This window comes from Marinococcus salis, from assembly GCF_054971365.1.
Window position 1 is genome coordinate 1 of record NZ_JBQOJB010000016.1, and the last position, 57,671, is coordinate 57,671.

Annotated in this window: 56 protein-coding genes, 2 pseudogenes, 1 riboswitch and 1 other annotated feature (1 of these 60 running past the window's edge); of the genes and pseudogenes, 21 read left to right on the plus strand and 37 right to left on the minus strand. The window is 43.8% G+C overall.

The window, feature by feature from the left end:
* Positions 1-147: 147 nt before the first annotated feature.
* Positions 148-573 carry an organic hydroperoxide resistance protein gene (locus ACTTK6_RS12425; protein WP_462833560.1) on the minus strand — a complete coding sequence of 142 codons (426 nt, stop codon included), beginning with the start codon at positions 571-573 and terminating at the stop codon, positions 148-150.
* A 1-nt stretch (position 574) separates the two neighbouring features.
* Positions 575-1,015 carry a MarR family winged helix-turn-helix transcriptional regulator gene (locus tag ACTTK6_RS12430; protein WP_462833561.1) on the minus strand — a complete coding sequence of 147 codons (441 nt, stop codon included), beginning with the start codon at positions 1,013-1,015 and terminating at the stop codon, positions 575-577.
* Between the two features lie 192 nt (positions 1,016-1,207).
* On the opposite strand from ACTTK6_RS12430, the gene ACTTK6_RS12435 reads away from it, so the two are divergent.
* From ACTTK6_RS12435 to ACTTK6_RS12455, 5 genes are all read left to right on the plus strand, one after another.
* On the plus strand, positions 1,208-2,800 hold the full coding sequence (locus ACTTK6_RS12435) for a phytoene desaturase family protein (protein WP_462833562.1): 1,593 nt from the start codon (positions 1,208-1,210) through the stop codon (positions 2,798-2,800).
* Positions 2,801-2,886: 86 nt separating this feature from the next.
* Entirely contained in the window at positions 2,887-3,420 is a 534-nt protein-coding gene (locus tag ACTTK6_RS12440) for a GNAT family N-acetyltransferase (RefSeq protein ID WP_462833563.1), read from the plus strand.
* A 1,075-nt stretch (positions 3,421-4,495) separates the two neighbouring features.
* Positions 4,496-4,633 (plus strand): zinc-binding dehydrogenase, encoded by a 138-nt coding sequence (locus ACTTK6_RS12445; RefSeq protein WP_462833600.1) that lies wholly within the window; start codon positions 4,496-4,498, stop codon positions 4,631-4,633.
* The gene (locus tag ACTTK6_RS12450; RefSeq protein ID WP_462833564.1) at positions 4,618-5,760 is read left to right on the plus strand and encodes a formamidase; all 1,143 of its coding nucleotides are present in this window, start codon (positions 4,618-4,620) and stop codon (positions 5,758-5,760) included. The genes ACTTK6_RS12445 and ACTTK6_RS12450 overlap by 16 nt, the downstream gene beginning before the upstream one ends.
* A 227-nt stretch (positions 5,761-5,987) precedes the next feature.
* A complete protein-coding gene (locus tag ACTTK6_RS12455) occupies positions 5,988-6,434 on the plus strand; it encodes a ferritin-like domain-containing protein (RefSeq protein ID WP_462833565.1) in 447 nt (148 codons plus the stop codon).
* A 268-nt stretch (positions 6,435-6,702) separates the two neighbouring features.
* Here ACTTK6_RS12455 and ACTTK6_RS12460 read toward each other — a convergent pair whose 3' ends face one another.
* The 3 genes and pseudogenes from ACTTK6_RS12460 to ACTTK6_RS12470 all read right to left on the minus strand — a co-directional run bounded on the left by ACTTK6_RS12460 (position 6,703) and on the right by ACTTK6_RS12470 (position 10,090).
* Positions 6,703-7,947: a hypothetical protein gene (locus tag ACTTK6_RS12460; protein ID WP_462833566.1), complete on the minus strand. Its 1,245-nt coding sequence runs from the start codon at positions 7,945-7,947 to the stop codon at positions 6,703-6,705.
* A 397-nt stretch (positions 7,948-8,344) separates the two neighbouring features.
* Positions 8,345-8,428, minus strand: a pseudogene (locus ACTTK6_RS12465) (transposase); the annotation flags it as partial.
* A 75-nt stretch (positions 8,429-8,503) separates the two neighbouring features.
* A complete protein-coding gene (locus ACTTK6_RS12470; protein WP_462833567.1) occupies positions 8,504-10,090 on the minus strand; it encodes an L-lactate permease in 1,587 nt (528 codons plus the stop codon).
* Positions 10,091-10,458: 368 nt separating this feature from the next.
* Here ACTTK6_RS12470 and ACTTK6_RS12475 point away from each other — a divergent pair, with 368 nt between their 5' ends.
* A complete protein-coding gene (locus tag ACTTK6_RS12475; RefSeq protein ID WP_462833568.1) occupies positions 10,459-11,184 on the plus strand; it encodes a FadR/GntR family transcriptional regulator in 726 nt (241 codons plus the stop codon).
* A gap of 170 nt (positions 11,185-11,354) precedes the next feature.
* Entirely contained in the window at positions 11,355-12,869 is a 1,515-nt protein-coding gene (gene mqo, locus ACTTK6_RS12480) for a malate dehydrogenase (quinone) (protein ID WP_462833601.1), read from the plus strand.
* Between the two features lie 290 nt (positions 12,870-13,159).
* On the opposite strand, the gene ACTTK6_RS12485 is transcribed toward mqo, so the two are convergent.
* The 10 genes from ACTTK6_RS12485 to ACTTK6_RS12530 all read right to left on the minus strand — a co-directional run bounded on the left by ACTTK6_RS12485 (position 13,160) and on the right by ACTTK6_RS12530 (position 24,105).
* Complete coding sequence (locus ACTTK6_RS12485; RefSeq protein WP_462833569.1) at positions 13,160-14,218, minus strand: zinc-dependent alcohol dehydrogenase; 1,059 nt, start codon at positions 14,216-14,218, stop codon at positions 13,160-13,162.
* A gap of 137 nt (positions 14,219-14,355) precedes the next feature.
* Positions 14,356-15,165: an SDR family oxidoreductase gene (locus ACTTK6_RS12490; protein ID WP_462833570.1), complete on the minus strand. Its 810-nt coding sequence runs from the start codon at positions 15,163-15,165 to the stop codon at positions 14,356-14,358.
* A 99-nt stretch (positions 15,166-15,264) separates the two neighbouring features.
* Positions 15,265-17,172 carry a TRAP transporter permease gene (locus ACTTK6_RS12495; RefSeq protein WP_462833571.1) on the minus strand — a complete coding sequence of 636 codons (1,908 nt, stop codon included), beginning with the start codon at positions 17,170-17,172 and terminating at the stop codon, positions 15,265-15,267.
* Between the two features lie 27 nt (positions 17,173-17,199).
* Positions 17,200-18,396 carry a TAXI family TRAP transporter solute-binding subunit gene (locus tag ACTTK6_RS12500; protein ID WP_462833572.1) on the minus strand — a complete coding sequence of 399 codons (1,197 nt, stop codon included), beginning with the start codon at positions 18,394-18,396 and terminating at the stop codon, positions 17,200-17,202.
* A gap of 292 nt (positions 18,397-18,688) precedes the next feature.
* Entirely contained in the window at positions 18,689-19,882 is a 1,194-nt protein-coding gene (locus ACTTK6_RS12505; protein ID WP_462833573.1) for a thiolase family protein, read from the minus strand.
* Positions 19,875-21,053, minus strand: a complete 1,179-nt coding sequence (locus ACTTK6_RS12510; RefSeq protein ID WP_462833574.1) for an acyl-CoA dehydrogenase family protein — start codon at positions 21,051-21,053, stop codon at positions 19,875-19,877. The genes ACTTK6_RS12505 and ACTTK6_RS12510 overlap by 8 nt, the downstream gene beginning before the upstream one ends.
* Before the next feature lie 24 nt (positions 21,054-21,077).
* Positions 21,078-21,851 (minus strand): enoyl-CoA hydratase/isomerase family protein, encoded by a 774-nt coding sequence (locus ACTTK6_RS12515; RefSeq protein WP_462833575.1) that lies wholly within the window; start codon positions 21,849-21,851, stop codon positions 21,078-21,080.
* Positions 21,852-21,866: 15 nt separating this feature from the next.
* Positions 21,867-22,712 (minus strand): 3-hydroxyacyl-CoA dehydrogenase family protein, encoded by an 846-nt coding sequence (locus ACTTK6_RS12520; RefSeq protein ID WP_462833576.1) that lies wholly within the window; start codon positions 22,710-22,712, stop codon positions 21,867-21,869.
* Positions 22,713-22,763: 51 nt separating this feature from the next.
* On the minus strand, positions 22,764-23,432 hold the full coding sequence (locus ACTTK6_RS12525; protein ID WP_462833577.1) for a 3-oxoacid CoA-transferase subunit B: 669 nt from the start codon (positions 23,430-23,432) through the stop codon (positions 22,764-22,766).
* The gene (locus tag ACTTK6_RS12530) at positions 23,404-24,105 is read right to left on the minus strand and encodes a CoA transferase subunit A (RefSeq protein ID WP_462833578.1); all 702 of its coding nucleotides are present in this window, start codon (positions 24,103-24,105) and stop codon (positions 23,404-23,406) included. Before ACTTK6_RS12530 ends, ACTTK6_RS12525 begins: the two co-directional genes overlap by 29 nt.
* Before the next feature lie 200 nt (positions 24,106-24,305).
* Between ACTTK6_RS12530 and ACTTK6_RS12535 the strand changes: the two genes are divergently transcribed.
* Positions 24,306-25,124, plus strand: coding sequence for an IclR family transcriptional regulator domain-containing protein (locus ACTTK6_RS12535; RefSeq protein ID WP_462833580.1), 819 nt, complete (start codon positions 24,306-24,308; stop codon positions 25,122-25,124).
* 220 nt (positions 25,125-25,344) lie between these two features.
* Here ACTTK6_RS12535 and ACTTK6_RS12540 read toward each other — a convergent pair whose 3' ends face one another.
* Both ACTTK6_RS12540 and argS read right to left on the minus strand, forming a co-directional pair.
* Positions 25,345-25,863, minus strand: a complete 519-nt coding sequence (locus ACTTK6_RS12540) for a GrpB family protein (RefSeq protein ID WP_462833581.1) — start codon at positions 25,861-25,863, stop codon at positions 25,345-25,347.
* Positions 25,864-25,956: 93 nt separating this feature from the next.
* Complete coding sequence (gene argS / locus ACTTK6_RS12545; protein WP_462833603.1) at positions 25,957-27,645, minus strand: arginine--tRNA ligase; 1,689 nt, start codon at positions 27,643-27,645, stop codon at positions 25,957-25,959.
* A 45-nt stretch (positions 27,646-27,690) separates the two neighbouring features.
* Positions 27,691-27,898 (minus strand) — a binding site (T-box leader).
* A 224-nt stretch (positions 27,899-28,122) separates the two neighbouring features.
* On the opposite strand from argS, the gene ACTTK6_RS12550 reads away from it, so the two are divergent.
* From ACTTK6_RS12550 to ACTTK6_RS12560, 3 genes are all read left to right on the plus strand, one after another.
* Positions 28,123-29,361, plus strand: coding sequence for an MFS transporter (locus tag ACTTK6_RS12550; RefSeq protein WP_462833582.1), 1,239 nt, complete (start codon positions 28,123-28,125; stop codon positions 29,359-29,361).
* 95 nt (positions 29,362-29,456) lie between these two features.
* Entirely contained in the window at positions 29,457-29,654 is a 198-nt protein-coding gene (locus ACTTK6_RS12555; RefSeq protein WP_079476673.1) for a hypothetical protein, read from the plus strand.
* Between the two features lie 383 nt (positions 29,655-30,037).
* On the plus strand, positions 30,038-30,793 hold the full coding sequence (locus tag ACTTK6_RS12560; protein WP_079476674.1) for a tryptophan-rich sensory protein: 756 nt from the start codon (positions 30,038-30,040) through the stop codon (positions 30,791-30,793).
* 460 nt (positions 30,794-31,253) lie between these two features.
* Here the strand turns inward: ACTTK6_RS12560 and ACTTK6_RS12565 are convergent, their stop codons facing one another.
* Positions 31,254-32,504, minus strand: coding sequence for an aminopeptidase (locus tag ACTTK6_RS12565; protein ID WP_079476675.1), 1,251 nt, complete (start codon positions 32,502-32,504; stop codon positions 31,254-31,256).
* A gap of 203 nt (positions 32,505-32,707) precedes the next feature.
* Here ACTTK6_RS12565 and ACTTK6_RS12570 point away from each other — a divergent pair, with 203 nt between their 5' ends.
* Entirely contained in the window at positions 32,708-33,220 is a 513-nt protein-coding gene (locus ACTTK6_RS12570; protein WP_462833583.1) for a DUF4352 domain-containing protein, read from the plus strand.
* Positions 33,221-33,397: 177 nt separating this feature from the next.
* Here the strand turns inward: ACTTK6_RS12570 and kynA are convergent, their stop codons facing one another.
* Together kynA and kynU are read right to left on the minus strand one after the other, a co-directional pair.
* Positions 33,398-34,231 carry a tryptophan 2,3-dioxygenase gene (kynA, locus tag ACTTK6_RS12575; RefSeq protein ID WP_462833584.1) on the minus strand — a complete coding sequence of 278 codons (834 nt, stop codon included), beginning with the start codon at positions 34,229-34,231 and terminating at the stop codon, positions 33,398-33,400.
* A gap of 239 nt (positions 34,232-34,470) precedes the next feature.
* Entirely contained in the window at positions 34,471-35,712 is a 1,242-nt protein-coding gene (gene kynU / locus ACTTK6_RS12580; RefSeq protein WP_462833604.1) for a kynureninase, read from the minus strand.
* Between the two features lie 206 nt (positions 35,713-35,918).
* Between kynU and ACTTK6_RS12585 the strand changes: the two genes are divergently transcribed.
* The 3 genes from ACTTK6_RS12585 (at position 35,919) to ACTTK6_RS12595 (ending at position 38,687) form a co-directional block, all read left to right on the plus strand.
* Positions 35,919-36,533, plus strand: coding sequence for a TetR/AcrR family transcriptional regulator (locus tag ACTTK6_RS12585; protein WP_079476678.1), 615 nt, complete (start codon positions 35,919-35,921; stop codon positions 36,531-36,533).
* A gap of 280 nt (positions 36,534-36,813) precedes the next feature.
* Entirely contained in the window at positions 36,814-38,265 is a 1,452-nt protein-coding gene (cls, locus tag ACTTK6_RS12590; protein WP_079477048.1) for a cardiolipin synthase, read from the plus strand.
* A 107-nt stretch (positions 38,266-38,372) separates the two neighbouring features.
* Positions 38,373-38,687, plus strand: coding sequence for a hypothetical protein (locus tag ACTTK6_RS12595; protein WP_079476679.1), 315 nt, complete (start codon positions 38,373-38,375; stop codon positions 38,685-38,687).
* A gap of 108 nt (positions 38,688-38,795) precedes the next feature.
* On the opposite strand, the gene ACTTK6_RS12600 is transcribed toward ACTTK6_RS12595, so the two are convergent.
* On the minus strand, positions 38,796-39,407 hold the full coding sequence (locus ACTTK6_RS12600) for an N-acetylmuramoyl-L-alanine amidase family protein (protein ID WP_079476680.1): 612 nt from the start codon (positions 39,405-39,407) through the stop codon (positions 38,796-38,798).
* Between the two features lie 454 nt (positions 39,408-39,861).
* Between ACTTK6_RS12600 and ACTTK6_RS12605 the strand changes: the two genes are divergently transcribed.
* Complete coding sequence (locus ACTTK6_RS12605; RefSeq protein WP_462833585.1) at positions 39,862-40,233, plus strand: hypothetical protein; 372 nt, start codon at positions 39,862-39,864, stop codon at positions 40,231-40,233.
* On the opposite strand, the gene ACTTK6_RS12610 is transcribed toward ACTTK6_RS12605, so the two are convergent.
* The 7 genes from ACTTK6_RS12610 to ACTTK6_RS12640 all read right to left on the minus strand — a co-directional run bounded on the left by ACTTK6_RS12610 (position 40,230) and on the right by ACTTK6_RS12640 (position 46,028).
* Entirely contained in the window at positions 40,230-40,544 is a 315-nt protein-coding gene (locus ACTTK6_RS12610) for a DMT family transporter (RefSeq protein ID WP_079476682.1), read from the minus strand. The genes ACTTK6_RS12605 and ACTTK6_RS12610 overlap by 4 nt on opposite strands.
* Positions 40,544-40,885, minus strand: coding sequence for a DMT family transporter (locus ACTTK6_RS12615; protein ID WP_079476683.1), 342 nt, complete (start codon positions 40,883-40,885; stop codon positions 40,544-40,546). The genes ACTTK6_RS12610 and ACTTK6_RS12615 overlap by 1 nt, the downstream gene beginning before the upstream one ends.
* Before the next feature lie 74 nt (positions 40,886-40,959).
* Positions 40,960-41,065: riboswitch (guanidine-I (ykkC/yxkD leader) on the minus strand.
* Positions 41,066-41,635: 570 nt separating this feature from the next.
* The gene (locus ACTTK6_RS12620; protein WP_079476684.1) at positions 41,636-41,845 is read right to left on the minus strand and encodes a hypothetical protein; all 210 of its coding nucleotides are present in this window, start codon (positions 41,843-41,845) and stop codon (positions 41,636-41,638) included.
* Between the two features lie 18 nt (positions 41,846-41,863).
* Positions 41,864-42,742: a polysaccharide deacetylase family protein gene (locus ACTTK6_RS12625; protein WP_462833586.1), complete on the minus strand. Its 879-nt coding sequence runs from the start codon at positions 42,740-42,742 to the stop codon at positions 41,864-41,866.
* A 421-nt stretch (positions 42,743-43,163) separates the two neighbouring features.
* The gene (gene pgaC / locus ACTTK6_RS12630) at positions 43,164-44,387 is read right to left on the minus strand and encodes a poly-beta-1,6-N-acetyl-D-glucosamine synthase (protein ID WP_079476687.1); all 1,224 of its coding nucleotides are present in this window, start codon (positions 44,385-44,387) and stop codon (positions 43,164-43,166) included.
* A gap of 218 nt (positions 44,388-44,605) precedes the next feature.
* The gene (locus ACTTK6_RS12635) at positions 44,606-45,382 is read right to left on the minus strand and encodes a helix-turn-helix transcriptional regulator (protein WP_079476688.1); all 777 of its coding nucleotides are present in this window, start codon (positions 45,380-45,382) and stop codon (positions 44,606-44,608) included.
* Positions 45,383-45,818: 436 nt separating this feature from the next.
* Positions 45,819-46,028 carry a hypothetical protein gene (locus tag ACTTK6_RS12640; protein WP_079476689.1) on the minus strand — a complete coding sequence of 70 codons (210 nt, stop codon included), beginning with the start codon at positions 46,026-46,028 and terminating at the stop codon, positions 45,819-45,821.
* A 483-nt stretch (positions 46,029-46,511) separates the two neighbouring features.
* On the opposite strand from ACTTK6_RS12640, the gene ACTTK6_RS12645 reads away from it, so the two are divergent.
* On the plus strand, positions 46,512-47,741 hold the full coding sequence (locus tag ACTTK6_RS12645) for a mechanosensitive ion channel (RefSeq protein WP_462833587.1): 1,230 nt from the start codon (positions 46,512-46,514) through the stop codon (positions 47,739-47,741).
* Positions 47,742-47,908: 167 nt separating this feature from the next.
* Here the strand turns inward: ACTTK6_RS12645 and msrA are convergent, their stop codons facing one another.
* On the minus strand, positions 47,909-49,036 hold the full coding sequence (gene msrA, locus ACTTK6_RS12650) for a peptide-methionine (S)-S-oxide reductase MsrA (RefSeq protein ID WP_462833588.1): 1,128 nt from the start codon (positions 49,034-49,036) through the stop codon (positions 47,909-47,911).
* A gap of 492 nt (positions 49,037-49,528) precedes the next feature.
* On the opposite strand from msrA, the gene ACTTK6_RS12655 reads away from it, so the two are divergent.
* The gene (locus ACTTK6_RS12655; RefSeq protein WP_371862280.1) at positions 49,529-49,603 is read left to right on the plus strand and encodes a hypothetical protein; all 75 of its coding nucleotides are present in this window, start codon (positions 49,529-49,531) and stop codon (positions 49,601-49,603) included.
* Positions 49,604-49,701: 98 nt separating this feature from the next.
* Here the strand turns inward: ACTTK6_RS12655 and ACTTK6_RS12660 are convergent, their stop codons facing one another.
* The 4 genes from ACTTK6_RS12660 to ACTTK6_RS12675 all read right to left on the minus strand — a co-directional run bounded on the left by ACTTK6_RS12660 (position 49,702) and on the right by ACTTK6_RS12675 (position 53,059).
* Positions 49,702-50,157 (minus strand): hypothetical protein, encoded by a 456-nt coding sequence (locus tag ACTTK6_RS12660; RefSeq protein ID WP_462833589.1) that lies wholly within the window; start codon positions 50,155-50,157, stop codon positions 49,702-49,704.
* A 15-nt stretch (positions 50,158-50,172) separates the two neighbouring features.
* Positions 50,173-51,543, minus strand: a complete 1,371-nt coding sequence (locus tag ACTTK6_RS12665; protein WP_462833591.1) for a PepSY-associated TM helix domain-containing protein — start codon at positions 51,541-51,543, stop codon at positions 50,173-50,175.
* Between the two features lie 41 nt (positions 51,544-51,584).
* Positions 51,585-52,157, minus strand: coding sequence for a DeoR family transcriptional regulator (locus ACTTK6_RS12670; RefSeq protein WP_158219188.1), 573 nt, complete (start codon positions 52,155-52,157; stop codon positions 51,585-51,587).
* A 308-nt stretch (positions 52,158-52,465) separates the two neighbouring features.
* Positions 52,466-53,059: a hypothetical protein gene (locus tag ACTTK6_RS12675; RefSeq protein WP_462833592.1), complete on the minus strand. Its 594-nt coding sequence runs from the start codon at positions 53,057-53,059 to the stop codon at positions 52,466-52,468.
* 235 nt (positions 53,060-53,294) lie between these two features.
* On the opposite strand from ACTTK6_RS12675, the gene ACTTK6_RS12680 reads away from it, so the two are divergent.
* The 3 genes from ACTTK6_RS12680 to ACTTK6_RS12690 all read left to right on the plus strand — a co-directional run bounded on the left by ACTTK6_RS12680 (position 53,295) and on the right by ACTTK6_RS12690 (position 55,434).
* On the plus strand, positions 53,295-53,651 hold the full coding sequence (locus tag ACTTK6_RS12680; RefSeq protein ID WP_462833593.1) for a PadR family transcriptional regulator: 357 nt from the start codon (positions 53,295-53,297) through the stop codon (positions 53,649-53,651).
* Entirely contained in the window at positions 53,630-54,181 is a 552-nt protein-coding gene (locus ACTTK6_RS12685; RefSeq protein WP_462833594.1) for a DUF2812 domain-containing protein, read from the plus strand. Before ACTTK6_RS12680 ends, ACTTK6_RS12685 begins: the two co-directional genes overlap by 22 nt.
* A gap of 215 nt (positions 54,182-54,396) precedes the next feature.
* Complete coding sequence (locus ACTTK6_RS12690) at positions 54,397-55,434, plus strand: serine hydrolase domain-containing protein (protein ID WP_462833595.1); 1,038 nt, start codon at positions 54,397-54,399, stop codon at positions 55,432-55,434.
* Positions 55,435-55,465: 31 nt separating this feature from the next.
* Here the strand turns inward: ACTTK6_RS12690 and ACTTK6_RS12695 are convergent.
* From ACTTK6_RS12695 to ACTTK6_RS12710, 4 genes and pseudogenes are all read right to left on the minus strand, one after another.
* Positions 55,466-55,639, minus strand: a pseudogene (locus ACTTK6_RS12695) (DUF6366 family protein); the annotation flags it as partial.
* Positions 55,640-55,961: 322 nt separating this feature from the next.
* Positions 55,962-56,444: a pyridoxamine 5'-phosphate oxidase family protein gene (locus ACTTK6_RS12700; protein WP_462833597.1), complete on the minus strand. Its 483-nt coding sequence runs from the start codon at positions 56,442-56,444 to the stop codon at positions 55,962-55,964.
* A gap of 73 nt (positions 56,445-56,517) precedes the next feature.
* Positions 56,518-57,078, minus strand: coding sequence for a GNAT family N-acetyltransferase (locus ACTTK6_RS12705; protein ID WP_462833598.1), 561 nt, complete (start codon positions 57,076-57,078; stop codon positions 56,518-56,520).
* A gap of 35 nt (positions 57,079-57,113) precedes the next feature.
* Positions 57,114-57,671, minus strand: the 3' portion of a protein-coding gene (locus tag ACTTK6_RS12710; protein ID WP_462833599.1) for a PhzF family phenazine biosynthesis protein. It continues 336 nt past the right edge of the window; the window shows 558 of its 894 coding nt (coding positions 337-894); its start codon lies beyond the right edge, outside the window; its stop codon occupies positions 57,114-57,116.

Here is a 57,671-nt window from a genome sequence, read left to right on the forward strand (position 1 = left end):
ATAACAGAGGGGCAGATGTTTTTTCATTTCTTTTTATCAAGCACATATTTTTCAAGAACATATTTTGGTGTTGAGCCAAAAAACCAAAATAAAAAGACTGATGATGGAGGGTAATTCTCCAGCACCAGTCTTTACACTACTTAATTCTTATGACGGGTCAGCTACTGTAACGTCCACGTCAATGTTTCCGCGTGTCGCTTTAGAATACGGGCAGTTCTCATGGGCGCCCTCGGCAAGTTCTTGGGCCTGCTCCTCGGAAACGCCTTGCACATGAACCGCAAGCTTCACGGCCAGGCCGAACCCGCCTTCGTCATCCTTACCGATGGAGACGTTGGCAGTAATTTCTGTATGATCCGGCTTGATTTTTTTCTGACGGGCGACCATGTTCAGGGCGCTTTCAAAGCACGCAGCATAGCCCGCAGCGAAAAGCTGCTCCGGGTTGGTGCCCTGCTCGCCGCTGCCCCCGAGCTCTTTTGGCGTACGAACGTCAAGGTTTAGGTTACCGTCCTCTGAAGTGACACGGCCGTCGCGTCCTCCGACAGCAGTAGCAGTCGTTGTATAAAGTGGCTTCATGTTAATTCTCTCCCTTTTGAATATGTTCCGTAATTTGGTGCAGCTGACGAAGCAGCTGCTTCGCGCCTTCCCCATCAATCCCCAGGCGGGTGCCGAGGCGCTCAGGCAGACACGCTGCGTCGCGCTTTAACAGGCGTCCCTGCTCGGTAAGGTGAACCAGCACGATTCGTTCATCCTCCGGAGAGCGCTCCCTTGTTACCAGGCCGGCGCCCTCCATTCGTTTGACCATCGGAGTCAGCGTCCCGGAATCGAGATATAGCTTTTCGCCAATGGCTTTGACAGACTGATGATCCTCCTCCCACAGGACAAGCATCATCAGGTACTGCGAGAAGGTGAGTCCGAGCGGATCCAGTTCTTCGCGATACATTTTCGATATTTCCTTCGAGCAGGCATAAACAGCAAAGCATAACTGGTGGTCAAGCGATAATGGTGAATCATTCATGCGGATGGCCATCCTTTACATTTAATTGTGCACAATCAAATAGTACACAATGTTATGTGATAGCACAAATAATGTGCTTATTGACACGTCCAGACAATCAGGGTCTTACCTGTTTCATTTTTTGGGAAAAGGTTAAAGAGTTCAGCATATACGTGAGCGATTATAAAGAACACAATTATAAAGGAGGAAAACATGAAATATGACGTAATCGTCATCGGCGCCGGCCATAATGGCCTCACCGCCGCTATACAGCTCGCCAAGCAAGGAAAAAAAGTATTGGTCCTGGAGAAAGAACCCCGCCCCGGGGGTGCCGCTAAATCCGGTGAAGTAGCTGCTTCGGGCTTTATTCATGATTTATTCTCCATGAACATCAGTTTATTTTTGAAATCCCGATTTTATTCGGAAAATCAGCAGGAGCTCGAGGCGAATGGCTTCACCCCTGTTTATGGCCCCCACCCGTACGCAAGCGTTTTTCCTGATGGGCAGGGGCTCGCCATTAATAAGGAACCGGACAAAACGCACCGCAATATCGCCAGCTATTCTGCCGCGGACGCAGAGACCTGGAAAGATTTTGATGCCTTATACGACCGCGTCTCCCCTTATTTATATAAACTGATGCACCGGGAGCTTCCCTCGCTCCGTGCCGGTCTTGTCGTATTCAGGGCGCTGCTTGATTTAAAAATCAAATCCGCCCTGGAGATCTCCAGCCAGCTCGCCAAAACCCCGCGGCAGTTTGTCGACTCCTGGTTTGAAAATGATAAAGTAAAATCACTGGTCGTTCCGTGGGGCTACCAATTGGATTACGCCCCGGATGTCAGCGGGGGCGCCGCTTTTCCTTTAATAGAAGCCATAGGACATTACCAGGAGGGGATTCCATTTGCCCGCGGCGGTATCCAAACGATGATCCAGGCGATGGTAACGATGCTCGAAGCAAGAGGCGGCGAACTGCAAACTAACACCTGGGTAAATGAAGTACACGTCGAAGATGGCGCAGCCAAAGGGGTCTTCCTTTCCGACGGCACGTATATAGAAGCCGGGGAGGTCATTGCCACTGCTACGCCTACCCAGATCGTTGACCACTTAGTCGATACGGCCCACCTGCCTGCTTCCTTCGTCACTAAGGCAGGCAATTACCAGTACGGACCGAAAACGATGGTGATCCACTTGGCACTGGACGAGCCGCTTCAGTGGACGGCCGGGGAAGAAATCGGGCAATCTGCTTATGTCCACATAGCGCCGTATGTGACAGATCTCGCCCGCACGCACACCCAGGCACTGAATGAGACGCTTCCGGACAGTCCCCTGCTGATCGTCGGCCAGCCGAGCGCCGTTGATCCAAGCAGAGCTCCGGAGGGAAAAGCGGCGGTATGGATCATGGTTCGCTCTCTTCCCGCTCGTCCTAAGTATGATGCGCTAAATGAAATCGAGCCGGGCTCCTGGTCCTCGATCAAGGAACAATACGCCGACCGGATCATCGATAAACTGGAGGAATACGCTCCCAATGTGAAGGATACTATTGAAGGCCGGCACGTCTTTTCACCGGACGATCTCCCGAAGGAGGATCCGAACCTTGTTGAAGGCGACCATATGGCCGGCAGCCACCAGCTGTTTCAGCATTTTCTATTCCGCCCCTTCGTCGGCCACTCCCGCTATCAAACACCGATCAGTCATTTTTATATGATCGGTGCATCCACGTGGCCCGGCGGAGGATTAAACGCCGGCTCCGGATATTTGTTAGCGGAAAAGCTTAAAAGCAAATCCTTTTTTAAATTTTCGCCTTTGTGAGTGGGTTAATAGTCTTTTGATGTTTTTTGTATCGTTAACCCAGCCCTATTCTTTATGTACAGAGAGATGGAAAAAGGAGAATATAAATGGAAATCTTCATCCGAAAGGAAAATCCAAAAGAATACGAGCTAACAGAAGCATTGGTTAAACAAGCTTTTTTGAATGAGGAAAACAGTAATCAAAAAGAACACCTATTGGTAAAGCAGATTCGGCAATCCACGTTCTTTATACCTGAGCTTTCATTAGTAGCTGTAGACCAAGCCGACCGAATAGTTGGGCATGTTCTTTTATCCAAAATTATCATTGAAAATGATGAGGATACTGCGGCCTCCCTGGCGCTTGCCCCGGTATCTGTATTGCCTGACTTTCAGAACCAAGGAATTGGAAGTCAATCAATATACACGGTACTGCAAAAAGCCAAAGAGATGAACTATTCTTCCGTTATTGTGTTGGGCCATCCGGTATACTATCCTAAATTCGGTTTTAAAAAAGCCAGCTTATGGAATATTCAAGCTCCCTTTGATGTACCTGATGAAGCGTTTATGGCTCTCGAATTAACCGAGAACGCGCTTCACCATGTGCATGGAGTAGTTCGTTATCCTGATGCCTTTGCAGATTAAATTTATGGAAAGAGGCCGAACAGAGCATCCTTATAACCAAATTTATATTTCGATGCGATCCTTACATCCCGCAGGTGTCCCCGCTTCCTACCACGAAACTGTCAATCCAGCCAAACAAAAAGATTTTCAGAATAGAAAACAAGTAGCGCCCAGGTGATATAGACGCTGCTTGTTAGTATTTGCAAAGCCTATTATAAAAAGGTTCGTTAGTTTTATTGGGTTATTTCTTTCATTTATATCTAGTCTGAAGAAGTGTTGTATTTTCTTAGGTTTTGGAATAAACTTTTCATCGAAGCTCCCCCCTTTATATTGAAACCCTTGGGAATAAAAATTAAAGGTATTAATTCATTATAATATGTGAAATTTTTAAAAACATTCCGAAGTTGAGAAAAAACATCCGTTGGCTAATCCGGGCCTGACAACCTGTAATCATCACCAACCATTATCGCTCAAACAAAAGCAATCATTTCTCCGGTGAGACCTCTATACCAAGTTTCCATGCGCCACTATTCAAACGAGCTGATTCTGTATATTTACCTATCTAAGAACACCATGTTCTGAAAACAATGAAATGATCTCATCAAGTGCAATTTACCTATTTACTGATATGTAAGATATTTTGAAAACTTCTTAGACCGAACGCAGTTATAAAATCAACTCGCTCTTTAATTTCTTGTAAAAGATAATTTTTCGATCTTAAATGATAGCTAAAATAATATTTACTTAAGGTTTAAAACTAAAGTCGAAAATCAACATAATTAATGCGTCAAAACTTATAATAATCACTTTTGATATATACCATAACAATACTGGGGTTATGGTATTATTTTCTTATACTTATTCTACAATGATCGAAAATTTTTCAGAAAAATTAAGAACTGTAAGAATCGCATTTTGAGATTAAACAGAATACTCTTAACATTTATATAATATTAATTAGAACTTCTTCAAAATATTATTAATTTCTGCTGCTTTAAGTGTACTTTTTGAGAGGGTACGTAGTGTCGCCCTTTCACAATATAGCGGTTTATATTTTTATTATAGTATCTGAAATTTTTATACAGGTTGCAAAAATATTATTGCAGTTGACCTTCACGATAACCGTTTAGAACTTGCTAAAAAACTGGGTGCTACAGCTATTATTAATAGTAAAAATGTAAATATTTTAGAAAAAGTAAAAGAAATTACTGGGCAGGAGTGCAAAATGCACTAGATACTACTGGAATAAATGTAGTAATAGAACAAGCAGTCGAATCATTAGATACATTTGGAAAAATAGCTTTTGTCGCTACTGATGGGGATTTTACTATACCTTTTGTAGATTTAGCTTTGGGCGGAAACAGTATTGTAGGTTCTACTCAAGGTGATGCAATACCACAAAAATTTATTCCAGAATTGATTTCTTACTATAAAAATGGCCAGTTTCCTTTTGATCAAATCGTCACATACTATGAATTTGAGCAAATAAAAGTCTGTACCATGATGGAAAGGGCGAAAAAATTTATCGCCCCTATTGACCTTGTTGTTTTTCCCGAATATATGCTTCACGGCCTCGACATGGATACAAATGAAGAATTAATGTGCACCGTTGATGGCCCGGAAGTTCAACAATTACAGGAAAGCTGTCGCCAGACGAAGCAGTGGGCTTGTTTTTCAATTATGGAAGCCAACCCGCATGGCAATCCGTATAATACCGGTCTTATTGTCGATGATGAAGGAACCATTCAATTACACTATCGCAAGTTGCACCCGTGGGCGCCTGCTGAACCTTGGGAACCAGGCAATAAGGGGTTGCCCGTTTGCGCCGGACCGAACGGTAGTACCCTAGGACTCGCGATCTGCCATGATGGTATGTTTCCGGAAGTGAGTCGCGAATTAGCCTACAAAGGCGCGAATGTGATCCTGCGCACCGCTGGGTATACCCCACCAATTCAACAGGCTTGGGAGATCACGAACCGTTCCAACGCTTTTACCAACCTTGCTTATATCGCCTCCGTGGCGATGGCTGGCACGGACGGAGTGAATGATTCCATGGGCGAGGCGATGATCGTGGATGTCGAAGGCACCGTAACAACCCGTGGAGGAAACCGGGCGAATGAAATTATTACGGGCGAAATTCGGCCGGATTTGGCCGATGAAGCGCGGATCCATTGGGGCGTGGAAAACAATATCTATCAATTAGGTCACCGAGGGTATGTCGCCGTGGACCAAGGGGTGACCGATGCCCCTTATACGTACATGGACGATTTAAAAAACGGCACGTATCGATTGCCATGGGAAAACCACTTGCAGCACACGGATGGTAGCCGTTATGGATTTCCGCCACCCAGGAACACTTAGACCTTCTTGGGCCTCTAAAAGATTAATTAACATTGTTACGGGCGAAGCGGCCATTTTAATGATAGCCGCTCCACCTGATATTCGTCAGAACCCGGTTTGGTCTTTGGTATGAAATGTAACATCGTATCGCTCGATAAGAATATCGAAAAACAAGCAAGTGTTACCTCGGCCCCTGACCGGGTATAAGAAAGGAGAACGAACCACTCACTCTAAGGAGGCAACGTACTATGGGACAAGTTAGACCGTTCGATGCGAACGTCCAGCAATTGATTGAAGGGCTCAACGTGGATCTAGCCAATGAATATGCGTCAGCGATCATGTATACAAATTATGCGGCGGTCGTCTCGGGGATCCATACGCCGATGCTGCGAGCTTTTTTTGAAGCGGAGATTGGCGATGAGCAAGGACATGCTCAATACCTAGCAGCTAAAATTCGGACACTCGGCGGGACCCCAGTGATAGCGCCAGCGGATGTTCCTCAAACCTTTGACGTACGACAGATGCTAGAAACTGCTCGGGATGCTGAAGCAGCAACGATTGATCGGTACGCAGAACGTCGACAGCAGGCGAAAGCCCTGGGCATGATTGAGCTCCAAAATCAACTGGACGATCTGATTGACGATGAGACGGGGCACAAAGAACAGATTGAACGAATGTTGGAAAAAACCACCTGAGAAATGCTAGATTTTTGAGAAGAAAAATGATACCATGAACCTATTCTCATATGTATCCTCTACCATCAGTAGAGGAGGAAAGAATTTCAAGTAAACGCCTACTTGGAGTTCTTTTTCATTTTACTAAAGAAAGAAACAGGCTTTCACGCCAAGAACCAAACGATAGGTGTCCTAACCACTAGGAGGGGCAAGGGACATTACGTCCATGCTCTCCTGCTACGTGGTATAGTGATGATGTCTGCGTCCCCTGAAAACGCGCACGGGATACTCATTGTTGGTTTTCTTCAGTTCCTTTCTTCGCTTTAGATGCCTTTTGCTTTCTTTCTACCGCTTCTTCTGCTTGTTTTTGTTCCTCATTAAACCTTTTGATTCTTTCATGTCGCCAACGTTGGCGATATCCATAGGTGGATTCCAAAATCATCTCTTTCTCTTCGAACACCGATCCCAGCGCTCCAACAATAGTCGCCACACTTGTGGCGGTCCAAGCTACGTAGAAATAGTTCAGGTACCCTACCGTTCCGGATAACTGGGCTTCCAACATTCCAATGGGAATAAGGATCATCACAGCGGCCGAAAATAGAAGAAATAATAAAATATAGAACATCGTGACCGTCCAATATAAGGTAACAAACGTGGTCGTATTGTATAATTTTCGGATATACTCTGGTTTGTCCTTGACTTTTTGTTCCCACAACCGATGAGCGAGAATGATCCAACTCACCATTGCTAAGATCGAAACCACCGAAAGCAGGAGCATTCGCCAGGCATTGTACTCATGACCCAATTGCCAAAGGGTGGGGAAAACCAGCGCATAAGCTCCTGTCGTGAACGCCACCACTACGACCTTGATAAAAGCAGGAAACATATCCCACGGGCGGTTCGCCCGCACCATTCCCGAAAAAATACGCCATCTTCCACTACTTCGATTCTTGACCATGTATCGTACACGGACCTTCGATGCTGGATCGTTTAGAGTTTCACGTGTAATAGGAGATAAAAGCTCCAACAGACGTTTGCCCATCAACCTGGTTGACGATTGATTTTTGACATCTGGATAAGGCCCATTTTTCGCCTGATATCGCTTTTTGACGTAGGCCCGAGCTTGGTCCGAGCTTCCATAGTACATCTCATTCACCAGCTGCAAAATGGCCTCTCGAACACGCTTATACATCGGCATAAAGCCAAGACCAGGGAGACTAATAAACGCACTATTTTCGCTTGCAGCCGTTTCCGCCAAGACCGTCTTCTTCTCCTGGAATAACGGTAAATCCGTCAAAGCGATAACAAAATCCCATTCATTATGGACAGTTTTAGCTTCCAAGGCCTCCAGTACTTCCAAGGAGTCATTCGTTTCGCCTGTAAGGAGATCTTCGGTGCATCCCACCTGCCAGCTGTATTCCTCATGGACATCATGGGCAAGTAATGGAGGGAGGTCCCTTTGTAACGCTTCCCCTAGTTTCGCTGCATATCCCGGCGCGGTTATTAATCCTAGCGTCTTTGTTGGCTGATTCATGTTTCTCCCCTCCTCTCTTTCTTATCTCAGCGATATCGAACGGATGACTAACGCCACGAATATTTGTCGATCCCTGCCTACACCATTATCCCGCCGTTCCTGGCTAATATAACGGATTACAGCTTAAAGAAACGTTTCCCTTTTCCCTTTTTCACAAATTTTACGCATGGCAGCTATCGTCGTGTAAGGCAATAACTTCTATCGCTTTCGACGGGATAGACCCCACAGCGTCCATAAATAAGTAACGACGTCACGTCTATACAAGCTACGGAATCCAGACCAACAATCTTCTCTTTTTTCTGAATGAAAATAATTTGGTTCTATGTCTAACGTTGGGGTGACCTCTCTATTATCCGGCGAGCGACCATTTATATTGATGATGCAATAACACTTTGGCTCACAGACGGTCATACCGTTGAAACCCGAAGGCGTTCCGTTTGATCACCTCGGTCTGGTTGTTCAGTCCTTCCACGGTGTCATTTTGACGATTTAAAATGTATTAAAAGATAATGGGTTGAAGTTGGTATTAGTGTCCAACTTCAACCCATTAGTCATTTTATAAAATGTTCATCAAAATGAATCCGCCAATACCCACCAAGATCCCATACAGAAATGCCGGTCCCAAGGTTTTTCGGATAACGTTTCCTTCCTCTCCCTGCATTCCTACAACAGCACTAGCAGCAACTACGTTATGCACACAAATCATATTTCCCGCGCCGGCTCCCACCAGTTGAGCAGCAAGCACCACGTGGACATTCGCGCCCGTGGCCTCTGCGATATTGTACTGAATTGGGGAGAAGGTAAGCGTTGAAACGGTGGCGCTTCCGGTAATAAAAGACCCCAATTCCCCGAGGAACGGGGCGGCAAAGATCCACATTGGGCCGAAGGCGGCTGCCATCCCCTGCGCAATGTACTCCGGCATGCTCATCAAATCGCTCGCATTCATCCCGGAATTACTAAACACATGAACCATGGCAAGCGTGGCCGCAAGAGTCACAGCGGTAATTTTAATCGTAGCCAACGACTGCGTGGCTGCCCGCCCAAAGTGGCCCAGCCGTTTTCGTTGAACGACGACGGCCAAGATAGCCGCGACCGTGAGGACTGTGCCGGGAGAATAAAGCAGTTCCCATTCCGACGTGACCCCTTCCACCCCCAAAATATTCGTCCAGGTTAAATCAATGGCGGTCTGGGTGAATTTCTGAAACCAAGGAACAATACGGGTGAGAAGCAATAAGAGAACAACAATGATATACGGAAGCCACGCCCGGATTAATCCCATCTCGGATCGTTCGTGACTTATCTTGAAATCCTCCTGCATAGCATCGGTCCATGTGGACGTTGGGAGCAACCATCCTTTTTTAGCAGTCACCGCGGCCACCACCAGTCCCGTTAACGAACCAAGAATCGCTACAAACTCCGGGCCAAACAAATATGCATATACTAATGCGGATCCGTTATACGTGATCCCAATAAGCAGGGTCCAGGGAAGCATCACCATAGCGTCCTTGATACCCTTTCCTTTACCAAAGAACAACGTCAGAACGAGCATTAGGATAAAAGGAATGAACATGCCCGCGAATAAATCAATGAGGGTGACCGTAAAACCGACATCCTGATAAAAGGCAGCATCCGCTTCGGGCAAAGTGCTTAAGCCGACCAACACGGGCGTTCCTACCGCTCCGAAGGCGACGGCAGTACTGTCAGCAATGAGCGCTGTCGCCACCGCCGCCAAGGGCTTAAAACCTAGCGCGAGCATTAACGGCGCCGTCACCATCGCCGGGGTACCAAACCCTGCCGCCCCTTCAATTAACGATCCGAACAAAAAGGCGACAAAGATCAATTGGACCCTCATATCCTGAGAAATACTCTGGAACCCCTGATTAATGCGATTCACTGCCCCCGTGTTCCTGAGGGTATTCAAAAGAACCAGAGCTCCAAACAAAATGAATAAAATGGTCAAGGTTTTATGTACACCCTGGAGGATCGACGAAGCAATCACTTGGCTTTCCATTCCCCACACGGTTATCGCTAATAGAATGACAACAACGGCACTGATAGACATCCCTTTAATTGCCGGCATTCGCAGCAGGACCAACAACAGAAATGGTACAATCACAGCGCTTAAGGCCACGATCATTAACATTTGATTTCCTCCTCTTTGATATCATGATGCTTTCGCTCTTACCGCTCATCAAGGATAGGGGTAATATGGTCATCAGATGACCATATTCCATATCGTAACCGCTTACATTCATAATTGCAATATGTTTTATGACCAAAAGATGCTTTTTTATGGTTCTCTGTTCAAAAAACAGCTTAATAATTGAAAGCGGTTTCTAATAATGGTACAATGAATGCATGTTTCTCATCTGATGATCATATCTATAGAAAATAAAATAGGTAGCGTTTTTTGCTTTGCTTAAGGTGACGGAGTGCGTCCAACGCTGACATACCAACGATCAAGAACATAGGATGATCTCATCCCAGTATTCACGAGAGGAGAAGCTATTAGTGCCTATCGAACGGATTGAAACGAAAAAAATCGCTGAAGTGGTTCGAGAAAAAATTGAAGACATGATCAAACGTGGAGAAATACAACCCGGGGATAAACTGGACTCTGTTGTTGCGCTTTCGGAACAGTTCGATGTCAGCCGTTCCGCCGTTCGGGAAGCGTTAAGTGCGTTACGAGCCGTCGGCATTATCACGATTCGCCAGGGAGAAGGCACTTTTGTGAACCAGTACGATGCTTCCACCATCACGGAAATGATGAACAGTCCTTCCCTTCTTTCGACACAAACCATGAAAGAGCTATTTGAAGTCCGTCATGTGCTGGAGAAAGGAGCTGCCGAACTGGCTGCGCTTCGACGGACAGATAGCCATCTGGAACAAATGCGTCTCGCGCTGGAACAAATGACGCAGGCGTCCAACGGTTCGGGGGATCTCGGCGAACAGGGCGATGTTCGTTTCCACCTAGCCATTGCTGAAGCCTCCGGAAATCACCTCCTCCAACAAATGATGAGTCGGCTTTCCGATACCTTGCAAAAAACCATGTATGAAACCAGAAAGGTATGGCTATTTTTCGAACAACGCTCCTTTCAACATCTGATTGACGAACATCAACAAATCCTTCATGCCATCGAAGACCACCAGGCCGAAGCAGCTGTCGAAGCCATGAGCAGACACCTCATCAATGTGGAAGATGTGCTGTCCAAAGGAACGAAACACCGAAACGAGTAGATGATCTACCATGCGTTTCTGCCTTCATTGCCATGGTTCAGCGGAAAGCCAATCACAATCATTAAAAGAGGGATTAGGTCTGCCAATCCTTCGCAAGATAAACATCTGCAAAATCAGCGTCACAGACGCATGACAGGTTTATTTTCTGTATAAACTCAACTTGTGGCATTATCCAAAGGAGGAAAACGATGCGTAATTATGACACAACGACCGACGTCATTCTGATCGGCGCCGGCATCGTGAGCGCCACCCTTGCGACACTGTTAAATAAATTAGAGCCCGAATGGCACATTACTCTGTTCGAAAAGCTCGATTCCGCCGGACAGGAGAGCTCGAATGAATGGAACAACGCCGGTACCGGGCACGCAGCTCTCTGTGAGCTGAACTATACCCCCGAGCAGCCGGACGGCTCTCTGAAGACCGGCCGGGCGGTCGAAATTAATGAACAGTTTCAGATTTCAAGACAGCTCTGGGCGCATCTGGTGGATCAGGGCGACCTTCAAAACCCGGAAGAATTTATCCGTCCCCTGCCCCACATCAGCTTTGTGTACGGCCAGGACCATGTAAACTTTCTGAAGAAACGGTTCGAGGCCCTCGACGGCCATCCCCAGTTTCAGGGCATGGAGTTTTCCGAGGATCCTGAGCAAATCAGGCAGTGGATTCCGTTAATGATGGAGGGGCGCGACTCCGACGAGCCGATTGCGGCCACGAAGGTCGATCACGGCACCGATATCAATTTCGGGGAACTGACGCGCCAGATGCTTGCCAACCTGGAGAAGCAAAGTAATGTCGAGATCCGCTACAATCATTCCGTCGACGATATTGCCCAGCGACCAGACGGCACGTGGGAAGTAAAGGTCCGAAACCATCAACAGGAAACGCTCGAGGAGCATACGGCGTCCTTCGCCTTTATCGGTGCCGGCGGCGGTGCCCTGCCGCTGCTGCAGAAAACCGGGATTCCTGAAAGCAAGCATATCGGCGGATTTCCGATCAGCGGCGAGTTTCTTGTCTGTGATAATCCCGAGGTTGTTCAAAAGCATCATTCCAAAGTGTACGGCAAAGAACCGGAGGGCACGCCGCCGATGACGGTGCCGCATCTGGACCGGCGTCATATCGAAGGCAGGGATACGCTTCTGTACGGCCCGTTCGCCGGATTTACGCCCAAGTTTTTGAAGCAGGGATCGCCGATGGACCTGTTTGGCTCGGTCAAGCCGACAAACGTGCTGACGATGCTTGCAGCCGGCGCAAAGAATACCCCGCTGCTCAAGTATCTCGCCCAGCAGCTGAGCATGACCAAGGAACACCGGATGGAGGAACTGCGGAACTTTGTGCCGGATGCGTCCAGTGAGGACTGGGAGCTTCTCGTCGCCGGCCAGCGCGTCCAGCTGATTGAGGATACCGAGGAAGGCGGCCGGGGCGCCCTGCAGTTTGGCACCAAGCTGATTCATGCCGAGGACCGCACGATGGCGGCGCTTCTCGGTGAATCGCCAGGCGCTTCGGTGTCGGTGTCGATTATGCTTGAAGTGCTGAACAAATGCTTCCCCGACCACCTCGAGGCGTGGGAGCCGAAGCTGAAGGAAATCATTCCGTCCTACGGCGAATCCCTTGAGGACAATCCCGAGCTGCTTGATATGGTGCACGATGCCACCTCGCGCACCCTTAAGTTAACGGCGCTTAAAGCATAAAAAAACCATTAATAGAATGACGACAGGAAGGAAGCACCAATGTGCCAAACGGCGCCTGATGCTTCCTTAACATAATCGCGATTATCAGTAGTATTTAAAAAGAGCAAAGATTCTCAACCGAGAAGTCTTCACTCTTTTAGACATTAGCAATCAATCAGTTATTTTTAAGTTTTATCTCACCTATCCATATTTGGTTTACCCTAAAGATACGAAATCAATATTTAACCACAATCTCGCTTTTGGCATTTCTCCTACTGTAAGATTAATAATATAACTTAATAAATTATTAATTATAAGTCATCATTTATTTTTAATACGACCTTTCCTTCTGCCCTATTTAAAGCGGCATCAAAAGCGTTTTTAACATCATTGATTTTGTATTCCTCGGCTATCAATCCTTCAAAAGGAAATGTATCTTCTGTAGCGTATTCAAGTATCTGTTTGAGTGCCTCCGTAGTGATACCATAGCTTCCTTTAATTTGTATCTCTCCACGAACTACTTGATCCATTTTCAGGGAAAACACACTTGTAGATATACCCACTAAGACAAGTTGGGCACCCTTTTTCAATACGTTAACTACACTCTCTGGCACGGAGTAATGGCCAGAACAATCAAAAGCTACGTCGTAGCCATAGTTGTTATCTAATAGGTCATCAACAATGTTATCTGAAGTAATAAGGGTGTGATGCACTCCCAGTTTTTTCGCTTTGTTTAGTCTTTTTTCATCGCCAGGAACACCCACCATGACGATATTCTCTGCCTGCAAGCCAACTAAAATACTTGCAATACCTAAACCGATGGGACCGGGGCCGAATATAACTATCTTTTGTCCAGTGACCTCATTTACTTTTTGTACCGCTGTAAGGCCGACGGCTATTGCCTCAGCTACAGCTGCAACATTATCGGAGACCTTCTCAGGAATGGGAAGGATATTTTCTTCCGGAACAGCCATATACTCTGCCATCCCTCCATTTCTGCGAAAACCATATTGTAATGATTGCGGGGCCCCTTTTCTTTTACTAAAAGTGTTATTATCACATCGGTTTTCTTCGTTTCGCTTACAATATTCACACTTTCCACACGGCACGTAGGGATTCACGACAACACGTTTTCCTTCTAAAGATTGGTTATTTGTTTGACGTACTACCCCTGTGATTTCATGGCCCAAAATAAGAGGATAAGTAATCCAGTCATAACCTTTATGGCCTGCGTACATGTGTAAATCGCTCCCGCATATCCCAACACAGCTCACTTGCACCAAGACTTCTCCATTTTTTAATTCTGGTATCGGTACGTCCGTTATCCACAGTTCATAAGAATCCTTATTATGTTTAACGACTGCGTCCATCTAGGTACACTCTCCTTGTTATTTCATATTTTAACTCTCGACCACTACTAGAAGTTTTATAGAGGTAGCTTAAACACGACTACCTAGAACAGGGGCTAGCCACAAATGGAGGGAAGGTACCTTTTGGTTTCATTTATTTAATCATTTTTATACTTTCCTTTGTTTAGCCACCCTCCTCCGTCTATGACATGATTCGCCCCAGTGACATAGCTTGCATAATCACTAACTAAATAAGATGCTAAGTTTGCCACTTCCTGGCGAGTCGATAATCGATTCACAGGGATATTTTTCAATATTTTTCTCTTCTGAGCTGGATCTTCCCACAGCTGACTGGCTGCTCCTGTCTCCTCTGTTGAACCAGGAGTGATCATATTCACTCGAATATTATACTCCGCCCATTCGACAGCTAACGTTTTCGTCAATGCTAATACAGCTGCTTTGGCGGCTGCAGAATGGGCAGTTAAGGGCCCTCCTGTCCAAGCATAAGTTGCCCCAACATTCAAAATAGTCCCTGGAGCGTTTTGAGCTCTCATCTGTTTTGCCACATACTGGCTGCAATACCAGGTGCCATTTAAAACAGTGTTAATGACAGCATTCCAAGCATTAATTGACATCTCAATAGCTTCCACTAGAAAATTTCCGGCCGCATTATTAACTAAAATATCAATTTGCCCAAATTCCAATACGGCCATAGAAACCATTTCTTCCACTTGGGCAGGGTCTCTGATATCTACTTGCACTGATTTTACTCTCGTTCCGAATTTTTGTATTTCTTTAACTGCTTGATCTAAGTTTTCATGATTACGACTGGCAAGAATAAGATTAGCTCCTAAGCGTGCAAATTCTGTAGCCATGGCTTTTCCCAGACCTGTGGCGCCTCCCGTAATAATTGCAACTTTTCCTTCTAAGGCTTCTTCTGGTAACATAGGCTGCTTATATGGTTCCATCCTTTGTGAAACCTCCTCATAATGAAAATAAATATTCCATAGAAAAGGTATTAACGCGAAAACTTATTTTTCTGCTAATACCTTTCAAGTCAAACAAATTTAGTCTTTTTTGCTTAATTCTGTTCCTTCTCTTTTGAAAAAATCCCTCTTCAGCCAAGACACAAGATAGAAGATGATTATCAATGAAATAATGCCAATGTTTATAATAAGATTAGGCATTATCATTCCTAGACCACCGATAGCGAATAGAACACTGGCAGTGAGCGGTATTTTTCCGAACCCATGAAGGTATTTTTGAAGGGAAGCCGAAATAAGAAAGACACCAATCGCAGCTGTTCCAATACTGATCAGAGATTCCATTATTGTCCCACTCCATATTAGCGCCGGGTGATAAACAATGAAAAATGGGATGAAGAGCATGACTACCCCTAATTTTGTTGATATAAGTGATGTTTTTAGGGGATCCGATTTAGCTATACTTGCTGTGGCAAAGGTAGCCAAAGCTACAGGTGGAGTAATATAAGAGGCCGTGGCCCAATAGAGAACGAAAAGATGTGCTGCAATTGGTTCCACTCCCACCGTTTCTAAAGCAGGCGCTAATACAATTGCCAAAAAGATATAGCTTGCAGAAACGGTCATCCCCATGCCAAGAATAAAACTAGTGATCGCTCCTGCAAGGAGTAATAAGAATAAATTATCCCCTGCCATCTGAACGAGTTCCCTAGAAAATGAGAAAGAGACCCCTGTAGCTGAAAAAGCTCCCACAATCAAACCTATACCTGCAATCAGAGAAATGATTTCTCCAAGTACTTTACCAAGATCTACAACCATATCAATTAGTTTTTTTAAATTAAATCGTGTTGATTTCTTCAACGATGCGAGTAAGAGAATTAAAGCACTAGCATAATAAGGTGCTTGGCCTTCTGACTGAATGAAAACAAGAACCAAAACCAATACTGCCATGCTTACTAAATAAATCCATCCTTCCTTTAACGTTTTAAATGTAGAAGGTAAATCTTTCTTTGCTATGCCCTGTAACTTGTGTTTAGCAGCATAACTATCAACCTGTAGAAATACAGCCAAGAAAAATAATACTGCAGGAATCACGGCGGCTACGACAATGTCTAAATAAGCAACCCCAATGAATGAAGTCATAATAAACACAGCAGAGCCCATAATTGGAGGAGTAATGGTTCCACCAGTTGAAGATGTTGCTTCAACTGCAGCAGCATATTTACTCTCATAACCAGAATTTTTCATCGCAGGGATGGTCATTTGACCAGTAGTTACGGCATTTGAAATAGCACTCCCGCTTAACATTCCAAAAAACGCACTCCCTACTATGGAGACTTTTGCTTCTCCACCTCGAGAATTTCCAAATAACGATTGGGCAAGTTTAAAGAAAAATGCTCCCCCTCCCGTGTGAGTGAGAATAACTCCAAACACTAAGAAACCGATAACTAGAGTTCCTATTGTGCTTAACGGGACCCCTAGAATACTGTTCGTGCTCATTATGTGATTATTCGCAAGAGTGGCAAAGTCAAAACTAGCGCCTTGCAAAAAATATACAGGGATGACGTTCGCAACTAGCGGATAAAGCGATATTAATCCACAGATTATGAATAATATCTTCCCCCCCGTCCGACGCAACATCTCCAGAACAAGCCCCCATAATACAATAGAGGCGATGGTCGGTAGTATTGGAGCTGCCCAGTCCCAACCTTCCAAGATAATGCGCTCACTATTGAAACCCAGATACATGGTTATAATAAAAGTGAGCCCAGCCCCAATTACATCATAATAACGAATGGAAACATCTTTTTTTCGAGCCGGCAGAGCCAGAAAGGCAATTGACATAAACATTGCAAGCAGGTAATACAAATATTCATTTGCCAATGGCACGAATCCGAATAAACGCAAATAAAACACTTGATTGACTGCTAAGAAAATCCCTATTAACGTGGCAACGATGACAATAACTTTCCAGAAACCATGAATTCGATTCATTTCTGTTTCCTCCTCTCCTACTTATATTTATGAATTTTCCTCTGGTACTAGTTCTTCTTTGCGTTCTATCCAGTGTGCCTCGTGTTCTTCATTGGATAAATTCATTTCTTTTGCTTTTTTTTCAACTACCTTCCAAGCTTCCTGAAGCTCCTGTTGACGTTCAATCAGAGCATCATTTTCTTTTTGCTGTTGTTCACTCCACATGTCATTTTCTTTGAAATATCGAACTGTTCCTTTGTGAAAAGGGATTCCAACTTCTGCTGGGCTTATTTTTATTTCATCAGGATGGTAAGTCCACATATTTGAAGTAGCATTTTTATAGTTCTCGTATTGCTCAACCATAGCTTTTGTAAAAGCATACATATCTTCTTCATCTGTATCCGCATAACTTGCAATCAAATATCCATGACCCATAATTTCGTTCGTTTCCGTCATTCCTGCCCCCTCATCTATCTTCCTCGGGGCATACCAAGAAGCTATATCTTGAACGTTATCCCAGGCTTCTTCGTTTTCTGCTGGCATTTGGAGCCAACGAATCCCTTCGAGACTATCAGCCTCGTACATCCCCCCTGATAAAGGATTAATAGAAGCAACATCTAACTCCCCTTGAATGAGAGCGTTTCCTTGGCCGCCGTAATCATTTGTATCCACCAAGTCGACATCCTCTGGGGATAGCCCCCCATAGGCCAGCATTATTTCTGTTTTTAAATTAATGGATGAATTTCCACTAATCATAGGCACCCGCTTTCCTTCTAAATCTTCAATGGACTCTATGTTCGAATCTTCACGTACAGCAAGACCAAATGGAGAAACCGGCGCCCAGATCGCTCTCATATCCTGAGGCCCCCAGCCGAGATCGAAAAATTCTTTATCTGCTTCAAAAGCAAATTTAGCTTCATCTCCTAATTTTCCAATATCAGCTTTGTCCAAGTACAAAGGCATCATTCTCCCCACCCCACTTGATGATGGAAGCATTCTGATCTGTGTGCCATATTCTTCAGTCATTTCATTTGCTATGGCAGAGGCTTCTGCATAACCTGCTGCATTAATACCATAGACGCTCCAGACCATATCTTCTGGCATTTGCACTTCTTCTTTCTCTCCATTATTTTCATTTCCATCGTCAACGGTTAAATTTTCTGAAGAAGCTCTAGGATTAGAACAACCTGTAAATATCAATCCCGCGATAAGGAGAAAAATTAAACTTTTGCATTGCTTAATCATGAATGTCACCCCTTCTTTACAAAATTGTTAACGCTTACAAATTTCTCCGTAATAAATTCTAAAAACATACCCTGACCATCATTTACACAATAAGGCTATCGAACATATTAAAAACGGGCTTAAGACCAAAACATGTGCTTAATAATAAAAATGAAAAAAGCAGCCTCTTAGTATATCAGAAGGAAACGTGTGGCAGAGCCTTTTCCCAAGTTGAACAAATAACACGAAAAAAGAGTTAAGTACATATTTTGGTTAAGTCCCACAAAATAGGATATAAATTTTCATTCTCTCTTTAAACTTGCAAGTTTTCGACTACTGTTGAAATTCCTTGCCCGCCCCCGATGCACAAAGTAACCAGTCCGTATTTCTCTCCTCGACGCTCCATTTCATGAAGCATTTTTGTCATAAGAATAGCACCGGTAGCTCCAATAGGATGGCCCAGGGCAATAGCCCCGCCGTTAACATTTAGTCTGTCGATATTGATACCTAATTCCTTTACAACAGCTAATGTTTGGGCAGCAAATGCTTCGTTCAATTCAATAAGGCCCATAGCTTCAAGAGGCAAATTAGCTTGCTTTAATGCCTTTTTTGTAGAATATACAGGTCCAATCCCCATAATTTCCGGGCCTACACCCGAAGAAGCCTGAGCTACTATTCTTGCTTTTGGTACTAATCCTTTTTCTTTAGCCTTTTCTTCTTCCATCATTAATACTGCTGCAGCAGCGTCGTTTCTTCCGCTCGCACTTGCTACTGTAACCGATCCTTCTTCTTTAAATACCGATGGAAGTTTCGCCAGCTTTTCCATTGGTGTAAGACGAGGATGCTCATCGGTGTCAAAAATAACGGTTTCTTTCTTTTTCTTTATCTCATAAGGAACGATTTCTTCCTTAAAGTATCCTTTTTCTATAGCGTTTTGTGCTTTCATTTGGCTTTGAAAAGAAAACTCATCTTGTTCCTCTCTTGAAATAGAGTATTGTTCAGCAAGATTTTCCGCTGTAAGGCCCATAGTCAAATCTCCATATTCTTCTATCGGCTGGGAATTGGGTTGGCTTTCCGTATTAGGATCAAGAATCTGTCCATTTCCTGCTCGGAGACCAAACCTAGCGTTACGCAGATAATAGGGAGCCGTGCTCATGCTTTCCGCCCCACCAGCAATGATTGTGTTTGATAATCCTTGCCGAATCTGCATATCAGCATTGTTAATAGCTTGAAGACCCGAACCACATTGGCGATGAACAGTATAGCCTGGTACTTCCACCGGCAAACCTGCCCTCAAAAGAGCAAGACGAGCTAAATTTGAAGAGTCGGCACTCTGCTTGGCTTGGCCAAGAATTACTTCCTCAATGTCATTCTTCTGGACATCCGAACGATTAGTCACTTCATGGATAACCTTTGACCCAAGATAATCCACTAATTCATCTCGCAATGCTCCCCCCATTTTCCCGATCGCTGTTCGTACTGAGTTAATCACTACTGGATTATTCATTGTTTCCTCCTACCTTCTCTTCCTGTTTTGCTTCTCGTTGTAATTGAGCAGCAATAATGTTCCGTTGAATTTCAGAAGTTCCTTCATATATCCTAGCTATTCTGGCATCTCGATAATAGCGTTCAATAGGATATTCTTTCATGTACCCCTTGCCTCCATGGATTTGAACAGCAGTATCTGCTATACGTCCATATACTTCGGAACCAAACAATTTTGCAATCGCTGCTTCTTTAATCACTTTGCTTCCTTGGTCAGCCTGCCATGCAGTTCGATAGGTTAAAGCTCGTAATGCTTCAATTTCCACGGCCATGTCTGCAAGTTTATGTTGAATCACTTGTTGATCAAATAAAGGTTTGCCAAATTGTTCCCTTTCAAGTACGTAATTCAAGCAATGGTCCAATAATTTTTCAGATGATCCTAGGTTTCTCGCTGCTAACCCAGCACGCCCAGTAGATAGAATTTTCAGCGCGTTGACATACCCTTGATTTACTTCCCCCAATACGTTTTCTTCTGGTACTTCTACATTCTCAAATATTAACTCCGACGTATAAGTGCCACGCATACCCATCTTGTCGTCTATTTTCCCGACCCGAAATCCAGGCGTATCTTTTTCTACGATAAAAGACGTAATGCCTTTTGCTCCTTGTTCAGGATCTGTAATTGCCATTACGGTATAAACACTGGCAATAGGTCCGTTCGTAATATAATGCTTCATTCCGTTAATAATATACTTGTCGTCTTTTTTCACAGCAGTCGTACTCAAATTTGTAGCGTTTGAACCTGCCTCCGGTTCAGTTAAACAGAAGGCACCTATCCATTCTCCATTTGCCAATTTAGGTAAATATTTCTTTTTTTGTTCTTCATTACCTAGTTGCACTATTCCTGAAGTACCAATGCCTGTGTGTGCACATACGAGAGTAGTAAATCCATTATGGGTTTGCCCCAACTCTTCATAGATAGCACACTTATCCACCATGTTAAGACCATGGCCGCCATACTCTTTAGGAATATTAAGCCCAAATAAACCTAATTCCTGGGATTTTTTATAGATCTCTTCCGGTATTTTATCTTCTTCTTCAATTTGCATTGCTACGTTTTCTACGTCTTCTTGGACAAATTGTCGTACCTTCTTTCTGAATGATTCGGTTTCTTCGCTAAAATTGAAATCCATTTTTTTACCCTCCGAGATGCTTTATTAGCGATTATTAAATTCAGGTTTTCGTTTTTCTAAAAACGCTTGAGTACCTTCGTTTTTATCTTCCGTGCCAAACGCGATTGTCTGGGCTAATTTTTCAAGCATTAAGGCGGTCTCCATATCCGTGTCAAATCCTTTATTCACTACCATTTTTGCTAGCTTTACAGCTACTGGGCCTTTAGAGGAAATTGTTTGTGCTACTTCTTTTACTTCTTCTAATAATTGCTCTTTAGAAACGATTTTTGTGACGAGCCCCCAACGCTCTGCTTCTAGCTCATCTATAATTTTTCCAGTTAAAATCATTTCCATTGCTTTACTTTTACCAACTATTCTAACTAATCTTTGCGTCCCACCAGCTCCCGGTACAATTGCTAGATTTAGTTCAGGAAGACCCATTTTTATTTCTGTAGCAGCGATTCGGATGTCGCAAGCCAAAGCCAGTTCAAAGCCCCCACCCAAAGCGAATCCATTAATGGCAGCGATAGTAGCCTTCTCACAATCTTCTATTTTTTTATAAGTGGCCTGCATCCCAGGTATAAGGGCTTCTAACATCTTTCTGTCTTTTAACTGTTTAATATCAGCGCCCGCAGCGAATGATTTTTCTCCTGCTCCTGTAAAAATCAGAACCCTTACTTGCTCATTTTCTTCAAGTTCCTCTACCGCTTTTTCTATCTCTTTCAATGTTTCGCTATTTAAAGCATTTCTAGTCTCTGGCTGATTAATTTTTATCGTTCCTATTTCATTCTCTATGTCTACTAGAATATTTTTAAACATGTCTATTTCCTCGCTTCATTCATATTGGTAAAAACCAGTTCCCGTTTTTTTTCCTAATTTTCCTGCTTTCACATACTTACTCAGTAAGGGAGAAGGTCGGTATTTTTCTCCTAGCGTTTGGTACAGGTACTCCATGTTTCTAAGCCTTGAATCCAACCCAACGAGATCAGCGAGTTCAAGCGGTCCCATCGGATGATTCAACCCTAGTTTCATTGCTTTATCAATATCTTCTGCAGAAGCTACCCCCTCCATCAAAAGATTCATCGCTTCGTTGCCAATTAAGCAATTCATTCTGCTTGTCACAAAACCTGGAAATTCATTGACTTCCACCGTTTCTTTTTTCATCTGATTTCCTATCTCTTTTACTTTATCTACAGTTTCCTCGGAGGTATCCAATCCTTTAATCAATTCAATCAATTTCATTTTATGAACTGGGTTAAAGAAATGCATTGCTATTACTTTATCTGGCCGAGAAGTTTGTGCCCCGATTTCCGTTGGACTCATCGTTGACGTATTAGTTGCTAATATTGTAAATGGGGCACATAAATCATCTAATTCTTTGAAAATTTTCACCTTTAAATCCATGTTTTCAAGTACGGCTTCGATAACTAACTCTGCTTCTTCCACACAATCTTTAAGATCAGTAGAAAAAGTAAGATTATTCATAGAACGTACAACATCTTCTGGATGAATAAATTTTTTTTCCGCACTCTTGTTCAACTCTTTTTCTATATAAGTTTTGGCCTCATGCAATGCTTCAGGATTTACATCGTTAATATGAACCTCGTAATCATTCAAAGATGCAGCATAAGCAATACCTCTGCCCATCACTCCTGAACCTACAATAGCAATCTTTTTCATCTCTATTTTCAACTCCTATATTTAGGGGAATATTTCTATTCATCAAATATCTCAATAATATTCTCTGGTGAATTTTTCATCCACTTCAAAGTAAGCTGGTGTTTGTTTTCTCAGCTCCTCTAAAGAAACAGAAGGATCTAATTCTTTAAGTATCATTTTATTTTCAGTGAAACGGAAGACTGCTACTTCTGTAACTACCATGCTTGCTTTTTTGACCCCACTTTTAGGATAAGTTAGTTTCTTCACCAATTTGGGTTCTTGGTCTTTCGACACATGGGTTAATGCAATAATGATGCTCTTTGCCCCGGCTATTAGATCCATTGCACCACCCACGCCTAAAATATCTTTCCCTGGAACGGCCCAATTAGCAATTTCTCCTGTTTCGTCCACTTGGAGGCCTCCCATCACTGCTACATCAACATGGTTGCCTCTAATCATTGCAAATGAAGTTGAACTATTAAAAAGTGAGGCACCTTTGTTCATGCTTACTGGCTTTTTACTGGCATTAATTAGATCCATATCTATTGAATCTTCTGAAGGCTCCGGCCCGATACCCAATAAACCATTTTCAGCTTGTAAATAAACCTCTTTTTCTTCTATATAGTTAGGAATGAGACTAGGTATTCCTACACCTAGATTTACAATTTGGCCTTCTTGCAGTTCATTAGCTACACGTTTAGCTATTTTGGATTTACTTGGCGCTCCTGTCTTGTTCAACATAACTACCTCCTTCTTTTACGTACTTTGTATTTTTTACGATAAAGTCTATAAAAGCATGAGGGGTCCCAACGTTTTCTGGAGGGATTTCTCCTGGTTCGACTATTTCATCTACTTCAGCGATTACTATATTTCCGGCTTGAGCTACATCGGGGTTAAAATTCATTCCTGTTTTATGATAAAAAAGATTTCCCATTGTATCCGCTTTCAAAGCTTTTACTAAAGATACATCTCCTTTAATAGCTTTCTCTAATACGTAAAGTTCTCCATCAAATTCACGTACTTCTTTTTCTTTTGCCAACTCTGTACCAACAGCAGTTCTGGTAAAATATGCAGCAATGCCTGCCCCTCCAGCCCTAAGAGATTCTGCCAAAGTACCCTGAGGGATTAGTTCAATTTCCAATTCATTTGCTATCCATGCTTTTACAGCGTCTCTGTTCGTGGTGAAATAAGAACCAACTGCTTTTTTTAATTGCTTAGATAGCAAAAGTTTCCCTAAACCTTTTCCTTCTTCGCCAAGATTGTTACTTACTACTGTTAGGTTTTTTGCATGATGATCTAGTAAGGAATCAATTAAGGTTAACGGTGAACCTGAGAGACCAAAACCACCAACAAGCAACGTATCACCTGACTTAATTTTTTGTACTGCTTTTTCGGGCGTTGTTAATTTTTTCATCTATTTCCCTCATTTCAGCAATATTTTATTATTAACAATTTTGGAAACAGTTTTTTCAAAACCTCTTTCAAATGCTTAGAAATGTTTAGAAATTATGAAGAATAATTTTTTATTGAATTTTTCATTGATATGTTGTACGATAATAGTACAATTGTTCGTTAATAGTACAATTTCGTTTTATTATAAAGGAGATGTATATTTTGTCAACTAACGATTTAAATAAAAATACTACTGAGGAACACAAAAAATTGGAAGAAAATTCCGGAGATTATTTAAAAACTCTAGAGAAAGGAATAGAGGTTATTAAAGCCTTTACAAGCCATCCAAACTTAACAATTAGTGGCGCTTCTAAAATTACTGGTTTTTCACGTCCATTTACTCGAAGAGTATTGCTTACTCTTGAAAAACTTGGGTATGCTAATTCGAACGACGGTAGATATTCTTTATCTCCAAAAATGCTATCATTAGGCTACTCTTATATTGCTTCCCAAAATATTTGGGAAATTGCTTCACCTTATCTCGAAGAATTCTCAGAAAAAATACAAGAATCTAGTTCTTTAGCTACACTAGACAACACTGAGATCGTGTATGTAGCACGAGTATCAGTGAATAAAATTATGAAGGATTCTTTAGGAGTAGGGACTCGCTTGCCAGCTTATGCTTCTTCAGTAGGGAGAGTACTTCTCGCTCACCTTTCTGAAAAAAAATTAGATCATTATTTTCAAAAAGCAGAACTTCATCCTTATACCGAAAAAACTGTTACTTCAGAAGTAAATTTAAGAGAGGAACTCAAAGAAATACGGGAGAAGGGGTGGGCTTTGAATAGTGACCAATTAGAAATGGGAATGATTTCGATGGCAGCTCCAGTAACGGACAAAAGAGGAGAAGTAGTAGCTGCTGTAAACTGTGCTACTCATTCAGGTAGATGTGATGTTGATAAAGCTATAGAAGAATATTTGCCATTACTAATAAAGACTTCTAAATCTATTAGTAAAAAGATTGACTTTGAAATTATTTAATTAAGAGTTGTATAAAAGGCTTAATTTTAAGCTAAGCTAAAACAAACCTCAACGTTAGATTGAGGTTTTTATTGACTTAAGTTAATATATTTTAAGATTTATAGGTTGCATATTGCATAATCTTCAAAACATTTTCTCAAATTCTCTAAATAATTATTTTACAAAACGACCCTCTTTAACAAAGGCGACAAGCATTATTACCGTAAAGTATGGGATGTTTCTATGGTGATCGACGGCGTTGGGCCTGGTTGATGGTCCGCTGAATGAACGGAGCTTTGGCTGCCGTATAACGTTTTCGGTCCTGCGGATACAAACGAGCTAACATCTGTTTTAATTGCTCATAGTACTGGCGTTTGGCGGAAGACCTACGCAGCTCCTCTCGAAACAGCCACTGATTGTTCCACGCTTCACTCTGGTACACATAGATGTGCAGATGGTGCGTGCCGCCTCCCCGTTGCCCTTTGCGGAAAAATCGCCGCTCGGGCATATCGGAGTGATGGACCTCTTCGTACCCTATGACCTCCAGTTGCCCTTTCCACTCGTCGACCTGGTCCAGCCTCTCGACCCCGAGCATCATATCCACCACGGGCTTTGCTGGTAAACCTGGAACAGCAGTACTGCCAATATGTTCTATCGGGAGCTGAACATCTCCGAGAGCGAAACAGATATTTTCGGCTTCCGCAGCGTATTCCTCCTTCCAGGCTGCATTGGAATTCTGAAGATAGACCTTTTGGTTCATAGCGTTAGCCTCCTTAAGAATCTTCCTCCGTAAGAAAGTGATCGAATGTGGTTTTCCAATCCTCGTGCATAGCGCCTTTCCTACTTGGAGTCATCACATTTCTTTAGGTGCCTGAATGCCAAGCATCCGTAACCCTTCTTCCAGCACGATCGCCGTGGCCTGCACCAGAGCCAGCCGCGAAGGTTGTTCCGCATCTTCTCCCCGAATACGGACCTGGCTGTAATACTTGTTAAAGCTCTGGCTTAAATGAATTAAATACTTGGCAATGACCGAAGGCTCCCTCTGATGATAGCTTCTTTCAATAACCGACGGAAAAGCTGCCAGCGTTTTAACGACATTCCAGCTCGGAGCATCCGTTAACCCCTCCTCCACCGACGACGGATGATAACCGGCCTTCCTTAAAATCGAACAGGCTCTTGCATGCGTATACTGTACATACGGTCCTGTCGTCCCTTCAAACCGCAGCATATCCTCCAGCTGAAATTCGATATCATGTTGCCGTTCGTGCTTTAAATCATGAAAAATAATCGCCCCGACACCGACCATTCGCGCGGTTTCTTTCTTGTGCGCGAGCACCGGATTTTTGTCCTCAATGTTTCGCTGGGCCAGCTCAATGGCTTCCTGAATCACTTCTTCCAGTAAAATCACTTTTCCTTTTCTCGTCGACATTTTCTTCCCGTTTTGCTGGATAAAGCCAAACGGGATGTGGACCATCCCCTTGGCCCAAACGTATCCCATCTTTTCCAGAACCAAAAACAGCTGTTGAAAATGCAGCCGTTGCTCGTCCCCGACAACATAGTAGGACTGATCAAATTGGTAATACTGATGCCGATAAATAGCAGCGGCCAGATCCCGCGTGGCATACAGAGTCGCTCCATCCGATTTCCGGATCAGGCATGGTGGCAGCTGACGATCACTCAAATTCACGATTTCCGCTCCCTCGGACGCTTCCAGTAGCCCCTTTTCTTGAATCAGTTGGGCAGCATTCTCCATTTTGTCGTTGTAAAAGGCTTCGCCCTGATACGTATCAAACGTTATACCCAGCAGATCGTAAATCTTTGAAAATTCCTGCAGAGATTCGCACCGGAACCACCGCCAGAGACGGTCCGCTTCTTCATCCCCCTGCTCCAGCTTTCGGAACCACTGACGGGCTTCTTCTTCCAAATACGGCTCAGCCTCCGCTTTTTTATGAAACAGCACATACAAGTCCAACAGCTCTTTAATCGTATTCCGCTGTACCTGCTCCTCCGAACCCCAGCGCGTATAGGCCGCCATTAATTTCCCGAACTGGGTGCCCCAGTCACCTACATGGTTAATTTTAACCGGGGTATATCCACACTTTTCTACAATGTTCGCCATGGCATTACCGATTACCGTCGACCGTAAATGCCCCATGGAAAACGGCTTTGCAATATTGGGTGACGAAAAATCCAGCGTAATCGTCTTTCCCACGCCCCATGTATGTGTTCCGTAACCCTTTCTTTCTTGTTGAATGCGCTGAAGAAGCTGTTTGCTGACGGCTGCTTTGTCTAAAAACCCATTCACATACGGTCCATCGGCCACCACTTTTTCAAACAACGGGCTATGGATGCTGTCAGCGAGCCATCCAGCGATCTCATTCGGGCTGGATCGGAAATGCCTGGCCAGCACAAAACAAGGAAACGCCAGATCTCCCTGTCCGTCATGCTTTGGGTGTTCAATTAACGCCTGCACCTCCTCCATCTCCAGTACATGATGAACGTGGGGCACAATGGCTTCGGCATACTGTTTTTCATATTCCATCATCTTCTTTTCCTCCTAAATAAGGCATAAAAAATCCCGCCTCTGATTAGAGACGAGATATCACCCGCGGTACCACTCCGTTTGTTCCGAAGAACCTTCTTGCCCATTGATAACGAAATGACCCGACGGTTCCTACTTGCTTTCAGACCGTTCCTCCGAAGTGCGCTTCATCATGCACCGTCTCTCAGGCTTCCACCGTCCCTGAGTCGCTGCAGACAGGCCGCATCACTACTCTCTTCTTCCCCGGATATGATTTATTAATGATCGAGTATATACGTGAAGGATGGAAAAATCAACCTTAAAATCATAAATGTGGTTTTCGAGGCTGTCATTTTTCCATAAATTGTGATATTTTAACAGAAGTTAAATCAACCTTAATGCAACATTTTATCCAATAAAGCACTTTGACGAAAGGACGAAAGCCCATGTAGGCAGCTCATCTTTTTCCCATATAAAAACTAAATACTAGTGGGTGATATGATGGGCCGTAAGCGTTCGTTCTTTTTGTTGTTGAGTAATCAGTCTATCGCCAGTGCCTGCGATATTTTTTATCTTGTAAGTATTATCAGTATCGTTTACGAACGCACTTCTTCCGTGTTTCTCGTTTCTCTTATTCCTTTTATCAATACTTTTTCCCGGTTTTTTGGCGGGCTGTTCGCTCCCTGGATACTGGAAAAAGGGAGCCTGAAACCGATTTTAGCTTCAGCCTCAACAGGCAAAGGACTGCTGTTGGTGATCCTGCCTGTGCTTCTCCTGCGAGGTATCAGGTCTTCATTTTTAATCTGGGCGTTGACGGTTGTAGGCCTGATTGCCGTACTGGACAGCTGGATTATGCCAGCCCGGAACGCTTCTCTCCCGAGAATCGTCCCCCGGCATTCGCTGGTTCGGGCAAACAGCCTGATGGCCATGTCGGATCAAACAATTCAATTAGCCGGATGGCCTGTTGGCGCTCTGTTCATCGTACTGTTTCCGCCAGGTGCAGTGCTTATAGGCACCTCCCTTGCCTTTATGGTGATTTCTTTTCTGCTTCTCGGCGTTCGTATTGAGAGAAGTGTTGCTTCTTTTCAAACCTCTTCGGGCCCATCGATGGCAGCAGTCCTTCAAGCAGGGTGGAAGTATGTTTGGAAGCATCGTCCGCTGCGCACCATGTTTATTGTCGACGGCATTACCTCTTTAACAGGAGCCATCTGGATTGCTGCGTTATTGTATGTGTATGTTACCGAGGTGCTGCAGGAAAATGAGTCGTGGTGGGGGTACATCAATGCTTCTTTTTTTGCCGGCCTGATGATTGGAGGCATGCTCTGCTTCCGGTTTGAAAAGGCACTTCAGATAAAAGCCCGGTATTTTTTAATCGGCAGCTCCTTTTGTGTTGCGGTTTTCACCTTTTGGTTCGCGTTTCCGGCTTCCAGCGTTTTTGCCCTGCTCATTTCCCTTTTGATCGGTATTCCGACGCAGGTTCAGGAGGTTACACAGATTTCTCTGATTCAAACCCATACGGAGGAAAAACAGCTGGCAAGGGTGTTTTCCGCCAGAGACGTAATTTTAACCAGCTTTTTTGGTTTTTCTTCGCTGCTGGTTGGCGGAATCGCGGAAGTAGTGGGAGTCCGCAGCGTTTTTATTATGGCTTCGCTCCTTTTGACTATCAGCGGCCTGATATATGTACGGCAACGGAGACTATTATCGGTATCTGCCGAAGAGGAAGAACTCTCTACTTAAAAATAAACAGCGGCGCTTTCTTTGTTTAGAGGGCGCTGCTGTTTGCATTGAAGTAAATAAAACTTTTCATTTTAATCGTAGAAAGGAGAATCTTAATGAATGTAGTTGACATGATTGTTTACGCTTCGTGCTTTCTATTAATCATGACCGCCGGCGTTATTATGTTCAGAGAGTTCAGAGAGTTCAGAAAATCAAAAAAGGTAAGCCGGCAGCCGAAGTTCACTATATCTATATACCTTTTACTATCGGCTTCTTTACTTCAGCTGATTTATGGTATCACCACTAATTTCTAAGAGCACAATCCCGAACGTGCACTGAGTGATTTCAAGTATTATTAAAAATTGATGACAGCACAGTTTAATAGCGCTTCAAGTATGTCCAGATTCATTTTCAAACACCCCATAAATAATTTAAGACCTTTTGATACGCAAAAGTGCTTTTTTAAGTCGATATATGGAATGACTAAAAATGTTTATCTTTAAAACAATAAACATTTCCCTATTTATGCCCACGAAAATAGCATGGAACGTCCATCGATAAATTTTTCATCCGTTCGTTGAACAAAAAGCGTTTAAAATGATCTCGAAGAGGAAAACCTAACACGCATACGTTTCTACTGCCTCTTGATCAGTAGCTACGGAAGAGACTATACACCGGTGAAAAAGGAGAGAGAGTCATGACAACATCACGGCGATGGGCTATCGCTTACCTGCTCGTTTTTGGCTTTATGATTTTTTTAAATTACTGGAGCACCACCAATGTTGGGACTGTAGCAAACAACAACCAGGCGATCATCCAGCCCGCCGGCTTTGCCTTTTCCATCTGGGGTCTGATTTATGTGCTGCTATTGGCCTGGATCCTCAAGCAGTTATTCACCAGTGGCCGGAAGGAAACCGTAGTGTCCCAATTGACATTCTGGCCGATCCTCAATTTCCTGTTAAACGGATGCTGGATCATCGTGTTCACCCAGCAGTGGTTGGTCACTTCTACCCTAGTCATTGCGGCCCTCCTCTATACATTAGGCGTCATGTACACCCTCACAGCCAAAGCCGGTTATCGAGGGTTCGACCGGCTGCCTTTTTCCATTTATTTTGCCTGGGTGACGGTCGCAACCATCGTGAACGTGTTTACGGTAATGGTCAGCGCGCAGGTCACCACATTGCTGGGCCTGCAGGAATTAGGCTGGACGTTGATCCTGCTTGGAGCAGCGACCGGCATTGGCGTCCTCATTGCCGCGCGATTTCGCGACTGGCTGTATCCCCTTGTTCTCCTCTGGCCCTACTACGGCATCTATGCGGCAAATGATCGGGCCTACGCAAGCCTAGACCTGACCCTGCTGCTTACCAGCATTCTCTTAGTGTTCGTAGCGCTTATCGTGGGAATCTATCAGCTGCGTCTTCAGCAACGGACGAGCCATCCACAATCCTTGTAAGTTCTGCTGAGCTCGGTGATTCATGGTAGTCGGTTTTCTGGAAGGAGACATTAAAGTCTCCTTCTTTGATGTTGATTGTTGGTTCTGCAGTGCATCATGCTACTAGGCCGCTTTTTTCCTAGATGGACAACCAAAGTCTGTGCTTCTCTCACAGTATAGGTTTTTTTGGTCATAAAAATAGAAAAAACCGCTACTCGGCGGAGCAGCGAGACGAATCGTCCTGGTTCCACATCTGATCTTACAGGGACATCGGACTTAGGCGATTGATAATGTATTCTTTTTGTCTGTATGTTTGAATACCGTGAAATAGCTCCTCCTTATAAAAAGGAAGCAGACTTCTACTCTGTTTCCTTCTTTATATAACATTCACTAAACTACCCTTTAAGTGTAACTTTTGGGGAGGAGCACTAAAGAAAGATTCATACAAAAAGAAATATTTCGTATCACCTAACCTTTCGGACTAGAATTGAAAAACCCCGTCTTCCATTAATAAGACTTCTGTTCCGTCATCTTCGGTTCCCACCACCTTCATATCTTCAGTGCCAAAAGCCACATTAACCGACAGGAGAGACATGTTCAGTCCTGCTTCCTCTAACGCTTGCTCCGATAGAAGGTTGCCATGTTGAAGGTTAGTTGGGGAGGCGTTGCCGAGGCCAATATGGCAGGCCGTATTTTCATCAAACAAGGTATTGTAGAAAAGCGTATTCGCCTTAGCAAGAGGCGAATGAGGGGAAACCAGCGCAATTTCCCCTAAATACGAAGCACCTTCGTCGGTTTCGAGGAGACGTTGCAATGCTTCCTGGTCGTTGGCCGCAGCACAGGAAGTGATTCGGCCATCTTGGAAAGTAAGGGAAACATCGTTGATCACCCTTCCTTCATAGACAAGCGGTTTTGTGGCTACAAGCCTGCCATGGACCTCATGCTTATGCGGGGCCGAAAATATTTCCTCCGTAGGAATGTTTGGAAAGAACGGGATCCCCTTGGTATCTGTCACTCCCCCACCGATAAAAACATGATTGTCCGGCATGCCGACGACCAAATCGGTCCCCTGGCTATTCGTAAAATGCAGAGCGTCCAACTGGCGATCATTGAGAAACTTTTTCCTGGATTCGAAAGCTCTGTTATGATTTTCCCAGTCTTCGATGGGGTGATTTCCATCGGCCCGGGCCCCGCGTAAGATGGCTTGCCATAATGACTGCAGCGCTTCTTCTTTCCTTAGATGAGGAAATACTTTCGTCGCCCAGGCAAAGGACGGAACAGCCAACAGACACCAGCGTACCTCATGAGATCTCATCTTTGCGTAATACTCTTTGAACTTGGTGCGAGAGGCGTTTTGAAAGCGGCTGATTCGTTCGGGGGGGACATCCTTGAAGACTTCGAAGTTTTCAGCAATGACATGGATGTACGCAGCACCGGCAGCGTCCCACTCGTTCATACGAGCCTGTTGCCAGTCGGGAATCTGATCGACAGCCTCCTCGTCAGCATAGAAATAAAATGCTCGGGTGGACTCTTCATCAGTCCAATTCATGACCACATTTGAAGCTCCAGCCTCGTAAGCTGCCGTTTGGACGAAACGAGCAAATGGGGCATGCTTGATATCACTATGTATTACCACTAATTGATCCTTCTGTACATTAATCCCTATTCGTACCGTGAGTTCGGCATATTTTTTCAACGATTCGTCACTGATAAGCTCCTCGATGTTTTCCAACGTTCTTCACTCCTTTTCGTAGAAACTGTTACATCCCTAATCATTGCCTGCCCATCATGATCAGCATCAGCCAGACGAAGATTCTTCCTAAGATCCACCAGTCATGTCAATAATCCTCGTTTTTATTTTCATATCAGGTTAATGTGTTGCTTACAGCGGGAAAGAATTTTATAGCGTTAATAGGCAAAAAGGAGTTGACCATTTTGCAAAAACAAATTATTACGATGAGTACAGCTCTGCTATTGAGCGGCGGGCTTTTAGCGGGGTGTGGCGGAAACGAAGAAGAAACGCCCTTCAGCTCGCAAAATTACGAAGGGGGCGAAGAGCAGCAGGACGACCGCGGGGTAAATATAATGAGTCCTGGTGACACTGCTACAGCAGATGGTATGGACATTACTATCGATTCTGTAGAGTTCACTTCCAGTGAAGAGAATTCCAACGGAGATACCAAAGATCTTTTAGCAGTAAACGTCTCTGCGACAAATACAACCCAAGAATCAAAAACGCTTTCTCAAGAGAACTTTGAACTTTTTAACGAAAGCGGGTATACCCGCCCGGTGCATAGAACTGGAGAGTCTATCCCTGCCACTCTCAGCCCAAATGAGGAAGCCAGCGGCACCATTTATTATGATGCTAAAGAGGGAAACAAGTTCCAAATTGAATACATGAGCCCTTCTACAGAAGAATCGACCCCCGTTTGGGAGGTGCCGTCATAGTTATCGGCCAAGGATGTTATATTTTTCACTTTTATGAGGGCTCTTTTGCCCAGTGGCACGGTCGATAATTATTTTCAATATGTTTGCCGGACCCTTATTTTTTGTAGTTTAGTTGCTCTTTCTTTTGGCTCGTGATAGCACAAATAAAGAGCAACCCTTTCGTGTGCCATTGGAACATTACAACTTTGTTCTAAGGTCCCATAGCTCTGGAAAAAATTGCTGTTCCAGCACCTTTTGTAAATAACCTACACCTGACGAACCGCCGGTTCCGCTTTTAAACCCGATAACCCTCTCCACCGTTTTCATATGTCGAAAACGCCATTGTTGAAAGCAATCTTCGATATCTACCAGCTTCTCCCCAAGTTCATACAAGTCCCAATATTCATTGGAGTTTTGATAAACTTCAATCCAGGCGCCTTCCACCGTTTTATCAAACTCGTAGGCTCTGGTAACATCACGATTTAAAACCTCTTCAGAAATATGAAAACCCGCCCGGCTCAATGCATGGATTGATGCATCATAAATACTGCCGGAATAGTACCCGGCTTCTAATTGTTTTAATAGTTCAGGATCTTTTTCATAGATCTTTAAAATAAAATCTGTCTTATAGCCCAGGGCAAATTCTATTAATCTGTATTGATAGGATTGGAAACCGGATGAATTTCCGAGCGCCTCTCTAAACTCTAAGTATTCAGCCGGAGTTAACGTCGACAGCACGTCCCAGGCCTGAATGATTTGATTTTGGATTTCGGAGACCCGGGCCAGTTTTTTAAAACTTACAGATAAATCCCCTGCCTCAATAGCATGTTTGGCAGCATGAAGCTCATGGAGGATTAACTTCATCCATAACTCGCTCACCTGATGAATGATAATAAATAACATTTCATCGTGATGGCCGGATAATCTATTCTGGCTGGAAAGAATCGTGTCCAGATTCAAATACTCATCATAAGTCATTTTCTTTTGAAAATTTGTTTCAATATTCTCTTCTCCACTTGTTGGATTAGTCATTTTAACACTTCCCGTTCATCTATTTTTTCATAAGCCTACGTATAACAGAATGGAGAGATTAGTTGGTTATATTCATCTGTCTTTACACAAGTAAGCTCTAAATCATGAGCAGCAGCTTCCGTCCCAAAATAGTGCCTGCGAAAACGGGGAATCTCCGGCTTGGTGCGCAATATCAGGCTGCAGGGATTGAAAGAGGTTTATTTATTCGCAAGAACCAGGCATTTAGCAGGTTCTCTTTTCTAAGCGATAATATTACGCTTGTTTTCGTATTTTTTGTATGTTTCCTCAGTCATAATGCGCTTTAACACGTTTACGGTTTCCCATATATCATGGAAAGAATTGTATAGTGCCACCGGGCCGATTCTAATGAAATCCGGCGCTCTAAAGTCTGGCACAATTCCTTCGGCGTTCAGTGCTTTACAAATGCTTGCGGCATGGGTATGCTGCACGAGCAGATGCCCCCCGCGCTGCTTATGGTCCAAGGGACTGGCGATGCTGAAATGAAAACCGCTTAATTCATGGGTTATTAGCGTAATCATATAATCGGTAAGCCTGAGCGATTTTTGTCTAACCTGTTGAATTCCAGCTTCATTAAACATAGCAAGTGAGCCAAGCAGCGGTGCCATACTGAGTATGTGCGGGGTCCCGATTTCATAAGCTCCGGCATCTGCGTCTGGAGTCAATTCATGGCTCATATCAAACTGAACCTCTTTCTTTGAGCTGAACCAGCCTGCGAGTCCCGGTTCCCGGCCAAAATGTTTTTTATTAACATAAAGTCCGCCAACGGCCCCCGGCCCCCCATTTAAATGTTTATAGGTACACCATACTGCAAAATCAACATCCCATTCGTCGAGCTGGTGCGGAACCGCTCCGATGGAATGACACAAATCGAACCCAACGATAATGCTGCGCTTATGTGCTTCGGCAGTGATTCTTTCCATATCCAGGATTTGCCCGCTTCTATACAGTACGCTTGGTAAAAATATGAGGGCGACATCGTCGCTCATGCTTTCAATAATTTGCTCTTCAGCAAGCATGCCTTTCTCACTCTGAACTCTCACTAATGCATTTGCCGGGTCATACCCCTTAAGTTTCAACTGGCTTTTCAATGCATAAATATCTGACGGGAACGTAGCATCATCTGCTAAAATCTTATATTTAGCTGCCGTGGGCTGATAAAAAGTCGATACTAATTGATGAATATTTGTGGTGGTGGAGCCAGTAACTATCACCTGTTCTTTTTCTGCTCCAATTAATGGCGCCGTCATTTCACCTAATTGCTGGGACATATAGAACCAGGGGTTTTCTCCCTTGCTCCAGCCATCAATCCCTAACGTTTTCCAATCGTTTAATCCATTCAAAAGTGCTTGTTCTGCTCTTGTAGAAAGCAGCCCGAGGGAGTTTCCGTCCAGGTAAACCATGTCTTTATTCAAATAAAACTCGTTACGATAGGAACACAAAGGATCTGACTCATCCATCATTGCTGCATATTCTTCTGTACATTCGTTTGGCTGCGTCAACCTCGTTCACCTCTATATGATATTTTTTTCAGAATTGTCATTAAATTAATACTATCATTATGTGACACTATGTCAATGACACAATGTCATTAAAAACTAATTATTTTATTCTATTTTTTCTTTTTCATGTTACGGTTGTTATATAAAAAACCAGTAGGAGAGCTAAAATGAGTAATAATAGAAAACAACAAGCAATGGAAACAAAGCAGAAACTACTTTATGCCGCACGGGAGGTCTTCTTTGAACATGGCTTTAAAAGGGCAACAATACGCCAAATTAATCAGAAAGCGGAAACCGGACACGGTACAGCATATGTATACTTTAAAAATAAAGAGGATTTTCTGGTCGAGCTGATGCTCGAAACCATGGAATCCTTCCATAATATCGCGGCCATTCCTTTTCGGCCTTCCTCCCAGAGTGAAGCACATAAGCTAATCGCCCACCAGGTTGAACAATTTTTATCATTAGCGCTTGAAAAGAAACAAATAATGAAAATTTTTAAAGAAGCAATCGGTATTTCAGCTAATGTCGAATCGAATTGGCAGCATATTCGTAACAAGTTTATAGAAAGTATTACAAAGGATATCGTTTATGCCCAACGGTATGCCCTGGCACACCAGCATCTAAATCCTTCTATCACTGCCCGGTCCTGGTTTTACATGAACGAGATGTTTATGTGGGAACTTGTCGAGGATCAATACACAGATGATATTGAAGAGATTATTGAACATATGACAAGCCTTTATATGAATGGATTATATATCAGTACCTCCCATGGATAAACGGCCCGTACGCAGGCCTGTACTATTATGAATTCTCTTTTAATCGTTATCGCATTTGATCATTAATATATTTCCAGCTGCCTCTACCAAAAAAAGCAGAAGCCAAGCAGCACCTTGAGTGGCTTTTGCCATGATCGATTTGGCCGCAGCTATCCTTTAAGCTGGTATTTTTCTTCCCTTTGTGTCCCTGCTCTCCAAATAATGCTATTATTTGGAGACCTGCTTTTTAGAGCAAGCCTTAGTAAAAACATGGATTTAGAAAGGAGTAGAAAAAATGGGCATTGATATTATATCTATCTTATTCGCTGTGCTGCTGGTTTTTAATGTTTTTTCCGCTTTTGTGATTGTATTTCTTGAAAAACGGCATCCGACTACCGTCTGGGCCTGGCTTATGCTGCTGTTTTTTCTGCCGGTTTTAGGCTTCGTACTGTATTTGATTTTTGGGCAGAATTTAACCCGGAAGCGGTTGTTTGATACAAGCGAAATGAAAAGCATCGGCATCGAAGATCTGATTCAGGAACAGCTCGGAGCCGTAAAGTCCGGGTCTTTCTCCTTTTCGGATGATATTGCGGCCAAGCACCGGGATTTGATTTATATGCACTTAAAAAATGACGGAGCTATTCTGACCCAGCAGAATGACGTTCAGATTTACACCGATGGCCAAAACAAATTCGACGCTCTGCTGCATGATATTTCCCAGGCCCGGGATCATATTCATCTGCAGTACTACATTCTCCGGAATGATAACCTCGGCTCTCAAATCATTGAAGCTCTCCGACAAAAAGCGGCCGAGGGCATCACCGTCCGGGTGCTCTATGATGATATGGGCTCAAGAACGTTAAGCAGAAAAGATCTGAACGGCATTTTGGCGGCTGGCGGGGAAGCCGCTGCATTTTTCCCCAAGCGCCTGCCCTTGATTAACCTGCGGCTTAATTACCGCAACCACCGGAAAATCGTAATCATTGATGGACAGATTGGTTACCTCGGCGGCTTCAACGTAGGCGATGAGTATGTTGGCCTAAGCAGCAAGTTTGGTTATTGGCGTGACACGCACTTGCGGCTGGAGGGGCAGGCTGTTAAAGCAGCGCAGACCCGGTTTGTTCTCGACTGGAACCAGGCTCATTCCCACTCGAAGATTCGCTACGACGACCGCTATTTTCCCTCTCTCTTTGCGTCTGGGCCCTGTAGCACCCAGATTGTATCGAGCGGCCCGGACTCCGAATGGGAACAAATTAAAAATGGGTATATTAAAATGATCAACTCTGCCAAGCACTCTGTCACCATTCAAACTCCGTACTTCATTCCGGATGAAAGCCTAATGGATGCGATACGCATCGCTTCTCTTTCCGGCGTTGATGTGCGTATCATGATCCCTTCCATGCCGGACCACCCTTTTGTTTACTGGGCGACGTACTCCCATGTGGGAATGATTCTCCGGGCCGGCGCGAGAGTCTATATATATAATCGCGGGTTTATCCACGCCAAAACGATCACGGTGGATGAAGAAATCAGCTCGGTCGGCACTGCTAATATCGATGTGCGCAGCTTTCGCTTAAATTTCGAGGTGAATGCCTTTATCTATCATGCCGCCACCACGAAACGTCTGGTTGATGCGTTTCATTACGACATGGGAACTTACGCCTCTGAACTTACTCTTGAAGCTTACCAGCAGCGCTCCCTTTGGATTCGAAGCAAAGAAGCGGTGTCCCACCTATTGTCACCCATTTTATAGCGCAAAAAACTTTTTAGGTATGCTATGATAAAAAGACAAACATCTTTTAAAATGAAACGAAGCAGAAACAGTACTTGCCTCTAGCTTAATAAAAGGAGTTGATGTTGGTGACAGGATCCCAGATTACTTCCATCCTTTCCTATATCAGCGTGTTTTTTGCCCCAATCTTTGTGCCATTAATCGTGTTAATCGCTGGAAATAATTATTCCCGGGCCCATGCCGGGAAAGCTCTGGTCTCTCATCTGATTCCGACGCTCATGATCCTAGCCATCGGTATCTGGGTGTATTTATCCAACGGTATGTTTGCGTACTCGAATTTTTTCTGGACACTTTTATCTCTTATTGCGCTGGTCCAAGTCATCATTATGATTTTAAACGTGCTCTGGGCCATACGGGTGGCAAGAGAGGAACCCCAGGAATAAAAAGAATAATAAAGACGGGCATCGTAGAACAATACGAAGCCCGTCTTTATTTCGTTTATTTAAAACAAGAAACCGTTCGGCTGGCTTTTATGTAAAGAATGGCTCTAATTAAAAATGCTGATGAATCCCTAAGTATAGAGCATTTGCCGCCTCGTTCCGAAACGCACTGTCTTTCATGCGTTCTGCTTCCTGCTTGTTTGTCACAAATCCAAGCTCGACAAGAGCCGCCGGCATTTCTGTGTTGCGCAACACACTGAAATTAGCGGTTTTGACGCCCCGGTCCTCACTGCCGAATTCATCCACCATGTGCTCCTGCAGGTTGAATGCCAGTCGTTGTCCTTCTTCGCTTGTTGGGTAATGATAGGTTTCCGTTCCTTCTGCATAAGGAGTGGCAGCCGCATTGGCGTGAACGCTAACGAAAATATCTGCATCCTTGCGATTTGCGATCTCCGCCCGATCTTCTAAGGGAAGGTATTCATCTCTCTCCCGGGTCATGACCACCTCAGCACCGGCCTGCTCCAGCCGTTGCTTGGTCCGGTACGCTACATCATATACCAGTTCTTTTTCATGCAGACCATTATCCAATGCGCCTGGGTCTTCTCCTCCGTGTCCCGCATCCAGCGCGACTGTTTTGCCTTCTACAGAGGCTTCCGCCTCATTAACGAAAACACCGCCTCCCAATAAGAAAATGGTTAACACGATGCCGATGTATTTTTTCATGTTCAAATCCTCCCAAAGAAGTAATTATCATACATGTCGACTGTACTAATCGAAAGCGGAAACGACAAGCTGCAAAAGTCGATCCTACCAATCCCCTTACCAAATAGATTTGGCCTAAACGACAATGTTTGACTTCGCATATAAGTAGGAAAAATGTGTATGATAGAAAAGGATTCTGTACGGGGCGGAGTACTAAAAGCGTTGCTCTTTTTAACCAGGCTTTGTTCATTTAAGGTGCTTCTCCTACCGGCCCTGGTTTTTCTTAAACATTATAAAATATACCAAGTTAAGTTGCTGCCTGCGTCAGGAAAGACCATAATACCACCTTAATTTCGATCGAAGGTTTTATAGTAAACTAGCAGGAAAAAGAAGATGACAGGCTTGCGAAAGCAAATAGTTACGATAACTTCCCCTCTGTTTTTAAGCGTAGGGATCTTAGCGGGAGCCAGTGAAAATGAAACAGAAGTGTTTTTTAGCGCTGAAAACTATGAGGGGCGATGAACAGCGGGAGGACCGTGAGGTCAATATCATAAGTCCTGGCGACACCGTTACGGCAGCTGGCATGGATATGGCGGTTGACTCTGCGGACATCTCTTCCAGCGAAGAAAATGCTGACAGCGAAATGAAAGCTCTATTAAAAGTGATTCTCTCTGAGACAAACCAAAACGGGGAATCAAAAACAATTTCGCAGGAAGGGACGTCTTGTTTGCTTTATGTGCATATTCTGTCGGTTCCTTATTTTTCATGCGGTTGGAGTCTGGCTGACGCTGGGTGTCATAACGCTAAAAAAACGCCGGTTCAGTGGAAGAGCCGGCGTTATAATTAAGCAACGAGTTTCAGTCCTACTGCTGCGCCTAACACCATAAGGATGAACAAGAGCCGCTGCCAGTTTTTCTTTTCTCCGTACAGAATCATCCCTGCCAGCGCACCTCCGGCTGCTCCAATGCCTGTCCACACTGCATAGGCTGTCCCCATTGGCAGGGTCTTCATGGCTTCAGATAGAAAAAAGAAACTTGCCCCGAATCCAATAATTAGCCATGCCAAGGATCTCCAGCGCCGGTCTTGATGCATTTGATTAATCATCATCACACCAAACATTTCAAATAATCCGGCTAACACGAGCCACGCCCATGCCATTAGGAATCAGCTCCTTTCTCTTTGCTTTCCGTCGTCACCAATTTCAAACCTACCACGCCGGCCAGAAGCAGCATAACTAAAACGATCTTTATTATACTGAATGCCTCGCCAAAAAAGACAATTCCTGAAAATACCGTCCCTGCTGTCCCGAGTCCGACAAATACAGCGTAAACCGTGCCTACTGGCAGTTTTCGGCCTGCCATGATCATAAGGTAAAAACTGATGATAATACAAACCACCGTTCCGCCCCACGTCCAGACGCTTTCGGCATGCTTTAATCCAATAACCCAGCCTACTTCAAAAATCGCGGCAATCACCACTTTGATCCAGTTTCCGTTCATCTTAATGGTGCCTCCTTTTCCTTATTTCGTTCACAAATCAAAAAAAGCCCGGGAGACAGCTGTATACAAACAGCATCTCCCAGGCTTTTATCCTTCCGTGTGCACGGTGTGTTCTACAAGAACCGTGTGTTTTCTCTCGGACCAGCCAGTCTGAACTGCGGAACCCTAGAAAACATTCCCTTATTTGATTAATTTCATTATATATTATAAGAAACACCAAGGCAACCCTTGAGCTTATTTTATGTCTAGTAGGTACCGGCGATCAGTAAAACCAATATAAAAAAAATACTCAAGCCTAATGTTAAAATAGTATAAAACTTACATCGTTTCCACATGACATGTGCCTCCCACAAAAGCTGGCGTACTTATGATCTATACAAAAAATAAATTGGCGCATAGTATTGTTTCGCTTTTCGCATCCATCTACCCCCCCCCCCCCGCTATTAAGCAATTTAGAAGCCATTCTTTTTTATTAGTCCCTCAAAAGAACATTCATTACTCAAATAACCACCTACTGCATTTATGATAACTTGAAAAGTGTCTTCAATATTTGTACCTCCTGGGTTCAAACCCAAATCTGCTATAATATTTCTTTTTCACTGCTTTTTCTTCTACAGAGTTTTCTTCTATCAACCAATATTAAGAAAGGCAAGCAATATTTTTACGACAAATACCAACATATTGCTTTAAACTTGCTGCCTCCTCTTTTATCTTCCATCATCGCTCCCTGTTCCAATAGTGTTTTTGAATTTATAGTAATTTTTCATCGTTACTGCTGGCACAACGCGGACGTATGTATATGACACCGTCCCTGACCCGTACAATTTCTTCAAAGATTACTTTTCCAGAATCACAGAGTTTATAAAAAGCTGCTAAATCTCCTGGTTCTGAAGGCTGCCATTCATCCGGCTTCGTTCCAAAAAATTGAAGCAGCCTTTGTTCTTGAGTTGTATGCTTCATCATGACTCCCCCTCTTTTCTATACTTGGTTCTGCAGCCATGGCTTCACATGCTGATCAAATAACGATTGATTAATAATGATGCGGTTCATGTAGTATGGATAATCTTCAGGACCAATAGTTCTAGGTGCTAAAATTCCGTTCGTTTCAAACCCGGACTGCCGAATTTTTTCATTTAAAGCATCTGAAGTGTTTCCGTAAGGAATCGCAAAAGTTTCCGGCTTCGTCCCAGTCCGATCTTCAATTGTACGAACGCTTTGATCCAGGTCTTCGCTAAAGCTTTGATATGAATTTTTAGTGGCAAATACCGGCCTTTTTCCGTCGTTCTGAAGTTCATGCATATCATAGGTGTGGGAACCCAGGACAGCTAGTCCCGATTGGTGCATCGTCCGCACTTCATCCCAATTTGCCATCGTCATGTGTTTATAATTACCCTGGCCGATTCGGCCGACAATTAAATAAATAGTGAACGGAATGTTTTGTTCTTTCAGGATTGGATAAGCATTGTTATAAACACTTTGATCGATATCATCGAAGGAGACCCACACACATTTCTCAGGAAAATCACCTTTCTTCTGATATTCCTTTATTTGTTGAGGTGTTACAAACGTCACGTTCTGCTCTTGCAAGTATTTCATTTGGGAATCAAACTCTTGCGTAGATACGCTGTATTTTGTCAGTTCATCCGATTTAGTCACCCAAGCAATAGACTGCTCCAGCAAAGAGGCATTACGTACACGATGATAATTCATTCCCAAACAGCCAGAGGTATCCAATTCTTTGTCAATCATCATCGCCGGCTGTGAGTCAAAAGCTTTTCCTTCATGCAAATTAAACGCCACAACTATACCAACACCTAACAAAATTATTAATCCTAATACACGTTTAACCCATTTCATTGCGATAACGTCCTTTAACACTTAATGATTGTTTGCTTTTGAAAAGCTTGAATCTGGTCCTGGGATAGATATTTCAGTTCTTTTAAATAATCCGCCGAAGCAGCTTTTCTGTCAGCATCGCCCTGCGGCTGTCGTGTGTGTCTTTTTCTAGTCCTATATATATAAATGCTGATGAAAACATACCGCCAAAAGATCATCAAAAGAAAGATTGTAAAAAAATATCCGCTTACTATAAATAAAAACTGCCGGATTTCATTATCCGAAATTTTGAATGACAATTTAAGAAGCTTCATAGAATCAATCTGCCATACCATCCATGGGCTGATAAAAAAAAAGATGGTCGAAAAGGCATATATCCATAAAATTGTCGTTAGTATCAAGGGGCCTAAGGCTTTCCACGACGCATCATCATTTGTAACGATTATTTCCTGTTCTTTGCTCCACGGTCGGGACTTTCCCATACCGCATCTCCTCCCTTCCAACGTGCGTAGATGCTTTTAGGCAACGCAACCACAGCGACTACTGCGTTGATAATCCAATAAATCGCTGGGTACCACGGAGCCCACAGGTAGTATTTCTTGATATTGTCATACCGGGCATCAATGATTAGTGCAATAAACAACTGAGAAAAACATAAAAATGCCAGCGCAAAAGAAGAAAAGGCCAGCCATATGAGTATTGGCTGCAGTGCTGTCGCCGTTAATATGGTCCACCCTGTTAAACTGACCCACCCCAAAGCCCAGCACAAGCTGCATACTTGCTCCCAATACAAAAACCATAATGATCGATGTCTCCACTGAAATGGAACCCGCCAGTATTTCCACAACACTTCCTGCCCGCCCTGGGCCCAACGGACCCGTTGTTTCCACAGCCCCTTTAATGTTTCCGGCACCAGCATCCAACAAAGAGCATACGGTTCAAAACGAATATCCCATCCGTTGGTTTGGAGATTCCAGCTAATGGCAATATCTTCTGTGATCATATCAGTATCCCATAAACCAACTTGAGCCACGGCGTTTTTGCGAAAAGCAACAATTACTCCAGAAACAGTATTAATTTTTCCGATAATCCGTTGGGCTCTCTTGATAGAACCTATGATAGAAGCATATTCCACAAGCTGTATTTTACTTAGAAGTTTATGCCGGTTTCTTACTCTCGGGTTTCCGGTCACAGCCCCCGTCCCTTCGGACTCCAGAAAATGCTTAATTAAATAGAACGGAGCTTTTGGGCTCAACACGGCGTCCGAATCAATACAAATCAAATATTCAGACCGGGCCGCGTGAATAGCCAAATTTAATGCATGGGCTTTTCCTCTGTTAGTTGCGCTGTCAATCACACGCAGGCCTGAATACTTCGTTGTCAGCATACGCAGAGTTTCTCCTGTATTATCTGAGCTCCCATCATTTATGGTAATAATTTCAAAATCAGGATAGTCGCTTTGATGTAAATGCTGGATCGTTTCTTCAATCGTATCCTCTTCATTAAAACAGGGGACGAGAAATGATACTTTCGGCCAATTTTTATCATCGACCGGCATAGGAAATTTTCTCTCACGGTACCACATGAAAATTAATGCTCCTGATAACCAAAGTAACGACATGGCTATGGGGTACCAGAAAATATAATTTGTAATGACGCTAATAATGAATCACCCACTTTCTCTTTCATATTCAATCTTCCGTACACATTTAGTGATAATAGCACAGTCCCCATTTTTACCAAAGATAGTATATAGTTAATTTATAATGATATTTTGATATTTATATTTGTTTTCAAATCTCAAAATATACATACTTATGATGAAAAATATAAAAAGAAAGAACTGCCAATTTTTTAGCAGTCCTTTTCTGAATTAATTTGTTATTATATTGAATTTGTATTGATCTTGATTTCATTAATCAAGGATTGACGATACTGTTTAGGGGTGATGTCGTAGCGTTCTTTAAAAACTTTGATGAAATAGCTCCCATTAGGAAATCCTAATTTGGAAGCTATTGCATTAATAGATTCGTGGTTATTACGCAATAAGTTGAGGCTTTCTTCTAATTTTTTTCTTTTTATATACTGCGTACCGGATACGCCCAGGTGTTCCTTTACCAAACGGGACAAATAACCGGCAGACAATGAGAGGCTTTTCGCTGCCTGCTGCACGTTTAAGCGCTCATAAATGTGATGCTCTACGTGATGAACGAACCTGATGATGTGTGGATGATTAACAATTTCAAAATCACGGGAATCCAGTGTTTTTATAAACGTATCAGTGATGAACACCATTCCTTCAATATATTCCTCTTCCGATCTCCACGTCTCTATTATCTTCATCATGGTGGTAGCTGTCGCTAAAAATTCCCAGGAAAAAGAAAGTTTCTGAGAAAAACGATCAGCGAAGGAACCTGCTAAAAATGTAAAATAACGCTGAAGATCTTCTATACGTGCCGCAGGATCTGGTTCGGCTGCCGTTATTTGCACTATATGATGCAGATGCCGGTTAGCTTTGTCACTCTGGCGATGATAGACCGCTTCAAAAAAATGCGTCCCTTCTTCAATGATCTTTCCGTAGGCTCCCTGTCCATCATGCTGCAGAGCATATAACTCCTGTTGAAATAATTGATTAAACAGTTGATAATTTGTCTTTTTCATTCATTTCTCCAACTCTCTCAGGGTATTTCAAGTTATTGACGTTCAGCTTAATATATAAATGATTATCTGTTTTGGTATATCATTCGAACAACAAGGCAATTGGAGAACTTCATCGGTTTTCTTTCGTTGGATATTAATTTGATTCTACTTCAGCTGTTTCCCGCATCTCCTTTTTGGATAGTAAATTAACTTCTTTACTAATGGTCGGGATAAATCATATTGATAGCTTATCTCAAATGCGGCTTGGTGCATGGTACCAAAATTTCCATGTTTAAATGGTCGTTTCCAGACTTCCTGCTACACTTTTTATACACGGCGTTCAATAGCATGGCTTGAATTTCTTCCCATGCTGGATAAGGGAGTTGTTGAAAAATTGTTAGAATGTAATTTTCCAAAACAGCTGTCCTCTTCCTTTATCACAATTGTTGACTTGTTGCTAAGGCTTTGGAAGGATTTTAACGGAGCATTCCGGAAACTGTTTTTTGCATTTATCATAAAATTGTTGAGCCTTTTCAAAGCTCGAAAAAGCTACCGAAGCCCCTGTCTCCTCTGTCGTTGCTGGCGTCCCCATTTCCTGGATGCTAGCCACTTCTTCTCCCTCCGTGTCTAGTACAACTACAATGTACGGATACATTTCATCTTTCATGTTTTCCCTTCTTTCATTCATTATTGATGCTTAGTATTTTTTCGAAATAAAAATAAATGCATAAACATGATTATATATCGTAACAACAGAAAGAAAATCCGACTAACTCCACCTGTAGATTCTGTACATTTGTATGCGGCTTCCAGTTCCTCAAAATGTATTAAAAAAAGTGAAACTCCAAATTTCAGCTTTATTCTTTATTTTTCGCTTTTATTTGTTACTATTGCCATTCATTTTAAATTTACTATGTTAGAATTTTTTATATTCATCATTATTTTTTTATACAGTTTTAATCATGATATTGATGTATTAATATACATAATTTGCTTCTTCCTCTGTTTCACACTTCGTTTAGCACAAGCTGAGAATATCGATAATAAAAACCTAGTTTAATATCTTATTATGTTGTAAATACATAATTATATACTGGAAGCATATGCCAGTATGAGTACTTTATTTTATTTTTTAAAGGAGGAGTAATGTATGAACGCATGGCAGAATTCTCTCACTAATTTTCTGAACCAGATCGCCAATGCCATACCAGGAATCATTGCCGCACTTTTGCTGCTTGTGGTTGCCTGGATAGTCGCTAAGGTGGGCAGTATCGTAATTCGCAAGCTGGTTCAAAAATCAGGATTGGAACGCCGGCTTTCATCTAAAACAGAGGAAAGATCATCCAAAAATGAAGGCCCTGCCGCTTCGGTCGGCAAGGCTGCTTATTACTTGATCTTTATTCTATTTCTTCCGGGGATTTTAGATGCCCTTGGCATGGCTTCTGTCTCAGAACCCATCTCCAATATGATGGATAAACTGCTTGGCTTTTTGCCGAACATTTTAGCAGCAGCCATCATTATTGTAGTAGGCTATTTTGTAGCTCGTTTCGTTCGTGATCTCATCGCCGGGCTTTTAAATAGCTTGCAGCTCGACCAACGATTTCGCCGCATAATGAAACAGCCGGAGAATGCAGACGACAATGTCTCCCTGTCCAGCCTGCTGGCGAATATTCTTTTTGTTCTCATACTTTTGCCTATTATAACGACCGGGATCGATGCTCTCCAGATCGAAGCTGTTTCCGCACCAGTTTCTAATATGCTGAACATGATACTTGCAGCGATTCCAACCATAGCTGTCGCGCTCATTCTGCTTGCCATAGGCTATCTAATTGCAAAAGTCGTTGTCGATTTGTTGTATAGTTTATTAAAAAATGCAGGAGTCAATTCGCTCTACCGCAAATACATTGGAGAAACATCCAACGCCGTCACTCAAGTTGACGCAGCGAAAATTATCAGCCAAACAGTACGAGTACTCATTCTTCTCTTCTTTGTGGTTGAAGCGCTGAATACTCTTCAATTTGAAGTATTAAATCAAATTGGGAATACCATTCTCGGCTACCTGCCGTTAGCCTTTAGCGCCTTGATTATTTTTGGGCTCGCTGCTATCGGTGGCCGCCTGATCGCTTCAATGATTCAGCGTACGACAAACAGTGCTGTTTCCGGGCTTATTGTCAAATATGTCATTTGGGTGGTAGCTGGCTTCATGATTTTTGATCAGCTGCAATTCGCCTCAATGATTGTCAATACAGCTTTTCTGCTCATTCTTGGTGGACTGTCGGTGGCCTTTGCTATTTCTTTTGGAATTGGCGGACGCGGTTTCGCCCAACGTCAACTCGAAAAATGGGAAATAAAAATGAAAAAAGATCAATCTGGAGAATAATTTATTCCTTACCGGCAAAGACTAAACGAGTCTTTGCCGGCTTTTCGCTTAAAAACGAAAGAAAGGTAGTGTAAGGATTTGTACTAACATCAATGAAATAACATCGAAATAAGTCGAACGCTGCAATGCAAAAAAGCCCTCTTCTAAAAAAGAGAGCTTCTGGTCTGCTATTTAAAATCGTCCCCATATTTTTCGTATTCAGTGCCTTCCAGTTCATCAGCCGGGATAAACTCCATCGCTGCTGAATTCATGCAGTATCTGAGGCCTGTCGGCTCAGGTCCGTCTCGAAAAACGTGTCCTAAATGTGAATCTGCATGTTTGCTGCGAACTTCCACATTCGTTCCAAGAATACCGGTGTCTTCTTCATACGTAATATTTGCGAGCTCCAATGGTTTCGTAAAGCTTGGCCAGCCTGTTCCGGAATCATACTGGTCAAGCGAGCTGAAGAGAGGCTCACCGGATACAATATCAACATATATACCCTCTTCCCCGTTATCGTGGTAGGCATTATCGTACGCAGGCTCCGTTCCGTCTTCCTGCGTCACTTCATACTGCATGCTGTTCAGTTCCGATACGGCCGCTTCTTTATCATCAACGGCAAATGGGGATTCCGTGCTTACCTCATATTCTTTATCCTCTCCCCATACCTTATCTAAAAAGGCATCGCGCCCGGAATTATTTCTGTAATATTCATATCTTCCCGGGTTTTTCTTATAGTAATCCTGGTGATAGGCTTCTGCTTTGTAAAACGTATCATATTGTTCAATGGAGGTTACAATGTCTTCATCAAACCGGCCGGACTCTTCGAGCTCCATTAACGAGGCTTCCGCTGCCTGGCGCTGGGCCTCATCATGATAAAACACTGCCGATAAATAAGGCTCTCCCTTATCCACAAACTGCCCTTCGTCATCCGTCGGGTCAATCTGGCGCCAGAAAATCTGCAGCAGGTCCTCGTAGCTGATCTGCTCCGGATCGTACGTAATTTGCACTGCTTCCTGGTGTCCTGTCTGCTTGCCTGATACTTCTTCATACGTAGGATTTTCCTCCTCGCCGCCCGTGTAGCCGGAAACCACACTGACGACGCCGGAACGGGATTCAAATGGCGGCTCCATACACCAGAAGCACCCTCCAGCGAACGTAGCCTGCTCCATCCCTTCCAGATCCCCCTGCAATTCCGATTGCTCCGTAGCAACCACTTCTTCATATTCATTAGCCGTAAACGCCTGGTACAAATACCAGCCGCCTGCCAGCAGAATAACCGCCGCTATACTAAAAAACCACCGTTTTTTATTCATACAGCACCCCTTTTGTATCTTTTCTTTCATTATAAGGAAAAGGGGCCGACTTTAACATCATTCCAACTTGTCCGCACTTATATTAGTGAATGTTATTCGAACAAAAGACACCAATCAATGTTTTCAATGTTTAGTTATTACCTGCTCGTTAATTTACCAGCTGTAGCAATAATACGCCCACGAGCATTCCAATGAGAAAATATGCCAGAAACCGCACGAATTTATTCTTCACCTTGAACCACCACCTCAAAAATGTATAGCCGTCTAGGCTGTAAATAATCTTAATGTGTTCAATATACTGTTCGAAAAAGCAATTGTATACTAAATCTATACTCATTTATAAAAATGAACTATCTTGCTGTTCGATCCAAAACTTGAAGACAAGGAGACGAAGAGTGTGAATCAGCGACTGATTAAAACAGAAGCATTTATGGCAGCCGTCCTGGCGGGTGCTTTGTATTATGCAAGCGGATACTCCTGCCAGACCTTTCCATGATCGGGTATGCGGTTAATTCCATGATTGACGCTTATGTCTACAATGTCGCTCCCACGTACATTCTTCCCTAAAATTTTTAAAATGGCAAAAAAGAAGGCCAGCTATAGCAGCCGGCCGCCAGTGTGGGTATTAAACGATAAGAGTGATTCCTGGGAAAACGTCCTCTTTACTAATGATGAGTGCTGCTGTGCCCTGATTCGTGTCCGCCTCCCAGCATTTCCTGCTCCTCAGAGGTTAAATCCCCTACGCCCACTTGTTTGGCTGTCTGCAGCTCGCTTTTGTGTTCTTTTAACTCCGCTTCGAACGTATAAACGCCGTCGTCCGGCACCCGTACGGAAGCCGTATAGACGCCCTCACCCGATGAGTCCGCTCTCTTTGTCTCAATCTTTTCCTGCTCGGTGTCATATACTGTCAGGCTAACGTCTCCCTGAACCGAATACGGCTGCTCATTCTGAAGTACATGAATCTGCACAGGAACAGCATCTCCTGGCGCCACATTTTCTTCCGTATGAATGTATAAACTAGCAGGAGCACTGGTTCCGTAATCCTCATGGTTACTAGCATCTATCGCTGAGCATCCACTTGCCAGCAGCAGGACGGTTATTCCCCAAAGCATGATTTTCATTATTACTGCTCCTTCTTATGAGGCATGGAAAAATGATCGTAAACGCCGGCTTTGGCGAATCACCAGCCGATCAACCGCAAAGATAATTAATACCGATAAACCGAAGAGAGGAAAAAGGATCCCAAAGCCGATGATAAGCACGACAAACCCCCGGAACCTCCAGCTGCTCATGCTTCTCGGCGCTCCAAGCTGACCTTCCGGACGCCGGGACCACCACAGCCAGATACCGCTCAGGATCATCCCGATCAGTCCCAGGCAGATGAAGAGCCCGGCCAGCTGGTTCCAGATGCCAAACTGCAGACCTTTATGGATGGTAATACCCATGGCCATCGTTTTGGCGAGCGGCGGATACTGTTCCCACCTGTAATCCGCTAATACACTTCCAGTATACTGATTTATATGCATCGTGACTTCCTCCTGGGCCTGGTCCGGGAAAGCAGATACCGTGTAGACCCCTTCACTCGAAGAAGGATAAAACACATCGTATCCGGAAGTCACATCGGTTTGTTCCGCCTGGTCTACGACCCGGTCGATCGATATTTGTTCATAATTGTTGTCTGCATATGATTCCGGCACCGGCATCTGCTCGGCAGCCCAGGAAACATCCCCCGTTTCTTCGGTAACCTGGTCGGACACCGGAGCGTCTCCGACCCAGATCGACGGTGGATAGCCAATGCCCTGGCTAGTCGTCAACTGCTGAAACCCGTTTCCCCAAAAGCCGGTCCAAAGCATTCCGGTTAACAAAAAGAATGCCAGGCCGCCGGAAATCCAAAAGGCCGGTACCGAGTGCCAGCGCTTGCGTTTCTCACGGTCTTTATTCGATTTTCCCGGCAGAAAGCTTTTCCGGGAGGCCATCTGTTGTCGGGACGGCCACCAGAGATACAAGCCGCTGACCAGCATAAAAATGGTCCAACAGGCAGCGGTCTCCACAATACGGTCTCCCGCGGTGCCAGCCATTAGTTCTCCATGTAATTCTTCAACCCGGTCCATGATCCGGTTTTGGTCCATCAGTGTGCCGGTGCTCTCCAGGGTGTAGGGATTCACAAACACCGTCATTCCCTCCCCAGAGGCGTTGGTCATTCCCACTTCTGCCGCTTCGCCCTTCCCGGCCGGCGGCTGGTAGCGGGTCACCGTACCGTCAGGGTGCTCCTCCATGGCAGCGCCGGTAATCGCAGAGGCTTCCTGTTTCTCTCCTTCTGCGGCCACCTCTACATAGTTCTGATACAGCCATTGTTCGATATTGCCGCGGAACAAATAGGTAGCTCCCGTAATGGCCAGCATTAATAAGATTGGCGTCAATATAATACCGGCATAAAAGTGCCACCGCCAGAACACGTTATGATGCTGCCGGTTCATTCTATTCTTTTGGCTCCTCTGTTGTTTCATGTCTTCCTCCTGGTATAAGTTGCTCCGCGTCCGTTCTTTCTCTAATTCTGGCCGGGGTCCGGCGTGCAGCAGGACATTGCCGAAGCGACAGCTGTCACAGCCTGAGAGAAATCGTATAATTCCCCGCCAAATCCTGCTTGGAATTTGACTGCCTGAGCTTGATGTTGAAATAGTAATACCTGCGGGGCACAGCAATGCAAGCATTCATCGGCTCCAATTAAAAAAATACCCAGGCGCGCATTCATGGTGGTCCCCCGCAGGAAATCACGCCCTATCACCTGTTCTTCTTCGCTGCCGTGATGGGCCATAAACATCAGCAGGCAATGCGGGCAACAGAAATGAGCCATCGATCCATCAGCATGCATGAGCTGCGCTGCCTGAACCGAGAATGATTCCTGAAAGCAGACGCCGCATTGTCTTGATTGCACCGAAGGCTGAAGGTATTTGACACCTCCAGGCACCCGTTCAATTTCTTCATCCTGAATCAATTTTTGGATATCCCGGTAAATGGTCATTTCGGATACGCCCAGCTCTTCTTTCAAAAAAGCAATGCGGACGGATCCATGCTGCTTGACCCAGGCCAGGATTTGTTTTTGTCGTTTTTCAGGAATCACCGGCACTCCCTCCTTATGTATTCTTCTGTGAAGCAATTAAATGATACACACCCACTGGTCGGTTCACCCCCCATATACAATGGCACGTCAGTCACATTTGTGTACCATCATCATATCCGTTTTCAATTGTTATTGCTGTGAACATTGTTTGAAAATGTTAAAAATCATCAAATTTTAACATGACTGACACATATACCGTTTTCAAAACCGAGGCTTTTAATTATCTATTTAGATCACATAAAAAAGCCTTCATGTTTTTCACTAAACATAAAGACTTTTGTCGTCTTCTGAAATTCTTGATAAGAGCTTCACTCTCGATCGCTGGTGGTTTCCTCTTCTGTTCCGTAAACAGAGATATAATCCCCGTTCTGGTAGACTTTAAACCGATCTACGGTTCCTGTGCCTCCGGCTTCTGAAAGGGCTTTTGAAGTTAATTGGACCGTATAATAAGCTCCCTGTTCATCTTCCCGGAGGACGCCGCCCAGGTCATCAAGCCGGATATCTTCGCCAACGTCCTCCTGTTGTTTAACTATGTTAATGGCTTCCTCACCTGAAGAGACTATCACTGCCTGATCTTCATCTGTTGATGTTTGACTCCGCTTCTGGTTGGGGGGCTTGCTATCAGTCTTTTGATTTTCAGCAAGCAGGTCCCACGTATTTAGCCCAGGCATGGCCTCAATAGTCAAAAAATACCCCTGCGCATTCAGGGCGGCCCGCGTGATCGCTATGCCCCTCGCTGGATCCCCGCCTGTCGCTGCCAGCTCTGACCCTACGGCATTATGTATACTCGTCTGAAATACTTCTCGTTCGTCGCTGCTATTGGAAGCCACAGCTCCGATTGGCGCCAGAATCAGACCGGCAGCACTTATTATAAAGATAGTCCATGTTGAAATACGCTTCATGATAGATTTTCCTCCTTCATTTCACAACCACCTTTTTCCATAAATAGGGCATTCCAAACGTATCAGTTTTTTATAATATAACATTGCCTTTTTTCGAAAATAGATTGCGCTATTTTGCCCCGGATAGAATTTATCATCTTAGGAAGAAGCGAAAGATATGTTGTATTGCATATATATCATTTAATGGTATAATATTTTATAATCTATCATTAAATGATATGAAAGGAGGCTTTTTTTGGGACGCAAAGATAGCCTGGCTTCTGGAGATTTAACAGACACACACTATTACATTCTTTTAGCCCTGATGACGCCAAAGCATGGCTATGCCATTATGCAGACCATTGCTGATTTAACAGAAAACCAGGTCAACCTGGGTCCTGGATCCGTGTACACAATGACCCAGAAACTTCTGCACGCCGGCTATATTGAACTATGGAAGGAAGCCGAGCAGCGTAAGGTTTATATTATTACGGAGACTGGCATAGATGTTTTTCAACAGGAGGTTCGGCGTCGACAACGGATGGTCGATCATGGGAAAGAAGCGTTACAACAGAAAGGAGTGCCTTTACGATGGCTAAACGAAAATACATGACGAGCGGCGGGCTCGCCTTCTCGGAGCATAAGGATATGAAGAAGCTAGAGAAACAAGCAGGCAAAGGCTGGCATTTGGAGCGATTCGGGCTTTTTGGTTATAGATTGATCCCCGGTGAGCCTGCCCGCATACAATACGAACTCGATTACCGTGCTCATCCTGACCAGGATTATTTTCAACTGTATCAAGATGCGGGATGGGAGTACGTTTGCTCCCTCGGCGAAGAAACCCATATTTTTCGTGCCCCCGTGGAAACGGACTCCCTGTATACGAAGCAGCAGGACAAGCAGGACGTCTACCACCAGCAAAAACAGCAGTTTGGCCGGTATGCGCTCATGTCGCTGATCATTTTTTTTCTCACTGTTATGTTATTTTGGTTTTTATCTTCCCTGTTTTCCGGCTCCATGTGGTTTGATGTCATCTATCCTATTGTAATAGGAATGACGTTGATACCACTTATTTTCACCGCATTTCCTTATCTCGGCTATCAATACAAAGTCAGCCGTCTTCGGCAAAAGAACGAAGCATAAAATTTCATTAAAAATATTGAAAAGCAAAAGTTTTGCAGGAAATTAAAAATGAATGCAATTTGAATGCAAGCCGTTGGAATGTTTATTTCCGACGGTGATTTTTATGATTATACCTTTTGAGAAGAAACCTTGCTTTGGAAAATAAGTCTGGCTTGATTTTTTCTTTTCTTTGAGAAAAAATGGAAGTTACCACGCTGAGGAAAGGAGAAAAGGAAATGCTTCGTTATCGCAGAAAAAGGGAGCAGCTTCACCGCCATATGAAAACGTTCCGCTTCTTCAGCGGATATGTATCTGTTCTACTCAAACACCGGATTCTGTTTCAGCAAGGGTATGGATATGCAGATGAGGATAAGCAGCTCCCTCATACTCCCCGTACCACTTATCGGATTGGTTCTCTGACCAAACAAATTACCGCCTTTGCAATTCTTCATCTTCAGGCTCAGGGGTGTTTGCATGTTTACGATCCTGTACAAAAATACCTTCCTAATTATCCCAATGGGGACCAAATTACACTGCAACATCTGTTGAGTATGTCCTCCGGCATTCCGAACTATCTGAATGATCTGCTTTTCGACCATTACAATTTTAATACTGGTACCTACCAGCCAGGCAGCAGCAAAGATCATGCTTATTCTCCTCAGGAATTGATTGCCTGCTTCCAGGACAAGGCTTTGCAATTTACACCAGGGTCTGCTTATGAATACAGTAACTCAAATTATGTGATCTTAGGACATATTATCGAGCTCGTTTCCGGGTATAGCTACAGCGATTTTCTGCAGAAATATGTTTTTGCGCCGCTCGGCATGACCCAGTCTATGTACTGTTCTGGTCCCTCCAATCCGTCATCCAGTATTGGGTACGACACTTTTGCCCCTGTGCCCGCATCCGTGTTTTCTTTTCACAATTCCCTAATGTTTGCTGCCGGTGGTATTAGCAGCTCGGTTCATGATCTGCAACTATGGCTCGAGTCGCTTCAAAAATCTTCGCTATTACATCAATCAGAGCTTCAAGCTCTTTTTACTCCAGCTACTAATATGTACGGATCTTCCTACTCGTACGCGTACGGGTGGATCGTTGATCAAAACTCCAGCGTTCCAATAGCTGAGCACGCAGGTACAGCTCCAGGATACAACAGCTATATGTATTTTGATAAAGCTTCTAAGATCTCTGTTGTTATTTGTTCAAACACCTGGGGAGAAAGATCAATGTTTTCCAAAATGTATCAAGGTATTGTGGATATTATGCGCAACTGATTTCTTTTAATATATTTTCTTAAGCTGATTTTCAGCCGAAGAAAAATGGAAAGGCTTCGAGCCCTACTATGATTACAAGAATAAGGATGCCTGTTCCTTTCCAACCCAAACTGGTAACAAGATCCACAAGGCTGCCGCTCTCTGCCCGGTGAAAGGAATCATTCATGTTACCAGTGGAATTTCGTTTTAATACTTCTTCTCTTAGCCCTTCTCTTCTTTATTTTCGCTTATTTAGATTCCTCCGCTATTGTTACATCCAATAAATGACAATATTTTTCCTGTTCTGTTAGTGAATATCGAAAGTGCTTCTTTCTTGAACTATATTTAACTTTCATATATTCATACATAAAACGCCACATACCCGGACAGGAGCATCAAAGCGAAAATGAGGAGGGTCATGCCGTACGTTTTCGCTTCTACAGCCCGGGCGGATTGCTGCTGAAGCCAATACGGATAAACAAAGAACGCTACCGGAAGCAAACCAAGAAAAATTGAAAATAAAACAATCGCCATCACATCAAAGATATTTATTGGAGTCCCTCCTCCCCCGTATTAATACGATCATACGATTGATCACGTACAACTACCGTCTCAGGACTTATACGAATCAGAACCCAAGCCGGGTCACCCAAAACGTTTGTAAAGCGTGAAGCCCAATGCTCCGGAGCCCCCATGTATTTGCAGAATAACCGGGAAACCCGTTCACGATCATGAACCAACAGACTGCCCCAGCCCCGGATGCCTGCGTGCTGAACGAGACCGGTTGCAGGATTGAAATCCACGACACCAAGCGCACATCGGGATTCGCTTTCAACCCGTGCAGGAAACGAGTCGGATTGCGTGTTTCCAAGGATCCATATTTCCTTGTTCTCCCATAAAAACCATACGGGAGACTCCCGGGGCCCGTCTTCATGCACCGTAGATAAATGAGCAAATAACGCACGCTGCAAAAGATTATCCAAAAATTTTTCCGGATCATCGGGAGTTGAGGCATCATGTAAGATTTTCATTAGATCGTTCCTTTCTTTCTTAGGTCGTTCTTCGTAAAGAAGACCATATATTTCAAGCCACTTGTTTCTTCCTTCATTCATCCATGCTTTGCAGGCTTTCCCATTCTCTTCTTAATATCCCCATTTTGATCGAGTCATAGTAGCTTCCCTGCCAGTATCTTGCCTCCCGGATACGGGCCTCTTCCTTCATCCCTAATTTTTTAGCAACCTGCATCATGCGTTCATTCGCTGACCAGGTGCTCATGCCTAAACGATGGAGATCCGTGTAGTGAAATAAATAATCAATCCATAAGTGATAGGCCTTTGTCCCATAGCCCCCATTCCAATAGGCAGAATCGTAAATGACAATACCTGTTTCCATCCAGTATGTATCAGTATCCACCCAGTAAGCTCCTGTATAACCTATCGCCTGGTAGTCAGCGATAATAGCCAGTGCAGAAGGAATACCGGGAAAGATTTCTGTCTGCCACTGCTCATGATAGGCGGAAAAAGAAATGGCATCTTCAGCGATATACGGCGCATTCCATTTTTTTGCTTCCTGATGCTCGTCGAGATATTTCCATTCGTACAGTTGCTTTGTGTCAGTCTCGTTGGCTTGTCTTAAAAATACGTTGTGACCACCCAGTTTACTCATTCTCTGCTCCTTTTGATTTCCCGAAAATTTTCCTACTACGCATCTACATCAAAGCTGGTTACATAAACCGCCCGGCCGGTAATACTCACATCAACATTGGCTTTTTGTCTTACAACCTGCACAAGAACCCGCCCATCTTTATTCATCTCCTGCCCCTGCTCTATGGTAAGCTGCAGCGGCGAACGAAAGCTTTTATCAATATAAGCCGCCCAATATGCTCCCATAACCCCGGAGGCTGTACCTGTGACAGAGTCTTCCACGGTCCCCGAATACGGGGAGGAAAAATGCCTCGCATGCATATCAGCTGCTTTATCATAAGTCTCTAGACAAAATGGATGAATAGAAGCTTTAGGCATCTTCGTAAGTACAGCTGGAAAAGCTGAATTATCAGGTCTCATCTTCTCAAGGCTGTCTATGTAAGCAATCGGCACCAGCAGCGTCCACGTTCCGGTGCTGCCATAGACAATGGGCAGATCATTGTGAATATCTTTTTCCTTTATCCCCATCGAAGCGGCTAGAGAGGCCCGGGAACCATGAAACGCTTCAAATTTAGGCGGCGCCTGGGTCATCGTAATTGTGTGCTGTTGATGGGC

What these genes read in the sequence shown, in the direction of transcription:
- ACTTK6_RS12495 (WP_462833571.1), bottom strand. Translation starts at nt 17,172, where the DNA reads ATGAATCGAATTCATGGTTTCTGGAAAGTTATTGTCATCGTTGCCACG.
- ACTTK6_RS12510 (WP_462833574.1), bottom strand. Translation starts at nt 21,053, where the DNA reads ATGGATTTCAATTTTAGCGAAGAAACCGAATCATTCAGAAAGAAGGTA.
- ACTTK6_RS12635 (WP_079476688.1), bottom strand. Translation starts at nt 45,382, where the DNA reads ATGAAAAAGACAAATTATCAACTGTTTAATCAATTATTTCAACAGGAG.
- ACTTK6_RS12440 (WP_462833563.1), top strand. Translation starts at nt 2,887, where the DNA reads ATGGAAATCTTCATCCGAAAGGAAAATCCAAAAGAATACGAGCTAACA.
- argS (WP_462833603.1), bottom strand. Translation starts at nt 27,645, where the DNA reads ATGGAATATGAAAAACAGTATGCCGAAGCCATTGTGCCCCACGTTCAT.
- ACTTK6_RS12470 (WP_462833567.1), bottom strand. Translation starts at nt 10,090, where the DNA reads ATGTTAATGATCGTGGCCTTAAGCGCTGTGATTGTACCATTTCTGTTG.
- ACTTK6_RS12675 (WP_462833592.1), bottom strand. Translation starts at nt 53,059, where the DNA reads ATGAAGCGTATTTCAACATGGACTATCTTTATAATAAGTGCTGCCGGT.
- ACTTK6_RS12485 (WP_462833569.1), bottom strand. Translation starts at nt 14,218, where the DNA reads ATGGACGCAGTCGTTAAACATAATAAGGATTCTTATGAACTGTGGATA.
- ACTTK6_RS12455 (WP_462833565.1), top strand. Translation starts at nt 5,988, where the DNA reads ATGGGACAAGTTAGACCGTTCGATGCGAACGTCCAGCAATTGATTGAA.
- ACTTK6_RS12660 (WP_462833589.1), bottom strand. Translation starts at nt 50,157, where the DNA reads ATGAAAATCATGCTTTGGGGAATAACCGTCCTGCTGCTGGCAAGTGGA.
- ACTTK6_RS12625 (WP_462833586.1), bottom strand. Translation starts at nt 42,742, where the DNA reads ATGAAATGGGTTAAACGTGTATTAGGATTAATAATTTTGTTAGGTGTT.
- ACTTK6_RS12430 (WP_462833561.1), bottom strand. Translation starts at nt 1,015, where the DNA reads ATGAATGATTCACCATTATCGCTTGACCACCAGTTATGCTTTGCTGTT.
- ACTTK6_RS12645 (WP_462833587.1), top strand. Translation starts at nt 46,512, where the DNA reads ATGAACGCATGGCAGAATTCTCTCACTAATTTTCTGAACCAGATCGCC.
- ACTTK6_RS12435 (WP_462833562.1), top strand. Translation starts at nt 1,208, where the DNA reads ATGAAATATGACGTAATCGTCATCGGCGCCGGCCATAATGGCCTCACC.
- ACTTK6_RS12540 (WP_462833581.1), bottom strand. Translation starts at nt 25,863, where the DNA reads ATGAACCAAAAGGTCTATCTTCAGAATTCCAATGCAGCCTGGAAGGAG.
- ACTTK6_RS12615 (WP_079476683.1), bottom strand. Translation starts at nt 40,885, where the DNA reads ATGAACGGAAACTGGATCAAAGTGGTGATTGCCGCGATTTTTGAAGTA.
- ACTTK6_RS12585 (WP_079476678.1), top strand. Translation starts at nt 35,919, where the DNA reads ATGAGTAATAATAGAAAACAACAAGCAATGGAAACAAAGCAGAAACTA.
- ACTTK6_RS12690 (WP_462833595.1), top strand. Translation starts at nt 54,397, where the DNA reads ATGCTTCGTTATCGCAGAAAAAGGGAGCAGCTTCACCGCCATATGAAA.
- ACTTK6_RS12550 (WP_462833582.1), top strand. Translation starts at nt 28,123, where the DNA reads ATGATGGGCCGTAAGCGTTCGTTCTTTTTGTTGTTGAGTAATCAGTCT.
- ACTTK6_RS12530 (WP_462833578.1), bottom strand. Translation starts at nt 24,105, where the DNA reads ATGAAAAAATTAACAACGCCCGAAAAAGCAGTACAAAAAATTAAGTCA.
- ACTTK6_RS12505 (WP_462833573.1), bottom strand. Translation starts at nt 19,882, where the DNA reads ATGAATAATCCAGTAGTGATTAACTCAGTACGAACAGCGATCGGGAAA.
- ACTTK6_RS12620 (WP_079476684.1), bottom strand. Translation starts at nt 41,845, where the DNA reads ATGAAGCATACAACTCAAGAACAAAGGCTGCTTCAATTTTTTGGAACG.
- ACTTK6_RS12700 (WP_462833597.1), bottom strand. Translation starts at nt 56,444, where the DNA reads ATGAAAATCTTACATGATGCCTCAACTCCCGATGATCCGGAAAAATTT.
- ACTTK6_RS12600 (WP_079476680.1), bottom strand. Translation starts at nt 39,407, where the DNA reads ATGAAAAAATACATCGGCATCGTGTTAACCATTTTCTTATTGGGAGGC.
- ACTTK6_RS12685 (WP_462833594.1), top strand. Translation starts at nt 53,630, where the DNA reads ATGGCTAAACGAAAATACATGACGAGCGGCGGGCTCGCCTTCTCGGAG.
- ACTTK6_RS12560 (WP_079476674.1), top strand. Translation starts at nt 30,038, where the DNA reads ATGACAACATCACGGCGATGGGCTATCGCTTACCTGCTCGTTTTTGGC.
- ACTTK6_RS12425 (WP_462833560.1), bottom strand. Translation starts at nt 573, where the DNA reads ATGAAGCCACTTTATACAACGACTGCTACTGCTGTCGGAGGACGCGAC.
- ACTTK6_RS12520 (WP_462833576.1), bottom strand. Translation starts at nt 22,712, where the DNA reads ATGAAAAAGATTGCTATTGTAGGTTCAGGAGTGATGGGCAGAGGTATT.
- ACTTK6_RS12490 (WP_462833570.1), bottom strand. Translation starts at nt 15,165, where the DNA reads ATGGAACCATATAAGCAGCCTATGTTACCAGAAGAAGCCTTAGAAGGA.
- ACTTK6_RS12640 (WP_079476689.1), bottom strand. Translation starts at nt 46,028, where the DNA reads ATGAAAGATGAAATGTATCCGTACATTGTAGTTGTACTAGACACGGAG.
- ACTTK6_RS12515 (WP_462833575.1), bottom strand. Translation starts at nt 21,851, where the DNA reads ATGTTTAAAAATATTCTAGTAGACATAGAGAATGAAATAGGAACGATA.
- msrA (WP_462833588.1), bottom strand. Translation starts at nt 49,036, where the DNA reads ATGAATAAAAAACGGTGGTTTTTTAGTATAGCGGCGGTTATTCTGCTG.
- ACTTK6_RS12500 (WP_462833572.1), bottom strand. Translation starts at nt 18,396, where the DNA reads ATGATTAAGCAATGCAAAAGTTTAATTTTTCTCCTTATCGCGGGATTG.
- ACTTK6_RS12555 (WP_079476673.1), top strand. Translation starts at nt 29,457, where the DNA reads ATGAATGTAGTTGACATGATTGTTTACGCTTCGTGCTTTCTATTAATC.
- ACTTK6_RS12665 (WP_462833591.1), bottom strand. Translation starts at nt 51,543, where the DNA reads ATGAAACAACAGAGGAGCCAAAAGAATAGAATGAACCGGCAGCATCAT.
- kynU (WP_462833604.1), bottom strand. Translation starts at nt 35,712, where the DNA reads ATGATGGATGAGTCAGATCCTTTGTGTTCCTATCGTAACGAGTTTTAT.
- ACTTK6_RS12610 (WP_079476682.1), bottom strand. Translation starts at nt 40,544, where the DNA reads ATGGCATGGGCGTGGCTCGTGTTAGCCGGATTATTTGAAATGTTTGGT.
- ACTTK6_RS12605 (WP_462833585.1), top strand. Translation starts at nt 39,862, where the DNA reads ATGAAACAGAAGTGTTTTTTAGCGCTGAAAACTATGAGGGGCGATGAA.
- kynA (WP_462833584.1), bottom strand. Translation starts at nt 34,231, where the DNA reads ATGACTAATCCAACAAGTGGAGAAGAGAATATTGAAACAAATTTTCAA.
- ACTTK6_RS12525 (WP_462833577.1), bottom strand. Translation starts at nt 23,432, where the DNA reads ATGTTGAACAAGACAGGAGCGCCAAGTAAATCCAAAATAGCTAAACGT.
- ACTTK6_RS12460 (WP_462833566.1), bottom strand. Translation starts at nt 7,947, where the DNA reads ATGAATCAGCCAACAAAGACGCTAGGATTAATAACCGCGCCGGGATAT.
- ACTTK6_RS12705 (WP_462833598.1), bottom strand. Translation starts at nt 57,078, where the DNA reads ATGAGTAAACTGGGTGGTCACAACGTATTTTTAAGACAAGCCAACGAG.